The 56,003-nt window shown below is 68.5% G+C and carries 52 protein-coding genes and 1 tRNA gene (1 of these 53 running past the window's edge); 28 read left to right on the top strand and 25 right to left on the bottom strand.

The window, feature by feature from the left end:
- The 4 genes from polA to MKD50_RS04495 all read left to right on the top strand — a co-directional run.
- Positions 1-2,489 carry the 3' portion of a DNA polymerase I gene (gene polA, locus MKD50_RS04510; protein ID WP_252666518.1) on the top strand. 331 nt of this gene lie to the left of the window's left edge, so only the last 2,489 of its 2,820 coding nucleotides appear in the window; its start codon lies beyond the left edge, outside the window; the stop codon is at positions 2,487-2,489.
- 189 nt (positions 2,490-2,678) lie between these two features.
- Positions 2,679-4,004: an NAD(P)/FAD-dependent oxidoreductase gene (locus MKD50_RS04505; RefSeq protein ID WP_252666517.1), complete on the top strand. Its 1,326-nt coding sequence runs from the start codon at positions 2,679-2,681 to the stop codon at positions 4,002-4,004.
- 133 nt (positions 4,005-4,137) lie between these two features.
- Entirely contained in the window at positions 4,138-5,016 is an 879-nt protein-coding gene (locus MKD50_RS04500) for a dienelactone hydrolase family protein (protein WP_252666516.1), read from the top strand.
- A gap of 117 nt (positions 5,017-5,133) precedes the next feature.
- Entirely contained in the window at positions 5,134-6,024 is an 891-nt protein-coding gene (locus MKD50_RS04495; RefSeq protein WP_115704146.1) for a ZIP family metal transporter, read from the top strand.
- A 5-nt stretch (positions 6,025-6,029) separates the two neighbouring features.
- Here the strand turns inward: MKD50_RS04495 and MKD50_RS04490 are convergent, their stop codons facing one another.
- From MKD50_RS04490 to MKD50_RS04480, 3 genes are all read right to left on the bottom strand, one after another.
- Positions 6,030-6,896: a sulfurtransferase gene (locus MKD50_RS04490; RefSeq protein ID WP_252666515.1), complete on the bottom strand. Its 867-nt coding sequence runs from the start codon at positions 6,894-6,896 to the stop codon at positions 6,030-6,032.
- Between the two features lie 55 nt (positions 6,897-6,951).
- Entirely contained in the window at positions 6,952-7,875 is a 924-nt protein-coding gene (locus MKD50_RS04485; RefSeq protein ID WP_115704142.1) for a DMT family transporter, read from the bottom strand.
- A gap of 175 nt (positions 7,876-8,050) precedes the next feature.
- Positions 8,051-9,154, bottom strand: a complete 1,104-nt coding sequence (locus MKD50_RS04480) for an aromatic ring-hydroxylating oxygenase subunit alpha (RefSeq protein WP_252666514.1) — start codon at positions 9,152-9,154, stop codon at positions 8,051-8,053.
- A 375-nt stretch (positions 9,155-9,529) separates the two neighbouring features.
- On the opposite strand from MKD50_RS04480, the gene MKD50_RS04475 reads away from it, so the two are divergent.
- The 4 genes from MKD50_RS04475 to folE2 all read left to right on the top strand — a co-directional run bounded on the left by MKD50_RS04475 (position 9,530) and on the right by folE2 (position 13,672).
- Entirely contained in the window at positions 9,530-9,835 is a 306-nt protein-coding gene (locus tag MKD50_RS04475; RefSeq protein WP_115704138.1) for an exodeoxyribonuclease VII small subunit, read from the top strand.
- Complete coding sequence (locus MKD50_RS04470; protein ID WP_115704136.1) at positions 9,832-10,716, top strand: polyprenyl synthetase family protein; 885 nt, start codon at positions 9,832-9,834, stop codon at positions 10,714-10,716. The genes MKD50_RS04475 and MKD50_RS04470 overlap by 4 nt, the downstream gene beginning before the upstream one ends.
- 24 nt (positions 10,717-10,740) lie before the next feature.
- Positions 10,741-12,657: a 1-deoxy-D-xylulose-5-phosphate synthase gene (gene dxs / locus MKD50_RS04465; protein WP_115704134.1), complete on the top strand. Its 1,917-nt coding sequence runs from the start codon at positions 10,741-10,743 to the stop codon at positions 12,655-12,657.
- 211 nt (positions 12,658-12,868) lie between these two features.
- Positions 12,869-13,672, top strand: coding sequence for a GTP cyclohydrolase FolE2 (gene folE2 / locus MKD50_RS04460; RefSeq protein ID WP_115704132.1), 804 nt, complete (start codon positions 12,869-12,871; stop codon positions 13,670-13,672).
- A gap of 60 nt (positions 13,673-13,732) precedes the next feature.
- On the opposite strand, the gene tsaD is transcribed toward folE2, so the two are convergent.
- On the bottom strand, positions 13,733-14,767 hold the full coding sequence (gene tsaD / locus MKD50_RS04455) for a tRNA (adenosine(37)-N6)-threonylcarbamoyltransferase complex transferase subunit TsaD (protein WP_252666673.1): 1,035 nt from the start codon (positions 14,765-14,767) through the stop codon (positions 13,733-13,735).
- Positions 14,768-14,922: 155 nt separating this feature from the next.
- Here tsaD and MKD50_RS04450 point away from each other — a divergent pair, with 155 nt between their 5' ends.
- The 4 genes from MKD50_RS04450 (at position 14,923) to dnaG (ending at position 19,115) form a co-directional block, all read left to right on the top strand.
- Positions 14,923-16,182, top strand: coding sequence for a BaiN/RdsA family NAD(P)/FAD-dependent oxidoreductase (locus MKD50_RS04450; protein WP_252666513.1), 1,260 nt, complete (start codon positions 14,923-14,925; stop codon positions 16,180-16,182).
- A 133-nt stretch (positions 16,183-16,315) separates the two neighbouring features.
- Positions 16,316-16,528, top strand: a complete 213-nt coding sequence (gene rpsU / locus MKD50_RS04445; protein ID WP_012353470.1) for a 30S ribosomal protein S21 — start codon at positions 16,316-16,318, stop codon at positions 16,526-16,528.
- A gap of 125 nt (positions 16,529-16,653) precedes the next feature.
- A complete protein-coding gene (locus MKD50_RS04440; protein ID WP_252666512.1) occupies positions 16,654-17,103 on the top strand; it encodes a GatB/YqeY domain-containing protein in 450 nt (149 codons plus the stop codon).
- A 200-nt stretch (positions 17,104-17,303) separates the two neighbouring features.
- Positions 17,304-19,115 (top strand): DNA primase, encoded by a 1,812-nt coding sequence (gene dnaG, locus MKD50_RS04435; RefSeq protein ID WP_240072420.1) that lies wholly within the window; start codon positions 17,304-17,306, stop codon positions 19,113-19,115.
- A 106-nt stretch (positions 19,116-19,221) separates the two neighbouring features.
- Here the strand turns inward: dnaG and MKD50_RS04430 are convergent, their stop codons facing one another.
- Positions 19,222-19,629, bottom strand: a complete 408-nt coding sequence (locus MKD50_RS04430; protein WP_240072419.1) for a hypothetical protein — start codon at positions 19,627-19,629, stop codon at positions 19,222-19,224.
- On the opposite strand from MKD50_RS04430, the gene rpoD reads away from it, so the two are divergent.
- Positions 19,619-21,892, top strand: a complete 2,274-nt coding sequence (rpoD, locus tag MKD50_RS04425; RefSeq protein ID WP_240072418.1) for an RNA polymerase sigma factor RpoD — start codon at positions 19,619-19,621, stop codon at positions 21,890-21,892. The genes MKD50_RS04430 and rpoD overlap by 11 nt on opposite strands.
- A 10-nt stretch (positions 21,893-21,902) precedes the next feature.
- A tRNA-Ile gene (locus MKD50_RS04420) sits at positions 21,903-21,981 on the top strand.
- A 58-nt stretch (positions 21,982-22,039) separates the two neighbouring features.
- Here the strand turns inward: MKD50_RS04420 and MKD50_RS04415 are convergent.
- The 5 genes from MKD50_RS04415 to MKD50_RS04395 form a co-directional block, all read right to left on the bottom strand.
- Positions 22,040-22,579, bottom strand: a complete 540-nt coding sequence (locus MKD50_RS04415) for a glycoside hydrolase family 19 protein (RefSeq protein WP_252666511.1) — start codon at positions 22,577-22,579, stop codon at positions 22,040-22,042.
- Positions 22,580-22,627: 48 nt separating this feature from the next.
- Positions 22,628-23,458, bottom strand: coding sequence for a bestrophin-like domain (locus tag MKD50_RS04410; protein WP_252666510.1), 831 nt, complete (start codon positions 23,456-23,458; stop codon positions 22,628-22,630).
- 4 nt (positions 23,459-23,462) lie between these two features.
- On the bottom strand, positions 23,463-24,332 hold the full coding sequence (locus tag MKD50_RS04405; RefSeq protein ID WP_252666509.1) for a hypothetical protein: 870 nt from the start codon (positions 24,330-24,332) through the stop codon (positions 23,463-23,465).
- A 71-nt stretch (positions 24,333-24,403) separates the two neighbouring features.
- The gene (locus MKD50_RS04400) at positions 24,404-26,113 is read right to left on the bottom strand and encodes a S8 family serine peptidase (RefSeq protein WP_240072415.1); all 1,710 of its coding nucleotides are present in this window, start codon (positions 26,111-26,113) and stop codon (positions 24,404-24,406) included.
- A gap of 118 nt (positions 26,114-26,231) precedes the next feature.
- The gene (locus MKD50_RS04395) at positions 26,232-26,987 is read right to left on the bottom strand and encodes a hypothetical protein (RefSeq protein WP_115704116.1); all 756 of its coding nucleotides are present in this window, start codon (positions 26,985-26,987) and stop codon (positions 26,232-26,234) included.
- A 509-nt stretch (positions 26,988-27,496) separates the two neighbouring features.
- Here MKD50_RS04395 and MKD50_RS04390 point away from each other — a divergent pair.
- The 4 genes from MKD50_RS04390 (at position 27,497) to MKD50_RS04380 (ending at position 29,796) form a co-directional block, all read left to right on the top strand.
- Positions 27,497-27,772 carry a response regulator transcription factor gene (locus tag MKD50_RS04390; RefSeq protein ID WP_252666508.1) on the top strand — a complete coding sequence of 92 codons (276 nt, stop codon included), beginning with the start codon at positions 27,497-27,499 and terminating at the stop codon, positions 27,770-27,772.
- Positions 27,748-27,939, top strand: coding sequence for a response regulator transcription factor (locus tag MKD50_RS30720; RefSeq protein ID WP_115704686.1), 192 nt, complete (start codon positions 27,748-27,750; stop codon positions 27,937-27,939). The genes MKD50_RS04390 and MKD50_RS30720 overlap by 25 nt, the downstream gene beginning before the upstream one ends.
- A 158-nt stretch (positions 27,940-28,097) precedes the next feature.
- Positions 28,098-29,162, top strand: coding sequence for an extracellular catalytic domain type 2 short-chain-length polyhydroxyalkanoate depolymerase (locus MKD50_RS04385; RefSeq protein ID WP_252666507.1), 1,065 nt, complete (start codon positions 28,098-28,100; stop codon positions 29,160-29,162).
- A 55-nt stretch (positions 29,163-29,217) separates the two neighbouring features.
- Positions 29,218-29,796 (top strand): hypothetical protein, encoded by a 579-nt coding sequence (locus tag MKD50_RS04380; protein ID WP_115704110.1) that lies wholly within the window; start codon positions 29,218-29,220, stop codon positions 29,794-29,796.
- Between the two features lie 551 nt (positions 29,797-30,347).
- Here MKD50_RS04380 and MKD50_RS04375 read toward each other — a convergent pair.
- Complete coding sequence (locus tag MKD50_RS04375; protein WP_115704108.1) at positions 30,348-31,127, bottom strand: IclR family transcriptional regulator domain-containing protein; 780 nt, start codon at positions 31,125-31,127, stop codon at positions 30,348-30,350.
- 191 nt (positions 31,128-31,318) lie between these two features.
- Between MKD50_RS04375 and MKD50_RS04370 the strand changes: the two genes are divergently transcribed.
- Both MKD50_RS04370 and MKD50_RS04365 read left to right on the top strand, forming a co-directional pair.
- Complete coding sequence (locus MKD50_RS04370; protein WP_252666506.1) at positions 31,319-33,001, top strand: acyl CoA:acetate/3-ketoacid CoA transferase; 1,683 nt, start codon at positions 31,319-31,321, stop codon at positions 32,999-33,001.
- A 173-nt stretch (positions 33,002-33,174) separates the two neighbouring features.
- On the top strand, positions 33,175-34,173 hold the full coding sequence (locus MKD50_RS04365) for a Bug family tripartite tricarboxylate transporter substrate binding protein (RefSeq protein WP_115704104.1): 999 nt from the start codon (positions 33,175-33,177) through the stop codon (positions 34,171-34,173).
- 35 nt (positions 34,174-34,208) lie between these two features.
- On the opposite strand, the gene MKD50_RS04360 is transcribed toward MKD50_RS04365, so the two are convergent.
- Positions 34,209-34,364 (bottom strand): hypothetical protein, encoded by a 156-nt coding sequence (locus MKD50_RS04360; RefSeq protein ID WP_252666505.1) that lies wholly within the window; start codon positions 34,362-34,364, stop codon positions 34,209-34,211.
- A 324-nt stretch (positions 34,365-34,688) separates the two neighbouring features.
- Here MKD50_RS04360 and MKD50_RS04355 point away from each other — a divergent pair, with 324 nt between their 5' ends.
- Positions 34,689-36,191, top strand: coding sequence for a DEAD/DEAH box helicase (locus tag MKD50_RS04355; protein ID WP_115704103.1), 1,503 nt, complete (start codon positions 34,689-34,691; stop codon positions 36,189-36,191).
- 57 nt (positions 36,192-36,248) lie between these two features.
- On the opposite strand, the gene gluQRS is transcribed toward MKD50_RS04355, so the two are convergent.
- Positions 36,249-37,181 carry a tRNA glutamyl-Q(34) synthetase GluQRS gene (gene gluQRS, locus MKD50_RS04350; RefSeq protein ID WP_252666504.1) on the bottom strand — a complete coding sequence of 311 codons (933 nt, stop codon included), beginning with the start codon at positions 37,179-37,181 and terminating at the stop codon, positions 36,249-36,251.
- Positions 37,182-37,191: 10 nt separating this feature from the next.
- Positions 37,192-38,112, bottom strand: coding sequence for a LysR family transcriptional regulator (locus MKD50_RS04345; RefSeq protein WP_111521403.1), 921 nt, complete (start codon positions 38,110-38,112; stop codon positions 37,192-37,194).
- Positions 38,113-38,264: 152 nt separating this feature from the next.
- On the opposite strand from MKD50_RS04345, the gene MKD50_RS04340 reads away from it, so the two are divergent.
- Together MKD50_RS04340 and MKD50_RS04335 are read left to right on the top strand one after the other, a co-directional pair.
- Entirely contained in the window at positions 38,265-38,963 is a 699-nt protein-coding gene (locus MKD50_RS04340; RefSeq protein ID WP_115704099.1) for a pirin family protein, read from the top strand.
- A 190-nt stretch (positions 38,964-39,153) separates the two neighbouring features.
- The gene (locus tag MKD50_RS04335) at positions 39,154-40,158 is read left to right on the top strand and encodes a CobD/CbiB family protein (protein ID WP_240072407.1); all 1,005 of its coding nucleotides are present in this window, start codon (positions 39,154-39,156) and stop codon (positions 40,156-40,158) included.
- 55 nt (positions 40,159-40,213) lie between these two features.
- Here MKD50_RS04335 and MKD50_RS04330 read toward each other — a convergent pair whose 3' ends face one another.
- The 3 genes from MKD50_RS04330 to MKD50_RS04320 are packed head-to-tail and all read right to left on the bottom strand — an operon-like array spanning position 40,214 to position 42,767.
- Positions 40,214-40,519: a putative signal transducing protein gene (locus MKD50_RS04330; protein WP_062801252.1), complete on the bottom strand. Its 306-nt coding sequence runs from the start codon at positions 40,517-40,519 to the stop codon at positions 40,214-40,216.
- 32 nt (positions 40,520-40,551) lie between these two features.
- Positions 40,552-41,523, bottom strand: a complete 972-nt coding sequence (rsgA, locus tag MKD50_RS04325) for a ribosome small subunit-dependent GTPase A (protein WP_115704094.1) — start codon at positions 41,521-41,523, stop codon at positions 40,552-40,554.
- Positions 41,520-42,767, bottom strand: coding sequence for a M48 family metallopeptidase (locus tag MKD50_RS04320; RefSeq protein ID WP_115704092.1), 1,248 nt, complete (start codon positions 42,765-42,767; stop codon positions 41,520-41,522). Before MKD50_RS04320 ends, rsgA begins: the two co-directional genes overlap by 4 nt.
- Positions 42,768-42,987: 220 nt before the next feature.
- Between MKD50_RS04320 and orn the strand changes: the two genes are divergently transcribed.
- Entirely contained in the window at positions 42,988-43,623 is a 636-nt protein-coding gene (orn, locus tag MKD50_RS04315) for an oligoribonuclease (RefSeq protein WP_115704090.1), read from the top strand.
- 81 nt (positions 43,624-43,704) lie between these two features.
- A complete protein-coding gene (locus MKD50_RS04310) occupies positions 43,705-44,586 on the top strand; it encodes an AEC family transporter (RefSeq protein ID WP_252666672.1) in 882 nt (293 codons plus the stop codon).
- 46 nt (positions 44,587-44,632) lie between these two features.
- On the opposite strand, the gene mog is transcribed toward MKD50_RS04310, so the two are convergent.
- Positions 44,633-45,271 carry a molybdopterin adenylyltransferase gene (gene mog / locus MKD50_RS04305; protein WP_240072406.1) on the bottom strand — a complete coding sequence of 213 codons (639 nt, stop codon included), beginning with the start codon at positions 45,269-45,271 and terminating at the stop codon, positions 44,633-44,635.
- Positions 45,268-45,882 carry a ribosome biogenesis factor YjgA gene (gene yjgA / locus MKD50_RS04300; RefSeq protein WP_371925280.1) on the bottom strand — a complete coding sequence of 205 codons (615 nt, stop codon included), beginning with the start codon at positions 45,880-45,882 and terminating at the stop codon, positions 45,268-45,270. Before yjgA ends, mog begins: the two co-directional genes overlap by 4 nt.
- A gap of 58 nt (positions 45,883-45,940) precedes the next feature.
- Between yjgA and pmbA the strand changes: the two genes are divergently transcribed.
- Positions 45,941-47,308 (top strand): metalloprotease PmbA, encoded by a 1,368-nt coding sequence (gene pmbA / locus MKD50_RS04295; RefSeq protein ID WP_115704082.1) that lies wholly within the window; start codon positions 45,941-45,943, stop codon positions 47,306-47,308.
- A 49-nt stretch (positions 47,309-47,357) separates the two neighbouring features.
- On the opposite strand, the gene MKD50_RS04290 is transcribed toward pmbA, so the two are convergent.
- The 3 genes from MKD50_RS04290 to MKD50_RS04280 all read right to left on the bottom strand — a co-directional run bounded on the left by MKD50_RS04290 (position 47,358) and on the right by MKD50_RS04280 (position 49,498).
- Positions 47,358-47,858 carry a dihydrofolate reductase gene (locus MKD50_RS04290; RefSeq protein ID WP_115704080.1) on the bottom strand — a complete coding sequence of 167 codons (501 nt, stop codon included), beginning with the start codon at positions 47,856-47,858 and terminating at the stop codon, positions 47,358-47,360.
- Positions 47,855-48,649, bottom strand: coding sequence for a thymidylate synthase (locus tag MKD50_RS04285; RefSeq protein WP_115704078.1), 795 nt, complete (start codon positions 48,647-48,649; stop codon positions 47,855-47,857). Before MKD50_RS04285 ends, MKD50_RS04290 begins: the two co-directional genes overlap by 4 nt.
- Positions 48,650-48,790: 141 nt before the next feature.
- Complete coding sequence (locus MKD50_RS04280; RefSeq protein WP_115704076.1) at positions 48,791-49,498, bottom strand: TerC family protein; 708 nt, start codon at positions 49,496-49,498, stop codon at positions 48,791-48,793.
- Positions 49,499-50,087: 589 nt separating this feature from the next.
- Here MKD50_RS04280 and egtD point away from each other — a divergent pair.
- Together egtD and MKD50_RS04270 are read left to right on the top strand one after the other, a co-directional pair.
- On the top strand, positions 50,088-51,182 hold the full coding sequence (gene egtD / locus MKD50_RS04275; protein ID WP_115704074.1) for an L-histidine N(alpha)-methyltransferase: 1,095 nt from the start codon (positions 50,088-50,090) through the stop codon (positions 51,180-51,182).
- A 148-nt stretch (positions 51,183-51,330) separates the two neighbouring features.
- Positions 51,331-52,587, top strand: coding sequence for an SUMF1/EgtB/PvdO family nonheme iron enzyme (locus tag MKD50_RS04270; protein ID WP_252666503.1), 1,257 nt, complete (start codon positions 51,331-51,333; stop codon positions 52,585-52,587).
- An 83-nt stretch (positions 52,588-52,670) separates the two neighbouring features.
- On the opposite strand, the gene MKD50_RS04265 is transcribed toward MKD50_RS04270, so the two are convergent.
- The 3 genes from MKD50_RS04265 to MKD50_RS04255 all read right to left on the bottom strand — a co-directional run bounded on the left by MKD50_RS04265 (position 52,671) and on the right by MKD50_RS04255 (position 55,967).
- Entirely contained in the window at positions 52,671-54,542 is a 1,872-nt protein-coding gene (locus MKD50_RS04265; protein WP_115704071.1) for a DEAD/DEAH box helicase, read from the bottom strand.
- 808 nt (positions 54,543-55,350) lie between these two features.
- On the bottom strand, positions 55,351-55,593 hold the full coding sequence (locus tag MKD50_RS04260; protein ID WP_115704069.1) for a hypothetical protein: 243 nt from the start codon (positions 55,591-55,593) through the stop codon (positions 55,351-55,353).
- A gap of 101 nt (positions 55,594-55,694) precedes the next feature.
- Positions 55,695-55,967, bottom strand: coding sequence for a hypothetical protein (locus MKD50_RS04255; RefSeq protein ID WP_115661581.1), 273 nt, complete (start codon positions 55,965-55,967; stop codon positions 55,695-55,697).
- Positions 55,968-56,003: the final 36 nt, after the last annotated feature.

Raw genomic sequence — 56,003 nt, 5'->3', positions numbered from 1 at the left:
TCGAGGCCGACGACGTGATCGGCACATTGTCGCGCCAGGCCATGGAGCAGGGCGTGCGCACGGTGGTGTCCACCGGCGACAAGGACCTGGCGCAACTGGTCAACGAGCAGGTCACGCTGGTCAATACCATGAGCGGCGAGGTGCTCGATCCTCCCGGCGTGGTGGCCAAGTTCGGCGTGCCGCCGGAACGCATCATCGACTATCTGTCGCTGATTGGCGATGCGGTCGACAATGTGCCCGGCGTGCCCAAGGTCGGCCCCAAGACCGCGGTCAAATGGCTGGCCGAGCATGGCTCGCTCGACGGCGTGATCGCGGCCGCGCCCGGCATCAAGGGCGTGGTGGGCGAGAACCTGCGCAACACGCTGGAATGGCTGCCGATGGCGCGCCGGCTGGTGACGGTCAAGACCGACTGCGACCTGAGCAAGTCGGTCGCGGACTTCCACGCGCTGCGCGAGACCGGCGAGGACAAGGAACAGCTGGTGGCGTTCTTCCAGCGCTATGGCTTCAAGACCTGGCTGCGCGAAGCCACCGGTGAAAGCCTGCCCGACGCGCGCGCCCAGGCCCGTGCCCGTGCCGCGGCCAGCGCGCCCGCGCAGGGTGGCCTGTTCGATGCGCCCGCACCGTCGGCCGAGGCCGGCGCGGCGCCGGCCGAGGACGCGGCGCCCACCGAGATCCGCTACGAGACCGTCACCACCGGGGGCATGCTGGAAGACTGGCTGCGCCGAATCGAATCGGCGCCGCTGGTGGCGATCGATACCGAGACCACCTCGCTCGATCCGATGCAGGCGCAGCTGGTCGGCATCTCGCTGTCGGCGGCGCCGGGCGAGGCCTGCTATATCCCGGTGGCGCACCGCGGCCCTGACGTGGCCGGCCTGCCCGAGCACGGCCAGCTTGCACGCGAGTTCGTGCTGGAACGCATGTGTGCCTGGCTGGAAGACGCCAGCCGCCCCAAGCTCGGCCAGAACCTGAAGTACGACGTCCATGTGTTCGCCAACCACGGCATCAGGCTGCGCGGCATTGCACACGACACCATGCTGCAGAGCTACGTGCTGGCCTCGCACCGCAACCATGGCATGGACAGCCTGGCCGAGCGCCTGCTGAGCCTGAAGACCATCACCTATGAAGAGGTGTGCGGCAAGGGCGCGAGCCAGATCGGCTTCGACCAGATCGACCTGGCCCGCGCCACCGAGTACGCCGCCGAGGATGCCGACGTGACGCTGCGCCTGCATCGCCGGATGTTCCCGCAGGTCGAGGCCGCGGCCGGGCTGCGTCGGGTCTATGAAGAGATCGAGATGCCGGTCTCGGTGGTGCTGCAGAAGGTCGAGCGCAACGGCGTGCTGATCGACGCCGAACGCCTGGCCGCGCAGAGCGCCGAGCTGGGCCAGCGCATGCTGGCGCTGGAGCAGTCGGCCTACGAGGCCGCCGGGCAGCCGTTCAACCTGGGCTCGCCCAAGCAGATCGGCGAGATCCTGTTCAACCAGATGAAGCTGCCGGTGGTGAAGAAGACCGCCAGCGGCGCGCCGTCGACCGACGAAGAGGTGCTGCAGAAGCTGGCCGAGGACTACCCGCTGCCCAAGCTGCTGCTGGATTACCGCGGCCTGTCCAAGCTCAAGTCCACCTACACCGACAAGCTGCCGAAGATGGTCAACCCGCGGACCGGGCGCGTGCACACCAGCTACGGCCAGGCCACCGCGGTGACCGGGCGGCTGGCGTCGACCGAGCCCAACCTGCAGAACATCCCGGTGCGCACCGAGGAAGGCCGCCGCATCCGCGAGGCCTTTATCGCCGAGCCGGGCAGCGTGATCGTGTCGGCCGACTATTCGCAGATCGAGCTGCGCATCATGGCCCATATCTCGGGCGACGAGAACTTGCTGCGCGCCTTTGCCAACGGCGAAGACATCCACCGCGCCACCGCCGCCGAGATCTTCGGCGTCGAGCGCGACGCCGTCAGCAGCGAGCAGCGCCGCTACGCCAAGGTGATCAACTTCGGCCTGATCTACGGCATGAGCGCGTTCGGGCTGGCCAGCAACCTGGGCATCGAGCGCGAGGCCGCCAAGCACTACATCGACCGCTACTTCATGCGCTATCCGGGCGTGGCCCACTACATGGAAGAGACCCGCCAGACCGCGCGCGAGCAGGGCTATGTCGAGACCGTGTTCGGCCGGCGGCTGTGGCTGCCCGATATCAACGGCGGCAGCGGCCCGCGCCGCCAGGCCGCCGAGCGCGCCGCCATCAACGCGCCGATGCAGGGCACCGCGGCCGACCTGATCAAGCTGTCGATGATCGCGGTGCAGGACTGGCTGGAGCGCGACGGCCTGCAGACGCGCCAGATCATGCAGGTGCACGATGAACTGGTGCTGGAAGTGCCCGAGCACGAGCTGGAACCGGTCAAGGCGCGCCTGCCCGAACTGATGTGCACGGTGGCCGAGTTGCGCGTGCCGCTGGTGGCCGAAGTCGGCAGCGGCGCCAACTGGGAAGAAGCGCACTGAGGCTGCACCGGGCCCCCTGGCGAGCCGGCGACCCGGCCGGCTCGCTGCCCCTGCGTGGTGGTATCGAATGAAGCGACTGCTGAGTCAGCGTGCGGCGCTTGCCAGTCATGCTGCAATGCAGCAGACTGTGGCAAACGCCTCAGCAAGCGCCTCAGGCAAAGAATTTACAAAAACGCAGCAGGGTAGACCATGACAGAAACAAGGACGCACCGCATCGTCGTCGTCGGCGGCGGAGCAGGGGGGCTGGAACTGGTAACGAAGCTGGGCGACAAGCTCGGCCGCAAGGGCGCGGCGCAGGTGGTGCTGGTGGACCGCCTGCCCACCCATATCTGGAAACCGCTGCTGCACGAAGTCGCCGCCGGCAGCATGGATCCCAACACCCACCAGCTCGAATACGCGGCGCAGGCGCGCTGGCATCATTTCGAGTTCCAGCAGGGCGAGCTGACCGGCATCGACCGCAGCCGCAAGACCATCTCGGTGTCGGCCTGCGTCGACCAGGACGGCGCCGAGCTGCTGCCCGCGCGCGAACTGCCGTACGACACGCTGGTGCTGGCGATCGGCTGCGTCACGCATTTCTTCGGCGTGCCGGGCGCCGCCGAGCACGCCATTGCGCTGGATACCGTGGCCCAGGCCGAGCGCTTCCGCAAGCGGCTGATCGCCGCCTGCGTGCGCGCCCAGAACGGGCGCGGCCGCGTCGGCGAGGACGGCCGGCCGCGCGTTGACGTGGCCATCATCGGCGCCGGCGCCACCGGCGTCGAGCTGTCGGCGGAGCTGCGCAACACCGCGCACGTGCTCAGCGCCTATGGCCTGCACCGGCTCGATCCGCGCCGCGACGTGCGCATCCATGTGATCGAGGCCGGTCCGCGCATCCTGCCGGCGCTGTCCGAGCGGGTCTCGGCCGAGACCGCCAAGCTGCTCAGGAAGCTGGATGTCGACGTCTTCACCAGCGAGCGCGTGACCGAAGTCACGCCGCAGGCCGTACTGACCGCCAGCGGCAAGACCATCGACGCCGACCTGACGGTGTGGGCCGCCGGTATCACCGCGCCCGCGGTGCTGGCCAGCCTGGGCCTGCCGGTCAGCCGCCAGGGCCAGATCGTGGTCGGCCCGACGCTGCAGAGCGAGGGGGACCCGGACATCTTCGCCTTTGGCGATTGCGCCAGCTGCCCGTGGCCGGAGAAGCAGACCTCGGTGCCGCCGCGCGCGCAGGCCGCGCACCAGCAGGCCACCTTTCTCTACGAGGCGCTGTGCGCGCGGCTGGCGGGACGGCCGCTGCCGCAATTCGCTTTCAAGGACTTCGGCTCGCTGGTGTCGCTGGGACATTTCAGCGCGGTGGGCAGCCTGATGGGCGGGCTGATCGGCGGCTCGATGTTTATCGAAGGGCTGATGGCGCGCTTCATGTACACCTCGCTGTACCGGATGCACGTGATGGCGCTGCACGGCGCGGTCGGGATGGCGCTGGACACCGTCTCGCACTGGCTGCGCAGCAAGACCAGTCCGCGCGTCAAGCTGCACTGACGCATGGCCCCGGGCCCCCGCTTGCGGGTGGGGGCGCCGGCGGGCCTGCGCCGCCATGTTTTCTCCATGTCTGCTTAAAATCGCGTGCGGGCGCCGCGTGGCGGCCCAGCCACCAACGATCCTGGAGACAAGCATGCTCAAACCAGAAGTGGACAGCCTGGTCCCCGGCCAGATCTTCGACCGGCGCGGCTTCGTCAAGACCGCGCTCGGTTCCGCCTTTGCGGCCGCGGCCCTGCCGGTGATGGCCCAGCAGGCGATCAAGACCGATTTTGCCGGCCTGAACGCGGGCGAGGTCACGATTCCGTCGGGCGGCTTCAGCATGCCGGCCTACCGCGCCCAGCCGGAAGGCAAGAAAAACCTGCCGGTAGTGCTGGTGATCAGCGAGATCTTCGGCGTGCACGAGCATATCGCCGATGTATGCCGGCGCTTTGCCAAGCAGGGCTACCTGGCGATCGCGCCCGAGCTGTTCGCGCGCCAGGGTGATCCGCAGAGCTTCGGCACGATCCAGGAACTGCAGCGCGAGGTGATCGCCAAGGTGCCCGACGCGCAGGTGATGGGCGACCTCGATGCCGCCGTGGCCTGGGCCGGCGCCAACGGCGGCGATGTCTCGCGCCTGGCCATCACCGGCTTCTGCTGGGGCGGACGCATGACCTGGCTCTACGCCGCGCACAGCCAGCGCCTGAAGGCCGGCGTGGCCTGGTACGGCCAGCTGGCGCCCGAGCCGACGCCGATCAAGCCGAAGAATCCCATCGACCTGGTCGGCCAGCTCCATGCGCCGGTGCTCGGCCTGTACGGCGGCAAGGACACCGGCATCCCGCTGGAGCAGGTGGACCGGATGAAGGCCGCGCTGGCGACGTCGTCCGACCCGGAGGCCAAGCGCTCGCGCTTTATCGTCTATCCCGAGTCCGGCCACGCCTTCCACGCGGACTACCGGCCCAGCTACCGCGAGGCCGACGCCAGGGACGGCTGGCAGAAGTGCCTGGACTGGTTCCGGCAGTACGGCGTCGCCTGACCTGGCAAGCGGCCCCCGCCCGTGGGGCGGCCGACGGCAGGATTGCAAAGTCCCGGCGGATACGTACAATGCGGCCTTTGAGTTATTGCAACATTGTTGCGTTTGCCGCCCGGCGCGATGCGGGCGGAACGGCGGGGCCGCCCGGCACCGCCACCCCGGGAGCCCATCATCCATTCGACGCTTTTGTATATCCTGCTCGCCGCCACGATCTCTGGCGTGGGCAGCATCTTCGGGGCGGCGCTGCTGTCGCTGACGGTGGCGTCCCGCGTGGTCGAGCGCATGGTGAGCTTTTCGGTGGGCGTGCTGCTCGCCACCGCGCTGCTGCATTCGCTGCCCGAGGCGTTCGAGTCCGGCGCCGATCCGCGCGCGCTGTTCGGCACCTTGCTGGCCGGGCTGCTGGGTTTCTTCCTGCTGGAAAAGCTGTCGCTGCTGCGCCATTCGCACCATCACGAGGGCGACGGGCACCACCACCACCACGGCCATGACCGCGAGGAAGCGGGCCGCAGCGGCCTGACCATCCTGGTCGGCGACACCTTCCACAACTTCGCCGACGGCATCGTGATCGCGGCGGCGTTCCTGGCCGATCCGCATATCGGCGTGGTCACTGCGCTGGCGATCGCGGCGCACGAGATCCCGCAGGAGGTGGGCGACTTTATCGTGCTGCTCAACGCCGGCTTCTCCAAGGCGCGCGCCTTTGCGTTCAACCTGGTGTCAAGCCTGGCGGCGATTGCCGGCGGGGTGGTCGGGTACTTCCTGCTCGACCAGCTGAGCGGGTGGATCCCCTACGTGCTGGTGATCGCCGCCAGCAGCTTCATCTATATCGCCGTCAGCGACCTGATGCCGCAGATGCAGCGCAAGCCGCGCTGGCGCGAATCGGCGATCCAGGTGGTGCTGGTGGCGGCGGGGATCTCGGCCATCGTCTTCATCACCAACGGTGTGCACGAGCGGCACAGCCACGGCGCGCACGGCCATGACGGCCACGCCGCGCCCGTGGCCTCGTCACACTAGCCGGCTCAGGCCGCCCCGGTGGCCCCGGTGGCAACAGGGCGCGCCGGGTTGGCGCACCACTCGCTCCACGATCCCGGATACAGCGCCGCGCCGCCCAGGCCGGCGGCTTCCAGCGCCAGCAGGTTGTGGCAGGCCGTGACGCCGGAGCCGCACTGCATCACCGCCTGCGTGGCGGCGTGCGTGCCCAGCACCGCGCCGAATTCCGCGCGCAGGGTCTCGGCCGGCTTGAAGCGGCCTTCCGCGTCCAGGTTGTCCTTGAAGAATCGATTGACCGCGCCCGGGATATGGCCGCCGACCGGATCCAGGGTCTCGTTCTCGCCGCGGAAACGGTCGGGCGCGCGCGCATCGACCACCAGCAGCCGGCCCTGGCCGAGATTGTCGACCAGTACCTCCGCATCGACGGTCGGTACCAGCGACTTGCCGCGGCGGATCGTGCCCGGAACCTCGGGCTCTGCCGCGGCATCGTGCTCCAGCGGCAAGCCAGCCTTGACCCAGGCGTCCTTGCCGCCATCGAGCACGGCCACGGCATCGTGGCCGATCCAGCGCAGCAGCCACCACAGCCGCGCGGCGAACATGCCGCCCTGGGCGTCGTAGGCGACCACCGGGGTGTCGTCGTCAATGCCGAGTGCCTGCAGGCGCGCGACCAGGTCGTCGGCGTCCGGCAGCGGATGGCGGCCGTTGCGGCCGGTCTTGGGGCCGGACAGCTCGTTGTCGAGGTGCAGGTAGAAGGCGCCGGGCAGGTGGCCGGTGCGGTACGCCTCGCGGCCGGCGGCGGGGTCGGCCAGGTCGAAGCCGCAGTCGACGACGACGCAGCGGCCGGGGCCGGCCAGCAGAGACTGCAGTGCGGTGACGGAAATCAGCGGTTTCTGCATGGGAATCCTGTAGCGAGCGGAGAAATAAATCCTGGGCGGTCGGGCTTACCGAATGCTACACCTCGGGGTGCACTTCCGCCTCCGGCGACTTGACCGGCGTGGCGGGCGTGGGCTTGGCGTCGGTGCCCTGGCGCGCGCGCATCAGCGTGGTGGCGATGCCGCTGGCGATGATCAGCGCCATGCCCAGCCACGACAGCCAGTTCAGGCGGTCGGACCAGATCAGCATGCCCCACACGCTGGAGAAGACGATGCCGGCGTATTGCAGGTTGGCGGTCAGCAGGGTGTTGCCGCGCTTGTAGGCGCGCGTCATCGCGGTCTGGCCCAGCGTGGCCAGGATGCCGATCGCCAGCAGCAGGCCGGCGCCGTACCAGGTATGCGGGCTGGTGCCGCCCAGCAGCATCCACACCAGCCCGGCGATCATGCCGACCAGCGAGAAATAGAACACGATGCGGCCTTCGGGCTCGCCCAGCTGGCCGAGCTGGCGCACCTCGACATAGGCCAATGCGGTGAACATGCCGGAGATCAGGCCGACCAGGCCGCCGGTCAGCTGATCCTTGCCCACCGACGGCTGCAGCAGGCAGATCACTCCGGCAAACGACAGCAGGATGGCCAGCACCAGGCGGCGGTCGGCGTTGCCGCCGGTGCCGGCCAGCGCCGCGCTGGCGCCCAGGATCAGCGCGATCCACACCGGCGACATATAGTTCAGCGTCATCGCCGTGGCCAGCGGCAGCAGCGAGATCGAGGTGAACCACAACATCAGCGAGGTCACGCCGAACACACTGCGCTTGATGTGCGACAGCATGTACGGGGTGCGCACCGAGACCCCGCGCGAGGACAGCAGCACCCACATGATCACCACGCTGATCAGGCCGCGGTAGAACACGATCTCGCCGGTGGTGTACAGGTCGGACGCCAGCTTGACGCCAACCCCCATCAGCGAAAAAGCGAAGGCGGCGAACAGCATCCAGAGCGATTGCATGGCGAGGGCGCGGTGAAGCGGGCAGGAGCGAAGGAGAGAAGGCCGGCGCGCGAGCGGGGCTCTGCGGCCTCGCGCCGAGCGCGCCGGACAATGATTCTAGCAGCGCACATCGCCTGCCAAAGCAAAACGGACCGCCGTGGCGGTCCGTTGCAGCTTGCGTTGTGCGCTGATCGCACTAGCCCGCGTAGGCCATGGCGCGGCGGTACCACTCGTGGAAGTGCTGCATGCCGTCTTCCATCGGCGACTGGTACGGGCCGACCTCGCTGGTGCCGCGCTTGAGCAGCGCCAGCCGGCCGGCGTCCATGCGTTCGGCGATCTCGTCGTCCTCGATGCAGGTTTCCATGTAGGCGGCGCGCTCGGCCTCGACGAACTCGCGCTCGAACAGCGCGATTTCCTCGGGGTAGTAGAACTCCACCACATTGCGGGTCTTGCGCGGGCCGATCGGGTGCAGCGTCGAGATTACCAGCACGTTCGGGTACCACTCCACCATGATGTTGGGGTAGTAGGTCAGCCAGATCGCGCCGTGCTTGGGCAGCTCGCCGTTGTTGAAGCGCAGCACCGCGTCATGCCATTTCTGGTACGTCGGGCTGCCGGGGCGCTTCAGGCCCGCGTGCAGGCCGACGGTCTGCACGCTATGCCATTCGCCGAACTCCCATTTCAGGTCGTCGCACGAGACGAAGCTGCCCAGTCCCGGGTGGAACGGCACCACGTGGTAGTCCTCGAGGTAGACCTCGATGAAGGTCTTCCAGTTGTAGTCGCACTCGTGCACCTCGACGTGGTCGAGCATGTAGCCGTCGAAGTTAAGGTCCTGCGCCACGCCCAGCCGCGCCAGGTCGGCGCGTACGTCGCGCGGGCCCTCGAACAGCAGGCCGTTCCAGTTCTGCAGCGGCGAGCGCTTCAGGTGCAGGCAGGGCTGTTTGTCGAAATGCGGCGCGCCGAGCAGTTCGCCCTTCAGGTCGTAGGTCCAGCGGTGCAGGGGGCAGACGATGTTCTGCTTGTTGCCGCGGCCGTTGAGCATGATGGCCTGGCGGTGGCGGCAGACGTTGGACATCAGCTCGACGCCGGCGGCGTTGCGCACCAGCATGCGGCCTTCGTCCTCGGCCTTGAGCGTGTGATAGTCGCCGGTTTCCGGGACCATCAGTTCATGGCCGACGTAGCCCGGGCCATTCCTGAACAGCAGTTCGAGTTCTTGTTGATGCAGCGCTTCGTCGAAGTAGACGCCGACGGGCAGTTGCGAATCAGCCGGCGCCAGGTTGAGCGCGGTGCTGAGATTGGACATTATCCCCACTCCCAGATGAACAGGTGAAAGCAGTGAACAACCCAACCATCGAAAATGGAATCGATTTGGGAAAGACTGCCGCCCGGCGGGATGCGCGTGCAACCCCTGGCGGCGAGCGGGAGATTGTACCCGACCCAAAAAGTTAAGGGACTGATTTTTTTGCCTTTTTAGCGAAAAAGTCGACCCGGGTCGTCATCGGGGTGCCGTACCGGCCGCATTCGGAAAGACGACCCGAGCGCACAAGTCACTTCCGCATCCGAAGCACCCGACCGGGGCACGGTATCCCCCTGCAAGATGGGGGCATGGTCGCGCTTTGGCGTAAAATCCGGGCTTCCCCATCCGGGTTCCCCCGGGTTCCAGCTTCCAGGGCCTGATATGCCAAAAACCACGACCGCTCCGGTCCAGACCGACAACACCGCCGACGCCGCCTCGGCGCCGCCCGCCTCCTACGAGGCGGCGATGGCCGAACTGGAAACGCTGGTGGCCAGCATGGAAAGCGGCGAACTGCCGCTCGAGGCCTCGCTGGCGGCGTACCGCCGCGGCGCCGAGCTGGTGCGCTACTGCCAGCAGAAGCTGGAGCGGGTCGAGCAGCAGGTGCGGGTACTGGAGGGCGACGCGCTCAGGCCGCTGGCGGGCGAAGGCAACGGTGCCAATGGCGCACAGGAGACGGACGAGGCATGAGCGACTTCGCACAATGGATGCAGGCGCAGGGCGCGCGCACCGAGGCTGCCCTTGAGGCCGCGCTGCCCGACGCCGGCACGGTGCCGCATACGCTGCATGAAGCGATGCGCTATGCTGCGCTGGGTGGCGGCAAGCGCGTGCGTCCGCTGCTGGTCCATGCCGCCGGCGCAGTGAGCGGCGCGGCCCCGGCGGCCTGCGACGCGGCCGCCTGCGCGGTGGAGATGATCCACGCCTATTCGCTGGTCCACGACGACATGCCGTGCATGGACGACGACGACCTGCGCCGCGGCCGCCCCACTGTGCACAAGGCCTATGACGAGGCCACCGCGCTGCTGGTAGGCGATGCGCTGCAGACCCAGGCCTTCATCGTGCTGGCGGAAGCCGGGCCGATCGCGCCCGCGGTGCGGCTGCAGCTGGTGGCGGAGCTGGCGCGGGCGTCGGGCTCGGCCGGCATGGCCGGCGGCCAGGCGATCGACCTGCAGAACGTGGGCCGGGCCATGACGCGCGACGCGCTCGAAGCCATGCACCGCATGAAGACCGGCGCGCTGCTGCGCGCCAGCGTGCGCATGGGCGCGCTGTGTGGCGAGATCGATGCTCAGGGCCTGGCCGCGCTGGACCGCTACGCGGCGGCGGTGGGATTGGCGTTCCAGGTCGTAGACGATATTCTGGACGTCACCGCGGATACCGCGACGCTGGGCAAGACCGCCGGCAAGGACGCCGCCCACGACAAGCCCACCTACGTGTCGCTGCTGGGGCTGGACGCGGCCCGCGAACTGGCCGGGTCGCTGCGTGCCGAGGCCTACGAGGCGTTGGCCGGCTTCGGCGAGCGCGCCGCGCGCCTGCGCGACCTGGCGGACCTGATCGTGCTGCGCACGCATTAAACTAGAGCCGGCCGAACGGACATCATGACCTACGCACTCCTCAACAAGATTGACGCCCCCGCGGACCTGCGCAAGCTCGACCGGCGCGAGCTCCAGACCCTGGCCGACGAACTGCGCGCCTATGTGCTGGAGTCGGTCTCGCAGACCGGTGGCCACCTGTCGTCCAACCTGGGCACGGTCGAACTGACCATCGCGCTGCACTACGTCTTCAACACCCCCGATGACCGGCTGGTGTGGGACGTGGGCCACCAGAGCTATCCGCACAAGATCCTGACCGGGCGCCGCGAGCGCATGCGCACGCTGCGCCAGTGGGGTGGCATCTCGGGCTTCCCGCGCCGCAGCGAGAGCGAATACGACACCTTCGGCACCGCGCACTCGTCGACCTCGATCTCGGCCGCGCTGGGCATGGCGCTGGGCGCCCGCACGCTGGGCGAGAAGCGGGTCTCGGTGGCGGTGATCGGCGACGGCGCGATGACCGCCGGCATGGCCTTCGAGGCGCTGAACAACGCCGGCGTCTACAAGGACCTGCCGCTGGTGGTGGTGCTCAATGACAACGACATGTCGATCTCGCCGCCGGTGGGCGCCCTCAACCGCCACCTGGCGCGGCTGCTGAGCGGCCAGTTCTACGCCGCCACCAAGAAGGGCATCGAGAAGGTGCTGTCGGTGGCGCCGCCGGTGCTGGAGTTCGCCAAGCGTTTCGAGGAACATGCCAAGGGCATGATGGTGCCGGCCACGCTGTTCGAGGAATTCGGCTTCAACTACATCGGGCCGATCGACGGCCACGACCTGAATTCGCTGGTGCCGACGCTGCAGAACATCCGCGAGCGCGCGCTCGAAGGCGGCGGCCCGCAGTTTCTGCACGTGGTCACCAAGAAGGGCCAGGGCTACAAGCTGGCCGAGGCCGACCCCATCCTCTACCACGGCCCGGGCAAGTTCAATCCGGCCGAAGGCATTCGCCCGGCCGCCAAGCCCGCGCGCAAGACCTACACCCAGGTGTTCGGTGACTGGCTGTGCGATATGGCCGCGGCCGACAAGCGCCTGGTCGGCATCACCCCGGCAATGCGCGAGGGCTCCGGCATGGTCGAGTTCGAGCAGCGCTTCCCCGACCGCTACTACGACGTCGGCATCGCCGAGCAGCATGCGGTGACCTTCGCCGGCGGCCTGGCGTGCGAAGGGCTGAAGCCGGTGGTGGCGATCTACTCGACCTTCCTGCAGCGCGGCTACGACCAGCTGATCCACGACGTGGCGCTGCAGAACCTGCCGGTGGTGTTCGCGCTGGACCGCGCCGGCCTGGTCGGCGCCGACGGCGCGACTCACGCGGGCGCCTACGATATCGCCTACCTGCGCTGCATCCCCAACATGATGGTGATGACGCCGTCCGACGAGAGCGAGTGCCGCCAGCTGCTGACCACGGCGTTCCAGCAGGACTGCCCGAGCGCCGTGCGCTATCCGCGCGGCTCCGGCCCGGGCGCGGCGATCGCCGCCGACCTGGCCCCGGTGCCGGTGGGCAAGGGCGTGGTGCGCCGCGAGGGCGGCGCGCGCGCCGGGCATCGCGTCGGCATGCTGGCGTTCGGCTCGATGGTGCAGCCGGCGCTGGGCGCGGCGCAGGCGCTGGACGCCACCGTGGCCGACATGCGCTTCGTCAAGCCGCTCGACGTCGCGCTGGTCAAGCGCCTGGCCGCCGACCACGACTACCTGGTGACGGTGGAAGAGGGCAGCGTGATGGGCGGCGCCGGCAGCGCCGTGCTCGAGGCCCTGGCCGAGGCCGGCATCGACAAGCCGGTGCTGACGCTGGGCCTGCCCGACCGCTTCGTCGACCATGGCGATCCGGGCTACCTGCTGCAGCAATGCGGCCTTGACGCGGCCGGCATCGAGCGTTCGGTGCGCGAGCGTTTCGGGCTCGACCAGCCGCAGGTCACGGTCGCCTCGCGCGTGGCCTGATCACCTGCCATCCCCAAGGGGATTCGGGCCGCCGCGCCACGGGTGCGTCCGAATTCCCTTACACTCCGATTTTTGTGTTCGCAGCTGCGGGTCGGCACGCCAGTGCCGGGTCCCGTGGTTTCACACTCGTTGCGCGGCATGGAGGGACTGCGAAAATGCCGCGACCGTAAGGGCTTGCGCTTGCCTGGCGCGACCCTGGAGGAAACCGTAGATGAATGACATCAACCCCGCCTTCATCATGCCCGACGTCCAGTCGAGCCCCGACACCCGCCAGATCCCGATCCAGCGAGTCGGCGTGAAGGGCGTGCGCTATCCCGTGACCCTGAAGACCCCGAGCGGCATCGTGCCGACCGTCGGCACCTTCAACCTCGACGTGCACCTGCCCGCCGACCAGAAGGGCACGCATATGTCGCGCTTCGTGGCGCTGCTGGAAGAAGAGCGGGCGCCGCTGGAGCTGGCCAGCTTCCGGCTGATGCTGGACAAGATGCTGGAGAAGCTCGAAGCCGAGGCCGGCCGCATCGAGGTCACGTTCCCGTACTTCATCAGCAAGATCGCGCCGGTGTCGGGCGTGGAGTCGCTGCTGGACTACGAGGTCACGCTGACCGGTGAAGTGCGCAACGGCGCCACGCGGGTGTTCCTGAAGGCGCTGGTGCCGGTGACCAGCCTGTGCCCGTGCTCGAAGAAGATCTCGCAGTATGGCGCGCACAACCAGCGCTCGCATATCACCATGAACGTGGAGCTGGCCGGCGAGCTGCCGGTGGAGGCGCTGGTGCGCATGGCCGAGGAAGAGGCGTCGTGCGAGCTGTGGGGGCTGCTCAAGCGGCCCGACGAGAAGTTCGTCACCGAGCGTGCCTACGAGAATCCCAAGTTCGTCGAGGACCTGGTGCGCGACATCGCCATGCGGCTGAATGCGGACGACCGCATCGTGGCCTATGTGCTCGAGGCGGAGAACTTCGAGTCGATCCACAACCACAGCGCGTATGCGGTGATCGAGCGGGACAAGCGCGTCGACTGACCGCGTTGTCGCTGCAATGGAAATAGCCACCGCATGCGGTGGCTATTTTTTCGGTCCGGTTCAGGCCGCGGAAGGCAGGCGGATATCCGCCAGGTCCCAGCGCGGCGTCACGCCGTAACCATACTCGTGCCGCGCCAGTTCGGGCGCGGCCTGCAAGCGCATCGCGCCGGCAAACGCGATCATCGCGCCGTTGTCGGTGCAGAACGCCAGGTCAGGATAGTAGACCTCGAGCTTGCGCTGCCTGCCAAGCTGGTCCAGCCGTTCGCGCAGCTGCCGGTTGGCGCCGACGCCGCCGGCCACCACCAGCCGCTTGTGGCCGGTCTGCTTGAGCGCCGCCATCGACTTGGCCGCCAGCACGTCGACGATCGCCTCGACAAAGGCGCGCGCGAGGTTGGCGCGGTCCTGCTCGCAGGTATTGGCCAGCTTGCGGGTTTGCGTCAGCACCGCGGTCTTCAGGCCGGCGAAGGAGAAATCCAGGTTGCCCGAATGCAGCATCGGCCGCGGCAGCTCGAACGCGCCGGGCACGCCGAACTCGGCCAGGCGCGACACTTCCGGCCCGCCCGGATAGCCCAGGCCAAGCAGCTTGGCGGTCTTGTCGAACGCTTCGCCGGCGGCATCGTCCAGGGTTTCACCGAGTAGCGCATAGTCGCCGATGCCGCGCACTTCCATCAGCTGCGTATGCCCGCCCGATACCAGCAGCGCCACGAACGGGAATGGCGGCGGCTCGCGCGTCAGCAGCGGCGACAGCAGGTGGCCTTCCAGGTGGTGCACGCCCACCATCGGCACGTTCAGCGCGAAGCCCAGCGCATTGGCCACCGAGGCGCCGACCAGCAGCGCGCCGGCCAAACCGGGGCCCCGGGTGAAGGCAATGGCGTCGATGTCCTGGCGGGTGCGGCCGGCCTCGGCCAGCACCTGCTCCAGCAGCGGCAGCACGCGGCGGATATGGTCGCGCGAGGCCAGCTCGGGGACCACGCCGCCGTAGTCGCGGTGCATGGCGATCTGCGAGTGCAGCGCGTGCGCAAGCAGGCCGGCGCCGGTGTCATAGAGGGCGAGGCCGGTTTCGTCGCAGGAAGATTCGATGCCGAGGACAAGCATGTGAGGCATGAGGCCGTATCCGGTCAGGGAAACAGCCGTCGGAACAAGGGTTTGCGGGAAGCGCGCAGGGTAGCACAGCGGCGCGCGGCGCGCTTTTCGCTACAATCTGCCCTTTCTCAGGCGGTGGCAAGACACATGGATTCGCGAGGCGTGCAATGAGCGGGGCAGCCCAGGCCCGGACCGGCCGGTATGACGTGGCGGTACTGGGCGCCGGCGCCGCCGGCATGATGTGCGCCGCGGTGGCGGGGCAGAAGGGCGCGCGCGTGGTGCTGATCGACCATGCCACCCGGCTTGCCGAGAAGATCCGCATCTCGGGCGGCGGCCGCTGCAACTTCACCAACCTGCAGGCCGGGCCCGCCAATTACCTGTCGTCCAATCCGCACTTCTGCCGCTCGGCGCTGGCCCGCTACACGCCGCAGGATTTCCTGGCGCTGATGCGCCGCCATGGCATCGACTGGCACGAGAAGCACCGCGGCCAGCTGTTCTGCAACGACAGCGCCGAAGACGTGATCGCCATGCTGCGCGCCGAGTGCGACGCGGGGCAGGTGCGCTGGCAAGCCGGCTGCGCGGTGGCGGAAATCCGGCGCGAGGGCGATGACTTCCTGCTGCTCACCGCCGCGGGCACGGTGCGGGCCGGGGCGCTGGTGGTGGCCACCGGCGGCCTGTCGATCCCGAAGATCGGCGCTACGGACTTCGGCTACCGGATTGCGCGGCAGTTCGGACTTGGCATCGTCGAGACCCGCCCGGCGCTGGTGCCGCTGACCTTCGATGGCAAGGACTGGGCGCCGTTCGTGCCGCTGGCGGGGGTCTCGCTGGAAGTCGATATCGCCACCGGCAGCGGCAAGGCCGCCGGCGCGTTCCGCGAGGACCTGCTGTGGACCCACCGCGGCCTGTCGGGCCCGGCGGTGCTGCAGATCTCCAGCTACTGGCATCCCGGCACGCCGGTCGCCATCGATCTGTTCGATGGCGAGGACGCCGCCGAGTGGCTGCTGGAGCAGAAGGCCGGCAGCCGCAAGCACCTGGGCAACCTGCTGGCGCAGCGGCTGCCGTCGCGGCTGGCCGACGCATGGTGCGCGGCCGCGGGCGTCGCGGCGACGATGCCGCTGCATGACGTGACCGACAAGGCGCTGCGCAAGCTCGGCGCCGTGCTCAACGACTGGCGCATCGTGCCGTCCGGCACCGAGGGCTATCGCAAGGCCGAGGTTACGCTGGGCGGGGTCGACACCCGGGGGCTATCGTCGACCACCATGATGGCGCGCGACGTGCCGGGCCTGTATTTCATTGGCGAAGTGGTCGACGTGACCGGCTGGCTCGGTGGCTACAACTTCCAGTGGGCCTGGGCCTCCGCGGTTGCGGCGGGGCAGGCCGCGGCGGAGGCGGCACGGCAGGCCCGCGCCGGGCAATCGGCAGCTTGAGCCAAGCTGTATCGTGCAGCGTGAATCACACGCGGCACGCCAGTTGCACGCCACTTCCGCGCCGGATTGTTGGTGCTACAATCCAGAACTTCGTAACGCCGCCATCCCGAAAATACTTTCATTTTCCGGCCAAATGACTACGATCCGCCTCAAGGAAAACGAGCCTTTTGAAGTTGCCCTGCGCCGTTTCAAGCGCACCATCGAGAAGAACGGGCTGCTCCCGGAACTGCGGGCCCGCGAGTTTTACGAGAAACCAACCGCCGCGCGCAAGCGCAAGAAGGCTGCCGCAGAGAAGCGCCATTACAAGCGCATCCGCAGCCAGATGCTGCCGAAGAAGCTGTACTGACACCGGCTTCGCGCTTGCCCCTGACCCGCTGTGGCGTACGCTCGGCGGGTTTTTGCGTTATGGGCCTTGCAGGAGCGGCATCCGCCGCCATGTGTAAGTGCCTGCCCACTTTCTGGAAGATCACGATGTCCCTCAAAGCCCGTATCAGCGAAGACATGAAGACCGCCATGCGCGCCCGCGAGACCGAGCGCCTTGGCACCATCCGCTTGCTGCTGGCGGCGATCAAGCAGCGCGAAGTCGACGAGCGCGTGGAACTGGACGATACCGCCGTGCTGGCGGTAGTCGAAAAGCTGATCAAGCAGCGCAAGGACTCGATCGCGCAGTTCCAGCAGGCCGGCCGCAACGACCTCGCCGACAAGGAACTGGCCGAGGTCGACGTGCTGAAGGTCTACATGCCCGCCGCGCTGTCGGCCGAGGAAGTGGCCGCCGAGGTGCAGCAGGCCGTAGCCGCCACCGGCGCTGCCGGCCCGCAAGACATGGGCAAGGTCATGGGCGTGCTCAAGGGCAAGCTGGCCGGCCGTGCCGACATGACCGCCGTATCGGCCCTGGTCAAGGCCGCCCTTGCACCAAAGTAAGTACTGATTTAATCGATTGTAAGCGCGATGCGCGCAGGTTCCGTGTGAATCACTGGAGTTGCGCGCAGAAGTGAAGCAATCCGGGCAGCCGTTCCGCGCTGCACTACAATATTCCGATAGCAGCCGGGCGCCGCACCGGTCACGCATTCCAAAAAGGGCCGCCCGCCGTGGGACGGCCAAGCCTCAGGACGGTCAGTCGGGTGATTCCGCAATCCTTTATTCAGGACCTGCTCAACCGTGTCGACATTGTCGATGTGGTGGGCAAGTATGTGCAGCTGAAGAAAGGCGGCGCCAACTTCATGGGACTGTGCCCGTTCCATAACGAGAAATCCCCGTCGTTCACCGTGTCGCCGACCAAGCAGTTCTACCACTGCTTTGGCTGCGGCGCCCATGGCTCGGCCATCGGCTTCCTGATGGAGTTTTCCGGCCAATCCTATCCAGAGGCGGTGCGCGAGCTGGCCCAGTCGGTCGGCATGACCGTGCCCGAAGAGCGCGACCGCCTGCCCCCCGGCCAGCGCGCCGAGCAACAGGCGCGCTCGGTGGCGCTGTCGGACGCCATGACCCGCGCCACCGATTTCTACCGCCGCCAGCTGCGCAGCGCCCCCCAGGCGATCCAGTACCTGAAGGGGCGGGGGCTGACCGGCGAGATCGCCGGCCAGTTCGGCCTTGGCTATGCGCCCGATGACTGGCAGGGCCTGGAAGCGGTGTTCGGCAGCTATCGCGACGACAACGTGGCCGCGCCGCTGGTCGAGGCCGGGCTGCTGATCGAAAGCGACAAGCGCGACGGAGACGGCAAGCCGCGGCGCTACGACCGCTTCCGCGACCGCATCATGTTCCCGATCCGCAACACCAAGGGCGCGGTGATCGGCTTCGGCGGCCGGGTCATGGGGCAGGGCGAGCCCAAGTACCTGAACTCGCCGGAGACCCCGTTGTTCAGCAAGGGCACCGAACTGTATGGCTTGTTCGAGGCCCGCCATGCGATCCGGGAAACCGGCTATGTGCTGGTGGTCGAAGGCTATATGGACGTCGTGGCACTGGCCCAGCTCGGTTTTGCCAACGCCGTCGCCACCCTGGGCACGGCGTGCACGCCCGTGCACGTGCAGAAGCTGCTGCGCCAGACCGACGCGGTGGTGTTCTCGTTCGACGGCGATTCGGCAGGCCGGCGCGCCGCCAGGCGGGCGCTCGAAGCCTGCCTGCCGCACGTGGCCGACAACAAGACCATCCGCTTCCTGTTCTTGCCGGCCGAGCACGACCCCGACAGCTATGTGCGCGAAGAGGGCACCGAAGCCTTCGCCGCGCAGGTGCGCAATGCCATGCCGCTGTCGCGCTTCCTGCTGCAGTCGGTGACCGAGGAACTGGACCTGCGCCAGCCCGAGGGCCGTGCCCGCGCCCAGTACGAGGCCAAGCCGCTGCTGCAGGCGATGCCGGCGGGCGGGCTGCGGCTACAGATCGTGCGCGAACTTGCCGATGCCACCGGTACGACACCCGCCGAGATCGAGGCGATCTGCGGGCTGCGCAGCGATCCGGCCCGGGTCGGGCGCTTTGCCCAGCCGCGCCCGCGCGCGCGCCGCCAGGCCCCGACCGGGCTGGAGCAGCGGGTGATCCAGTTGCTGATGTGCTACCCGGCGCTGTCGGCACGGCTCGACGAGGATGCCCGGGCGTTGCTGCTGGAAGGCGAGGGCGGCGACAGCGAAGTGCTGGCGCACCTGGTCAGCGCGTGCGACGGCGTCCAGGGCGAAGTGAATTTCGCGGCCTTCAGCGAGCACCTGGCCCAGTCGCCGTATGCCGAGGTCTATGCCGCGGCGCGCACGGCGGTATTGCGCGAAGAGATTGAAGAGGCACCTGCAACACAGGAATTCGATGCGGCCATCACCAAGCTGCTGGCCGAGCCGCTGCGGCGCGAACTTGACAGCCTGCAGGCGGAGGTGGTCGCCGGCACGGCCGACGAGGCGGCCAAGCAGCGCATGCGCTGGCTGGTGGGTGAAATCCACCGGCGGCGCCAACTGGGCTGAGGCGCCGGCGGGCGCCCTGGCCTTCAACCGGGAGGCGGCAGCAAGCGTTGGACAAGCAGTGGATCAGGGACCGGGCCCGGCTGTGCCGAGCTTAAGCCTTGATTTTTCAGGTGAAAACCTCACCTGACAGGGAGCTGGCTAGGTGTGGCGTGCTACAATAGCCGGTTTGGATTGCGAAATCTTTCTCTCCAGTTCTGGTGAAAGTGAGCGTGCCAATGGCAAAGGCCAAAGCAACCGAAAGGGTTACCTCTAAAGCTCCCCAATCAGGGAGCGGCAAGGCGTCTGTGAAAACCACGGCGGCGAAGACATCGACCGCGACCGTCAAGACGCCAGCCCGGTCTGCGCCATCAAAGTCCGTGCGCCGCGCGCAAGCGCCCGCCGTGACGACTCCCACCAGAACCCGCACATCCGAAAAGACAAAGGCCTCGACTTCGGCACGCGAGAGCGGCAAGAGCGCCAGTACGAGCGGCAAGGTCGCCGCATCTGCAGCAGCATCTGCACCAGTGAAAGGCAAGAGTATCACCGTGGCGAAACAGCAGAATACCGAAGTCGAGAGCAAGCGAGCGGCAGCCGCCGGCGCCAAGAGCGGAGGCGCCAAGCAAGGCGCGGCCGCGACGGCCGCCAAGGCGCGTGCCGCGACACCTGCATCCGTTGCATCCGAGCGTCCCGCTGCGCCGGCAATCAAGCCGGAGCCGAAAAAGCGTGGCCGCAAGCCCAAGGCCGAGATGCAGCACGACGACAGCACAACAGACGACGTGACTGAAGAGTTTTACGAGAACGATACGCGCCCGGCGGCAACACCGGCGGCGCCGAAGACCGAAAAGCAGAAGGCCAAGGACCGCAAGGCCAAGGAAAAGGCCCTGCTCAAGGAGTTCGCCTCGACCCAGCAAGGCACCGAGGAAGAGCTCGAGCTGCGTCGCCAGAAGCTCAAGGCGCTGATCAAGCTGGGCAAGTCGCGCGGCTACCTGACCTACGCGGAAATCAACGATCACCTGCCGGACGACATGGTCGATTCGGAAACGATCGACACGCTGGTCGCCACGCTGAACGACATCGGCATCGCGGTCTATGAACAGGCGCCGGATGCCGAGACGTTGCTGCTCAACGACAACGCCCCGTCCGCCACCAGCGAGGAAGAAGCCGAGGAAGAGGCCGAGGCGGCCCTGTCCACGGTGGACTCCGAGTTCGGCCGCACCACCGACCCGGTGCGCATGTACATGCGCGAGATGGGCACGGTCGAGCTGCTGACGCGCGAAGGCGAAATCGAGATCGCCAAGCGCATCGAAGCCGGCCTGAAGGACATGGTGATGGCGATCTCGGCGTGCCCGGTCACCATCTCCGAGATTCTGGCCCACGCCGAGCGCGTCGCCAACGACGAGATCAAGATCGACGAGTTCGTCGACGGCCTGATCGACCCGAACGCCGACGAAACCCCGGAAGCCCCGTCGGCCCCGGCCGCGGCGGCCGACGACGAGGACCTCGAGTCCGACGAAGACGAGGAAGGCGACGAGGACGATGACGACGAAGGCGGCGCCGGCGCCGGCGCGTCCGCGCGCCAGCTGGAAGAACTGAAGCAGAACGCGCTGGAGAAATTCCGCGTGATCGCCGAGCAGTTCGACAAGATGCGTCGTGCGTTCGAGAAGGAAGGCTACAAGTCCAAGCCCTACGTCAAGGCGCAGGAAGCGATCCAGGCCGAGCTGATGGGCATCCGCTTCACCGCGCGCAATGTCGAGCGCCTGTGCGACACGCTGCGCGGCCAGGTCGACGAAGTGCGCAAGCTCGAGCGGGCCATCCTGAATATCGTGGTCGACAAGTGCGGCATGCCGCGCTCGGACTTCGTCGCCCGCTTCCCGGGCAACGAGACCAACCTCGAGTGGATCCACACCGTGGTGGCCGACGGCAAGGGCTACAGCATCATCGTCGAGCGCAACGTGCCGGCCGTGCATGAGCTGCAGCAGAAGCTGATCGACCTGCAGGCGCGCGTGGTGCTGCCGCTGAAGGAACTGAAGGACGTCAACCGCAAGATGTCGGAAGGCGAGCGCCGCGCGCGCGAAGCCAAGCGCGAGATGACCGAGGCCAACCTGCGCCTGGTGATCTCGATCGCCAAGAAGTACACCAACCGCGGCCTGCAGTTCCTCGACCTGATCCAGGAAGGCAACATCGGCCTGATGAAGGCGGTGGACAAGTTCGAATACCGTCGCGGCTACAAGTTCTCGACCTACGCCACGTGGTGGATCCGCCAGGCCATCACGCGCTCGATCGCCGACCAGGCGCGCACCATCCGTATTCCGGTGCACATGATCGAGACCATCAACAAGATGAACCGCATCTCGCGCCAGATCCTGCAGGAAACCGGCAACGAGCCGGATCCGGCAACGCTGGCCGAGAAGATGGAGATGCCGGAGGACAAGATCCGCAAGATCATGAAGATCGCCAAGGAACCGATCTCCATGGAAACGCCGATCGGTGACGACGACGACTCCCATCTGGGCGACTTCATCGAGGACACCAACACGCTGGCCCCGGCCGAAGCGGCGCTGCACGGCTCCATGCGCGACGTCGTCAAGGATGTGCTGGACTCGCTGACGCCGCGCGAAGCCAAGGTGCTGCGCATGCGCTTCGGCATCGAAATGAGCACCGACCACACGCTGGAAGAGGTCGGCAAGCAGTTCGACGTCACGCGTGAACGGATCCGCCAGATTGAGGCCAAGGCCCTGCGCAAGCTGCGCCACCCGAGCCGCTCGGACAAGCTGAAGAGTTTCCTGGAAGGCAACTAAACGCTTCCAAGGGCCTCTAGCTCATGCCTGGTTAGAGCAGCGGACTCATAATCCGTTGGTGCCGTGTTCGACTCACGGGAGGCCCACCAATGCAGTGAAAAAAGGGGTTACGGTATCGCCGTAACCCCTTTTTTCATGGTGCCGCCCTCAGGCCAGCGCCGCGGTGGCGACCTTCCAGCGGCGCATGCGGTCTTCGAGCCCGTTGGTGCCACCATTGATGCGCCGCGTCAGCGCGATGAAGTCGCCGCTGTCGGCCAGCGCATTGCAGCCGTGCGTGCGCCACCACCATGCCGCCGAGCGCGCGGCCCAGGCGTCCTGCTCGAGCAGTTCGGGGGTGCCGGTCAGGTCGGCGCCGAGCGCGGCCCCGCACGCTGCGTAGTTGGCGCGGCCGGTAATCTGGATCAGGCCCCGGCCGCGGAAGCGCTTGCCGTCGCCGGCCCGCACGTTGCCGAGCGCCATGGCCTTGCGCGACGGCGGCTCGTACAGCGCCTGCGCCGGCGTTGGCCCCCACAGCTCATGGGTGAACTGGTAGCCCAGTGACTCGTGCCCGGTCTGCGCCAGGAACGCGGCCATGCGGGCCGCGCCGGTGATGTCGTACGCCTGCATGGCTTCGTACAGGCGCGGGAACCAGCGCGCGCATTGCGGCTCGCTCAGTCCGGTGGCGGCGTGGAATTGTTCCGGGGTCATCTGCATCTTCTGTCTCCTTGTTGTGATGGCGGCCGTTGCGGCGCGCCGTTATGGCGCTGGACCTGGCATCGGCTGTGACGCCGGTTGCGACTCCGGCCACGTGCCGTTGGCCACCAGGGTGTCGATGGTGTGCTGCAGCGGGTCGGCGCTGACGCTGAATTCGCCGGCGAAGGGCCGGTCGACCGCGAGCAGGAAGAAGAACGCCAGGCCGATGGTGATGGCCCAAGCGGTGATCAGCGCCAGGTTGAAGGGCGTTGCCGGCAGCACGTACAGCAGCGCGAACGACAGGGCGCTGACAATCAGGATCACGCCCCACAAGGTGTTCGGCATCGCCGCATGCAGCGTCAGGATCCGTTGCTGGCGGTACTTGACCATCTCGTTGACGCGCATCAGCACTTCGCCCAGCAGCACCGTCTGGCGGCTGTCGAGCGGACGGATCCGGTTGGCCAGATCGAACATCGCGTCGAAGCGCTGTTCGGTGTGCGCATCGGGCCTGCCCAGGCGCTGCATGCGCGGCCATTCCTCATGCACCACCATCACCAGGTAGGTGCGCAATGCCGCCGCGGCGGCATCGGCGGCGCTGCTGTCGAATGCGGCCAGGTCGCGCGCGAGTTCGCCCGCCGCGGTGGCCTCCGCGGCGACGGTGCGGTCGGCGGCGTTGTAGGTGTCCCAGACGTTGATCGCGGCAAAGGCGACCAGCAGCGAGTTGATGGTGGTGATGATCGAGACCATCGACACCGCCATCGCGCGCTGCTCGGCATCGAGCTCGATCAGCGCGAAGCGGCGCGCGACCGCATAGCCGGCCAGCACCACCGCGACGATGGCCGTGACCACGATGGCGGCCATGCCGGTGCTGGGCAGGCTGTAGAGGAACAGCATGGCGCTACTCCTTGCGCGGCTCGCGCGGCGTGCTGCCGCGCACCGCGGTCTCGACGATCTCGACGATGCGCTGCAGCAGGCGATGCACCGCGGTCGCGGAGAAGCCGCCCAGCATCGACAAGGCCGGCTTGCCGAAGCTGCGCATGCCGGCCGAGTCGAACAGTTGCGGCGGCAGCATCTCGACCAGGATCAGTCCGGACATCACGCCGAGGATCAGTTGCGCGGCGTAGGCGGCGTCGTACTTGGGGTCATAGGTGCCCCTGGCGATGTAGCCGTGCACCTGGAACAGCGAGGCAAACGAGGCCCCCAGCCCGGCGCAGAACAGCAGGAACAGCATGTTGAACAGCAGCGTGCGGCCCGACGAGGCCAGGATGCCGGCGCGCATGTTCTCCATCGACACCTCTGCCGGCAAGCCGGTCAGCACCACGGCCAGCAGGCAGCCCACCGCGGTCCCGGTCAATGCGCGTACCAGCGGCACGGGTCCGAGGCAAGCCAGCGGATGCGCGCGGCGGCGCTCATCGTCAAGCAGCGTGATGCATTGCGGCGTGGCGGGCGCAATGGCGCGGGCCAGGTCCTGGTGGAGTTGTGCGAGCTGCTGCGCGGCAAGGCCGGTCCCGGCTTGCTGCTGCGACGAAGCCGACGGTGCCGCGAGCGCTTCGTGATCGCTGCCGAGCAGCATGGTCCAGCCGGCCGGCATGGCGATGCCGAGCCGCAGCGCATGGCTGGCCATGGCCTCGCATTCGCGCCGCAGCTGGCCAGCGAGCGGCAACGGGGCAGCCATCGCCGTGGCAAGCCGGGGCGGAGCCGCGACGGGTTCGGCGGCCGCGGCAGCGGCGCGCCGCAACGGCGCGGCGGTGAAGTCGAGCGTGCGCATGATGTGTGGAAGAAGGAGGGCGGCCCGGTGGCCCGGGCCGCGTTGTTTCCCGCGCGGGCGGGAGGCGCGTCCTATTGCGGCCGGCCCAGCAGGCGCTGCAGGTTCTGCAACTGCGGCAGTCCGCTGCCGAAGCGGTTCTCGGGATCTTGCGCAACGACCGGCGAACTGATGGCGCGGATCAGCTGGAACAGCGCCGCCACGCGGCGCGGTCCGCGCGGACCCATCCACGCCGCCAGCTGCGGATCGGACAGCAGCAGCGCGGCCAGCCCGGCGATATGCGGCGCGGCCATCGAGGTGCCGGAGTCCGGCATGAACGCAGCGCCCGGCACCGTCGAGATGATGCCCACACCGGGGCCGCACACCGCGATCTGCGGGCCGAAGCACGAGAACGTCGGCGCGAACAGCCCGGCGCGCGTGGCCGCGTGCTGCACTACCTGGGTTCGTTCCCACACGTCGTGCGGCAGTTCGCTCTGCAGGCCCAGCGCCGAGACTGCCAGCACCGAGGCGGAGGCCGCCGGGTACTGCACCGGTCCGCCCGAGTTGCCGGCAGCGACAATGCAGGCCACGCCGCTGTGCACGGCTTCGATCAGCTTCTGCTCGACCGCCTGCGACGGCTGGGGTGCGCCCAGGCTCAGGTTGACCACGTCGACGTCGTGGTCGATGCAGTAGTCCAGCGCGCGCAGCAGCGTGCTGAACTGCCCGCCCGGAAAGATCTTGAGCGCATGCATTTCCGCCTCTGGTGCGAAGCCGAGCATGGTGGCCTGGGCCTCTGTGCTGGCAGAGGCCGGCGCGCCCGGCTGCGGCCGCGCGCCGATCACGCCGGCGCAGTGCGAGCCGTGGCCGATGGTATCGAGGCGCCAGGTATCGTTGGCGTTGGTGCCGGCGTCGACGCCGGTGCCGGTCAAGTCCATGCCATGACGGATATGCGCCAGCAGCGGGTGCGCGGCATCGGCGCCCGAGTCGACCACCGCGACGCGCACGCCGCGGCCGCCGAAGCTGCGCGTGAGCCGGTCCAGCCCCATCATCCGCTGGCCCCAGCCAAAGCGCCCGTGCGGCGGCACGTCCGGATTCGGCTGCGACAGCGGCGTCACGCGTATCACATTGGCCTGGCCGGAAACGACATTGGGCGACAGCAGGTACTTGTTCCAGTAGCCGCTGAGCGGCCGCACGAACAGCGAGCGCGCCGGCCCGGGCTGCTGCTGCACCAGCGTCAGCTGTGCTTCGCCGCTGGCATCGGTGGTCGCCGTCGCGGGGAAGCCATCGCCCGCCAGCGTGATAGCCACGCCTGGCAGCGGCGTGTCGCCGGTGCCCAGCACCCGCACCAGCACCTCGCGCGATACCGGTCCGTCGAACGCCGACTGCGGATGCAGCCGGTCGGAGGTTTCAAGTTCGGCCTTGCGGCCATAGCCGAGCGGATGGTCCTCCTCGACGATCATGTGCGGCGGCGCCGTGGCCTGCAGCATCTGCGCGTGCGCGGCGTCGAGCTTGACCACATAGGTGTGCGCGGCCTCGTCGGGCCGTACCGAATGCAGGTGCGTGTTCTTGTGGCCTTCGACCACATGCACCACTTCAACGCCGGGCAGCTGCGTCACCGTGCTATGCAGTTCGCTGGCCGACATCGGTGCCACGCCCGCCTGCCGGGCCAGTACGTGGCGCCGCGGCGCGATCAGGTATTGCTTGCGGCCGGCGTCCAGCGCCACGGCCTCGCGGCTGGTCGCGCCGGGCGTGGCGGCGCGGTCTGCGCCGGCGCGCGTGGCCTCGCTTTTCTTGTCTCGTTCCATTTGCTATCTCCACCGCGGCGCCAGGGGGCGCGCGCATCGATTCGGGCGGGCCGGCGCGTACGCCGGCCCGCGGCGGCGCCGTCGAGCGCCACGGTCATGCCCAGGACGTCATGCGCCTTCAGGCATAGACCACTTGCGGCTGCGCCGAGAACGGCAGCAGGCCGCCGAGATGGCCGGCCACGGTGCCGATCTGCTGGCCCACGCTGGCATTGCCCAGCAGGCCGCCGACGGCATGGCCCAGGGTCGGCGCCACCGCGCCGATCAGCGAGCCAAACACGCCCTGCGGGGCCAGCGCAGCCTGCGGCTGCGCGGAGAACGGCAGCAGGCCGCCGAGGTGGCCGGCCACGGTGCCGATCTGCTGGCCCACATTGGCATTGCCCAGCAGGCCGCCGACGGCATGGCCCAGGGTCGGGGCCACCGCGCCGATCAGCGAACCGAACACGCCCTGGGGTGCCAGCGTGACCGCGGGCATGGCCGAGAACGGCAGGTAGCGCGCGCCTTCGCGAACGATGTTGGCGCCATGGATGGCGATGGTCGGATAGCCCGCGGCGGTGCCGGCCGCCTGGATGAATCCCGGTGCGTGCGCCGAGATCGCGTTGCCGATCGGGCCGGTATGCCCGGGCTCGGGGAACGGAAGATGCTGCGCCAGCGCGCCGGCGGCGGCGCCGGCCGCATGGCCGATCACCGGGTTCACGTAGTGCGTGACCACGGCCTGCACGCCGTCCCGCACCGCCGGAGCGACCGCGTCGGTCATCGCGCTTTGGGGCACCAGCATCGGCTGCGCGGCAAACGGCAACAGGCTGCCGATACCGCTGACGAGATTGCCGAGCACACCTTGCGGCGCCAGGACGGCGGCGTGGATGGGGTAGGTCATGACGACTCCTTTAAATGACTGCGTGGATTGAAGAAGCTAGGGCGGCGGGCCGCGCAGGGCTGGCTCCAGATGCCGCGCCTGCCGCGTTGCTGCGCCATGGCGCGGCACCGGACAGGTGGAATCATTCTTGGTTTTTCCTGCGCGCCGTCGCCATTGGGCAAATGCGGTATTGGCAGTGGATAATGCCGGACAACAATCAGAGTTAAATATCGCGCAGCATGAATGGGCTTTTAAATATAAAAACCAGCACCTAGAATTCGCCTCTGCTGCCGGCATCCGGAAATTCCGGAACGCACCGTCGGGTAGTGCGCAATCCCATGCCGGCGCAACACCGCAAGAGTTCGAAAACAAAAGCAGTGATCTGGAGCCCGGCCGGGCTGTCCCCGGTTCCGCTCGTAGGTCCGCACTAGCCTTGCACGAAGGGTCCTGTGATGCACTGATGCACAGATAGACGCGCGGCTGCCGCTCCTGCGACGGAACCACTCGTTCCATCGCATGGAGTCCTCCGCATGAACCTCACCACTCGGGAAGAGACGGTGCTCGCCTTTATTGCGCGCGGCATGAGCGATCGCGAGATCGCCGCACGTCTCGCATTTTCCGTATCCACGGCGCGCAAGCACCGTGAGCATTTGCTCGCGAAAATGCAATTGCGAAAATCCTCGCAATTGACCCTGTACTATCTCGCACGCCAGCATGAGATGTTTAAAAAAGCGGGCCGGCAGCCGCGGATAATCCATTCTCGCAACGCGAGCGCGAATATCTGGAATGGCTCGGACGCGGCCTGAGCGACAAGGAAATCGCGCGCGCGCTCGGCATCAGCGACCAGACCGCGCGCACGCATCGGGCCCGGCTGCTGCAGAAGGCGGGCGCCAGCAATGTGTGCGCCCTGCTGTTCCTGAGCGTGCAGCAGGGATGGCTGGAGTTGCCGCAGCAGCAGGCCTTCGATGCATAGCGCGTGCGTGGCAGTGTGGCGCGCTACCGCATTTGCCCAATGGCCCGGCGTGGCGGTGGCTCCCGACAATGGTCCACGCAGCCGCCGCATGGCGACCAGCGTGCTGCCTGCCGCGCTCCGCGCGGCGCTCCGATTCCCGTCGCCGAGCTGGAGCCATCATGATTCGATGCAAGCCAACCGCCCGCTACCGGGCACTTGCCGCAGCGTGCGCGCTCGGCGTCAGCGGGGGCGTCGCCGCGCAGGCGCTGCCCGCGCTGGGCGCGGACCTGGCGCAGACCTCGGTGTCGGGGCTGTCGTCCGGTGCGTTCATGGCCACGCAGTTCCACGTGGCGTATTCCGGCACCATGGTCGGCGCCGGCGTGGTCGCGGGCGGACCGTTCTACTGCGCCGGCCTGTTCGCGCCCACGCCGCCCGCCACCGCCGCAGCGACCCAGTGCATGCAGCCGGTCGGCGATACCGGCCCCGACGCGCAGGCGGCGCTGGACGCGGCGCGCACCTTTGCCCGCGATGGCCGCATCGACCCGGTGCAGAACCTCGCGCGGCAGCGCGTCTACGTGTTTTCCGGCACGCGCGACCAGACCGTGCTGCCACGCGTCGCCGCGCAGGTGGGGCGGTTCTATACCCTGGCCGGTGTGCCGGCGTCGCAGCTGCAGTATGTGGCCGATGTCGCGGCCGGCCATGCCTTCATCACCAGCCAGGCGGGCGACGCCGCCTGCGCGGTCAGTGCGTCGCCCTACATCAACAACTGCGGGCTCGAGCAGGCGCGGCAGATCCTGCAGTGGATCTATGGTGCGCTGAAGCCGGCGACGCGGCCGGCTGGCGAGTTGCTGCGCTTTGACCAGCGCGCGTTCGATCCCGGCGGCAAGGCATTGCTGGCCGACAGCGGTTATGCCTACGTGCCGCGCGAGTGCGGCGCGGGCGGCACCGACGGCGGTGCTGCGGCTTGCCGCGTGCACGTGGCCTTCCATGGCTGCCTGCAGGGCGAGGGCACCATCGGCGAACGCTTCGTCCGTGGCGCCGGCTACCTGGAGAGTGCCGAGGCCAACCGCATCGTGGTGTTGTTTCCGCAGGTCGTGGCGTCGCGGCATAACCCGCTCGGGTGCTGGGATTTCTGGGGCTATACCAGCGACGACCCGGCCCAGCCGGACTTTTTCTCGCGCGAGGCGCCGCAGATGGCCGCGGTCATGCGCATGGTCCGCCGACTCGGCGCGGCACCCCAATGAGCGCCGCCAGGTGCTTTTGTCCGATGCACTGCCTAATTCCGCAAGGAGATCCGCCATGCTTTCGATCCTGCAAGCCCAATGGGCAAGCGCCAGCCGTACCGCGCTGGACCTGACCCTGTGCCAGCTGCAAGCCGCCACCGTGCTCGCGCAGTCACCATTCAGCGCCGCCGATCCGGCCGCGGCCCGGGCGCCGGCGCGCCAGGCGCTGGCCGTGCTGAACCGATATGCCGAAGAACGCGCCGCACAGCAAGCGCAATGGTGGCGCGCGCAGCGCGACCGCCTCGACCTGGCCGGCGTCGCGCATGCGTGGCGCGGTCTCGATGCCATCGAGGCTGACCTGGCCGCGCGCGCGTCGCAGGCCAGGGCCGGCTACAACGATGCCGTGCGCGAAGCCCTGGCGCGTTGCCTCGAAGACGTGGGCGAGGCGCGCGACGGCAACGACCTCGGCCTGGCGCTGCTGCGCGCGCTGACCGACTGGCAAGAGGCTGGCAAGACCTGTGCAGGGCAGGTCGCGGCAATGAGTGCGGCAATGATGCCGGCTTGGACGCAGTGGCTGCAGTCGGCGCTGGCCGAACCCGGCGCGTCGCGCGCCGTTGCGGAAGCGGCGGGACTGCGCGCGGCGCAGGACGGTTGAACCCCGCGCCGAGGGCCTCGGGCAAGACGACCGCCGGCGTGGCAGCGCCGGCGGCCCGGGTGGGCGTATCAGATCAGGTGGAAGACCATGCTCAGGGCAATCGCGCCGCCCACGGTTTCCACCGCGGCAAGGGCGAGAAGGTTCTTCAGTACGAAAGCCTCTTCTTTCTTCGTCACCATGGTCTGTCTCCCGGTCATTGGACTAGTTTTACAGCACCATCGGCGGTGGCAATCCGGCGTGGGCGGTGCCAGGGGCGTCGATGTGAGACCAGTAGACCGCATCTGGCCGCCGGCCGGAAGCTGGCGAAAACCCGCTCGGCGAAAACCCGGATTCCTACAAGCGTGTGACAGGGCCATGATTGACTGGCTTTGCAGGGCGCGGCTGCAGCCTGCCAGCCACGGCGCATGCATTGGCCCACATTTGGGGGATGCCCGAGTCGGCGCGATGCGCCAAGATCGACGGCGTGGGTGGTCGAACCGATTGCCCCGCTACCGCTTGAGCCCCGCTGCCTCCCCGGCATGCGGGGCTTTTCTACGTGGGCCGGGCGCGGCTCAGCGCGCCTGCAGGATGGCCTCGATGCGGGCCGCGGCCTCGCGCAGGGGCGCCAGGAAGCGTGCTTCCAGGTGGGCCCGGTCGCGGCTGCCCAGCACCATGCTGAAGCCCAGTCCGGCCACTACCTTGCCGGCCTGGTCGCGCAGCGGCACCGAGATTCCGGCATAGCCGTCGACCAGTTCGCTGACCAGCACGCAGTAGCCGTCGGCGCGCACCTGGCGCAGCGTGCGCGCCAGCGTGGTGCGCGAGCTGACCGTGAACGGCGTCAGCTTGCGCAGCGTCGCGCCCGCCAGGTAGGCCTGCAGCGCGGTGTCGTCGAGGCCGGCCAGCAGCACCCGGCCCAGCGAATGCGCGTACGCCGGCATGCGCCGCCCCAGCGCCATATCCACGCGCAGCAGCTGGCGCGGCTCCTCGCGCGCCACCAGCACCACCGATTCGGCATCGAGCACGCCCAGCGAGCAGCTTTCGCCCAGGGACTCGCACAGCTGCTGCAGGTAGGGCCGCGCCATCTGCGGCAGGCTCATCGAGGCAAAGTAGGCGTAGCCCAGCTCCATTACCCGCGGCGTCAGCGCAAAGTGGCGGCCGTCCTGCGCCACGTAGCCGTTGTGCTCCAGCGTCAGCAGCAGCCGGCGCGCGGCGGCGCGGGTCACGTCGAGCTGGTCGGCGACCTCCTGCATGGTCAGCCGCTCCGCGTCCGCGCCCAGCAGGCGCAGCAGCGCCAGGCCCTTGCTCAGCGATTCCAGCAGTTCTTCCTTCTTGGCGGTTTCGGCTTGCGGCATAAGGCGTCTGGCAGAGAGCAGTGGTGAAATGAACGATCAGGCACGTGCCGGTCGATGCCTTTGCGGAGGGCTTGCGCCGACCGGCAGCATCTTCGTATGATAGCGTTTTCCGAACAAATGTTCGCAAAACGAATTCACGGAAAGCGTGCCGCCAGCGATGCGGGACGGCACGACCAGAACCGGAGACAGCGATGAAGGTAATCACCGCGCGTGAAGCGGCGGCGCTCGTGCAGGATGGCTGGACCGTGGCCAGTGCGGGCTTTGTCGGCGCCGGCCACGCCGAGGCCGTGACCGAGGCGCTGGAGCAGCGTTTCCTGCAGCGCGGCCTGCCGCGCGACCTGACGCTGGTGTACTCGGCCGGGCAGGGCGACCGCGGCGCGCGCGGCGTGAATCATTTCGGCAATGCCGGCATGACTGCCACCGTGGTTGGCGGCCACTGGCGCTCGGCCACGCGGCTGGCCACGCTGGCCATGGCCGAGCAGTGTGAGGGCTACAACCTACCGCAGGGCGTGCTGACCCATCTGTACCGGGCCATCGCCGGCGGCAAGCCCGGCGTGATGACGAAAATCGGCCTGCACACCTTTGTCGACCCGCGCACCGCGCAGGACGCGCGCTACCACGGCGGCGCCGTCAACCAGCGCGCGCGCCGCGCCATCGCCGAGGGCAAGGCGTGCTGGGTCGATGCGGTCGAGTTCCGCGGCGACGAATACCTGTTCTATCCCAGCTTCCCGATCGACTGCGCGCTGATCCGCTGCACCGCGGCCGATGCGCGCGGCAATCTCAGCACACATCGCGAAGCCTTCCACCATGAACTGCTGGCACTGGCGCAGGCCGTGCACAACTCGGGCGGCATCGTGATCGCGCAGGTCGAAAGCCTAGTCGATCACCACGAGATCCTGCAGGCCATCCATGTGCCCGGCATCCTGGTCGACTACGTGGTGGTCTGCGACAACCCCGCCAACCACCAGATGACGTTCGCGGAATCCTTCAACCCGGCCTACGTCACGCCGTGGCAGGGCGAGGGCGCTGCCGATGACGCCGATGATGCCGCCGCTCCGTCGCCCGAGGCGGGGCCGCTCGACGCGCGCACCATCGTGCAGCGCCGCGCGGTGATGGAACTGGCGCGGCGCGCGCCGCGCGTGGTCAACCTGGGGGTCGGCATGCCGGCCGCGGTGGGCATGCTCGCGCACCAGGCCGGCCTGGGCGGCTTCACGCTGACCGTCGAAGCCGGTCCCATCGGCGGCACCCCCGCGGATGGCCTCAGCTTCGGTGCCTCGGCCTACCCCGAGGCGGTGGTGGACCAGCCCGCGCAGTTCGATTTCTACGAAGGCGGCGGCATCGACCTGGCGATCCTCGGCCTGGCCGAACTGGATGGCCAGGGCAACGTCAACGTCAGCAAGTTCGGCGAAGGCGAGGGCGCGCTGATCGCCGGCGTCGGCGGTTTCATCAACATTACCCAGAGCGCGCGCGCGGTGGTGTTCATGGGCACGCTGACGGCGGGCGGGCTGGAAGTGCGCGCAGGCGACGGCCGCCTGGAGATCGTGCGCGAAGGCCGCGTGAAGAAAATCGTGCCGGAGGTGTCGCACCTGAGCTTCAACGGCCCCTACGTGGCATCGCTGGGCATCCCGGTGGTGTACATCACCGAACGCGCGGTGTTCGAGATGCGCCCCAGCGAGGGCAGCGAGGGCAGCGAGGGCGGCGAGGGCGGCGAGGGCGGCGAGGGCGGCGAGGCCCGCCTCACGCTGGTCGAGATCGCTCCCGGCGTCGACCTGCAGCGCGATGTGCTCGACCAGTGCGCCACGCCGGTGGCGGTGGCGCCCGACCTGCGCCAGATGGATGCACGGCTGTTCCAGGCCGGCACCATGCGGCTGTAACGGGCGCCGCGCCACAAAACCATTCCATCGGACGGGCCGGCCATGACCGGTTCGCAAGGAGGCACGCCAGATCTGTCATGACGTTACGCAACCGCAGTCGCTTCATCCCGGCGCGGCCTGGGCCGCGCATCGATTCTGATTCACCGCGATTCACCGCAGGACACAGTCACACCATGCAGAACACCAGCCGCCGTACCTTCCAGCGCCGCCTCGGCGCCGTGCTCCTGAGCGCCACGCTGCCGCTCGCCGCCGCACCGGCTTTCGCCGAGACCTACCCCAGCAAGCCGATCCGGCTGGTGGTGCCGTTCCCGCCGGGCGGCCCGACCGACACCGCCGCGCGCATCATCGGCCAGAAGATGAGCGAAACGCTGAAGCAGCCGGTGGTGGTGGACAACCGCCCCGGCGCCTCCGGCACCATCGGCGCCGAGAACGTCGCCAAGAGCCCCGCCGACGGCTACACGCTGCTGGTGCTGGCCACGCCCACGCTGCTGGCGCCGCACCTGATCAACCGCAAGGGCTACGACATCTTCAAGGATTTCGCGCCGATCGGCGCCGCCTATGACCTGCCGATCGTGATGGTGGTCAATCCCCAGGCGATGCCGGACGTGACCAGCCTGCAGCAGTACATCGCCAAGGCCAAGGCCAAGCCGGGCGCGCTCAACTACACCAGCGCCGGCAACGGCAGCTTCGGCCACCTGTCGACCGAGCTGCTGAAGAACCTGGGTCACTTCGACGTGCAGCACGTGCCCTACAAGGGCAGCGCGCCGGCCATCTCCGACCTGCTGGCCGGCCAGGTGCCGATGATGTTCTCGGACATGATCGCGGCGCTGCCGCATATCAAGGCCGGCAAGCTGCGCCCGATCGCGGTCGGCTCGAACAAGCGCGTCAGCTTTACGCCGGAGGTCAAGACGGTCGCCGAACAGGGCTTCCCGGGCTTCGATGCCACCGCATGGGGCGGCCTGCTGGCGCCGGCCGGCACGCCCAAAGAGGTGGTGGCGACCTTGTCGGCCGAGCTGAAGAAGGCGCTGGCCGATCCGACCGTGCAGCAGAAGATGCTGGGCGCCGGCACCGTGGCCGCCTATATGCCGCCGGAGCAGCTGGCCGCGCGCATGAAGGCCGACTACAGCAAGTGGGGCAAGGTGATCCAGGACAACGGCATCCGCGGCGACTAAGCTTGCGGATGACGAAGCGGCGGCCCGGCTGCGGTTCAGGCGGGCTGCCGGCCCGGAGGCTGACTGGCCGGCAGGTCCGGCAGTGTCGGCATTGGCAGCGCGGCCTGCCGGCCGGCCGCCGCCAGTCCAAGGAACTGGCTGGAGGTGCGCAGGAATTGCTGGCAGGTCTGGCGAAACAGCTCGAAGTCCATGTCGGTCTCGATGTGAAGAAGGCGCGCGGTCCGGCATGGCCGCGGCGCCGCCGGCATCTTGCTTGGCCGATATGACAATGTCTTGACAATGTGCGCGTGCGCCCTCCGCTCGCGCCGGCTTGTCGCGCCCGGCGCAAGGCGGTGCCGGAGCGCCCACTGCACGGGCAGAGATGCTAAAATCTAAGTCTTTGATTCTCTTGGCCAAATGCTTTAGCCAGCAGGGCCGCGCCGGAAACTTGCCGGCGCCGTGCGAGATCAGGGCGAGATGAGTTCCAGACGCGTATCCGTTTGTGCCGGGTTCGCCTCCCGCCAATACCGATACCCATGACCACTACGAACGCACCAGAACCTACCACCGCGGTTCCGACCGCCGTGCAGACCTTCGACAGCTTCGGCCTGGACGCGCGCATCCTGCGTGCCTTGTCCGAGCAGGGCTATAGCTCTCCCACGCCGATCCAGGCGCAGGCCATTCCGGTCGTGCTGCTGGGCAAGGACGTGATGGGCGCCGCGCAGACCGGCACCGGCAAGACCGCCGGCTTCGCGCTGCCGATCATCCAGCGCCTGCTGCCGCTGGCCAATGCCAGCGCTTCGCCGGCGCGCCACCCGGTGCGCGCGCTGATGCTGACCCCCACGCGCGAGCTGGCCGACCAGGTCTACGACAACGTCGCCCGCTACGCCAAGCACACCGACCTGCGCAGCACAGTGGTGTTCGGCGGCGTCGACATGAACCCGCAGACCGACGCGCTGCGCCGCGGCGTCGAGATCCTGGTGGCCACGCCCGGCCGCCTGCTCGACCACGTGCAGCAGAAGTCGGTGAACCTGTCGCAGGTGCAGATGCTGGTGCTGGACGAAGCCGACCGCATGCTCGACATGGGCTTCCTGCCGGACCTGCAGCGCATCATCAACTTGCTGCCGGCGCAGCGCCAGACGCTGCTGTTCTCGGCCACGTTCTCGCCGGAAATCAAGCGGCTGGCCTCCAGCTACCTGAAGCAGCCGGTCACCATCGAAGTGGCACGCAGCAACTCGACCAACGAGAACGTGCGCCAGGCGGTGTACCAGGTCGAGGACGGCCACAAGCAGGCCGCGGTGGTGCACCTGCTCAAGCAGCGCGCGGCGCAGGGCATGTCGCGCCAGTGCATCGTCTTCGTCAACAGCAAGATCGGCTGCTCGCGGCTGGCGCGCCACCTGGAGCGCGAGGGCATCAACGCCGCCGCGATCCATGGCGACAAGACCCAGACCGAGCGCATGCAAACGCTCGACGGCTTCAAGAGCGGCACCATCGATGCGCTGGTCGCCACCGATGTGGCGGCGCGCGGGCTCGACATCCCGGACATGCCGTGCGTGATCAACTTCGACGTGCCGTACAGCGCCGAGGATTACGTGCATCGCATCGGCCGGACCGGCCGCGCCGGCGCCAGCGGCGATGCGCTGTCGATCTACGTGCCGGGCAATGACGAGCGCCTGCTGTCCGATATCGAAAAGCTGATCAAGCGCAGCATCCCGCGCGGCAAGCTGGAGGGCTTCGATCCCACCGGCGAGCGTGCCCGCCAGGCCGACGGCGAGCGCCGCCGCGAGCGCAGCGACGTGCGCCGCGCGCGCGGCAGCGCCGACAGCGAAGACCGTCCGCGCCGCCACGACCACGGCGCCAGCCGCCAGGCCTTCCGCGCTTCGGACGACCCATTCTTCTCGCGCCCGTATGAGCCCAGCCCCGCCAGCGCGGCGCAGGCCAAGGCCGCCGATGAAGTCGCCGCCGCGCTTACGCGTGGCCGTCAGGCGCCCAAGCGGCCGGTGGCGGCCTTGCTCGGCGGTGTGCCGCGCAAGTCCTGAACGGATTGTCGTTACGATGAATGGCCCGCCTGCGCGGGCCATTTGTTTTTGCGGTGGCTAGACCGATGCCGGCAGCGGCAGCGTGGCCAGCCGCTCGCGCCAGCCGTCGGTGGCCCGCGCCAGCCAGTCCCGGACCGTGCCGGCGGAAGGCGACAGTCCCAGGTGCGCGCCGGCCTCGCGCAGCGCGTCCAGCGGAGCGCTGGTGTCGATCGCCTGCGCGCCGCTCTGCTTGCTGAGCTTCTCGCCGGCCTGGTTCACCACCACCGGCACGTGCAGGTAGGCCGGCGTCGGCAACCCCAGCAGGTGCTGCAGGTGGATCTGTCGCGGCGTGGAGTCGAGCAGGTCGGCGCCGCGCACGATATGCGTGATGCCCTGCAGGGCGTCGTCGACCACCACCGCCAGCTGGTAGGCCCACAGCCCGTCGGCGCGGCGCAGCACGAAGTCGCCCAGCTCGGTTTCCAGGTTCTGGCACTGGCGCCCCTGCCAGCGGTCGTCGAAGCACACGACGGCGGCAGGGCCGTCCGGCACGCGCACGCGCCATGCGCGCGGCAGCTTGCCGTTCAGGCCGTGGCGGCAGGTGCCGGGATAGCCCAGGGTCTGGTGGCGCTCGCGCACGTGCACCAGCGAATCGGCGATCTCCTTGCGCGAGCAGCCGCACGGGTAGAGCTGCCCGGCGGCATCGAGCCGGCGCAGCGCTTCGGCATAGTGCGGTTCGCGCCGGCTCTGCCACACCGGTGGCTCGTCGGGCGTCATGCCGACCTGCGCCAGCGTGCGCAGGATGTCGTGGTCCGCGTCGCGCACGCAGCGCGGCGTGTCGATGTCCTCGATGCGCACCAGCCATTGCCCGCCATGCGCGCGCGCATCCAGCCAGCTGGCCAGCGCGGTCACCAGCGAGCCCATGTGCAGCGGGCCGGTGGGCGAGGGCGCGAAGCGGCCGCGATAGCCGCCCGCGGCGCTCTTCTGCACTGCGCTTGCAGCCCGCTCTGCCATCAGCCCGTCCTCAGCCGGCGAAGTCGGGTTGCTGCAGCAGCGCCTGCGCCAGGCGCGGGTCTTCCAGCTTGCCGGCCCACCACTGCAGCGCCTTGCCGCGGTTGCTGGTGCGCCATGCCACCTTGAAGTTGCCCGGCGCGCGCACCTCGACGGTTTCGCGCGCCTGCAGCACGCCGCTTTCGATATGCGGCTGCGCCATCGGCGCCGGCAGCCAGCCGCAGCCGAGGCCGCGGATCTGCGCTTCGAGCTTGTCGCGCATGGTAGGCACCACCAGCACGTCCTGGCCGGCCAGCACGCCATGGGTGCGGGCCGGCAGGTTGCGCGAGGTATCGCCCACCGCGACGATGCGGTGTTTGGCAATCTGGATGGTGGTGAGCGGGCCTTCCTCGGTGGCGAGCGGGTGATGCGCGGCCACGGCGAAGACAAAGGGCACCGACCCCAGCGGCCGGATCTGAAAGCCTTGCGTGCTGGGCGCGTCGTAGGCGCCGCCGATCACCAGGTCGGCGCGGTTGCTGACCAGCGCGTCCCACGCGCCGCCCAGCACTTCCTTGGAAAAGCGCAGCCGGGTGGCGGTGTTCTCGGCATAGAAATCGTGGATCACCGGCAGCAGCGCGCGGAAGTTGATCAGGTCGTCGACCACGATGGTGAGGGTGGCCTCCCAGCCGGTGGCCAGGCGCTTGACTCGCCGCGCCAGGTCGTCGGCGGCGTGCAGCAGGTGGCGGCCCTCGTCGAGCAGGGCGCGGCCCGCGGGCGTCAGTTCGGCGCGATGGCGGCGCCGGTCGAACAGCAGCACGTCGAGGTCTTCTTCCAGCTTGCGCACCACGTAGGTCAGCGCGGAGGGGACCTTGCCCATTTCGTGCGCGGCGGCGGCAAAGCTGCCCTTGCGTTCGATGGCGTCCAGGACTTCGAGGGATTCTAGCGAGAGGGCCATGTTCAGAAATTCTGAATGACTGCTTCTAAGGCGATCCCCGTAAATATACGCCTGAAGGCCTAAACTGCCTAGCATCCAAAGCGAAAACGTATGCCGCAACACGGTTATCCAGACGGTGCTGTCGGCGAAAAGGCTCAAGGAGGGCCATCAAAATGATTGAAATCAGAAAGTCCGCAGAGCGTGGGTACGCCGATCACGGCTGGCTGAAGTCCTATCATTCGTTCTCATTCGCCGACTACTACGACCCGCAGCATGTGCAGTTCGGGCCGCTGCGCGTGATCAATGAAGACCGCGTCGCGCCGGGCATGGGCTTTGGCACCCATGGCCACCGCGACATGGAAATCATCAGCTACGTGCTCGAAGGCGAGCTGGCGCACAAGGACAGCATGGGCAACGGCAGCGTGATCCGCCCGGGCGACGTGCAGCGCATGAGCGCCGGCACTGGCGTGCGTCATTCGGAGTACAACCACGCCGCGCACGACACCACCCACTTCCTGCAGATCTGGATCGTGCCGGCCGAGAACGGCATCGACCCCGGCTACGAGGAAAAGCACTTCGACGCGGCCGACAAGCGCGGCAAGCTGCGCCTCGTGGCCAGCGCCGACGGCGCCGACGGCTCGGTGCTGGTACACCAGGACATCCGGCTCTACGCCGGCCTGTTCGACGGCGACGAAGCCGCCACGCTGGCGCTGGCGCCGGGCCGCCGCGCCTACGTGCACGTGGCGCGCGGCCGGGTCACGGTCAACGGCAAGGCGCTCGAGGCCGGCGACGCGGCCAGGCTGGAAGACGTGGCCGAGGTCGCGCTGTCCGGCGGCGATGGCGCCGAGGTGCTGGTGTTCGACCTGCCCTGACACCGTTCGCGGCCCCATGCGAGAGCCCGCCCCATGGCGGGCTTTTGCTTTTGCGCGGCGCACCGGGGTGCCCGCGCGTAGCGCTGTGCTATCTTCTCGCTATGCATTGCGCCTGCGCCGGCACATCGCTGGCCAGTCGCGCCGGCCGGCCCCAACGGGCCGGCGTGCCCTTGGAGCACCCCGTACCAAGATGACCTTTGTTTCCATTCTCCTGGCGCTGATTGCCGAGCAGTTCCGCGCCCTGGGCCGCAACAACCCGATCTACGAGATCGTGCGCGCGCTCGGCGACCGCGCCGAGCACGCCTTCGACACCGGCCGCCCGCGCGACGCCGCGCTGGCCTGGCTGACCGTGGTGCTGCCGCTGACTCTGGCGGTTATCGTGGTGCACTATCTGCTGGCGTCGATCAGCGTGGCGCTGACGCTAGCGTGGAATGTGCTGGTGCTGTACATGACGCTGGGCTTCCGCCAGTTCAGCCATTACTTCACCGATATCCACGAGGCGCTCAACCGCGACGACCTCCATACCGCCCGCACGCTGCTGCACGAGTGGACCGGGCTCGACACCATCGAGATGCCGGTGTCCGAAATCGTGCGCCATACGCTGGAAGCGGCGATCATCGCCGTGCACCGGCATGTGTTCGGCGTGTTCTTCTGGTTTCTGGTGCCGGTCGGCCCCGGCGGGGTGGTGCTGTACCGCACCGCCGAATACCTGGGCCGCCACTGGAACCTGCCGTCGACCGAGCGCAGCCCGGCGCTGGGCCGCTTTGCCGCGCGCGCCTTCTACCTGCTGGACTGGATTCCGTCGCGGCTGACCGCGATCGGCTTTGCCATCGTCGGCAACTTCGAGGACGCGGTCTACGCCTGGCGCAACCATGCGCGCAAGTGGAACGATGCCATCAACGGCATCCTGCTGGCGAGCGGCGGCGGCGCGCTGGGCGTGCGGCTGGGCACGCCGCTGGCCGAGGACGATTCCACGGTGGTGCTGCGCGCCAGCGTGGCCGGCCCGGCGGTGGACTACGCGCCCGGCATGGAAGACACCGACGGCGCCCACGGCGGCCCGGAGCCGGCGCCGCCCGAGTTCGGCACCGAGCCGGGCGTGCGCACGCTGCAGTCGGCGGTGGGGCTGGTGTGGCGCGCGGTGGTGTTGTGGATGCTGCTGCTGGCGATGCTGTCGCTGGCGCTGTGGGTGGGGTGAGCAGCGCCTGGCCGGCAAGCGCGGCCGGCTAGTGTGGCCAGTCGAGCAAGGCAGGTTAGCCGCGCGCCGCGCCGCAGCGCCAGCATGCGCCGAACTGCGCCTCGTGCCATTCGCCGCAACGGTCGCATTGCCAGCTGGGCCCCGGCACCGGGTTGGCCGCGGCATTGAGCACCGCCCACGCCTGCGCCTCCATCTCGTCGTCCACCAGCCACACCTGCGGCGCGCTTTCGCGGAACGGGATCTCGCCGGTCGCGCCGGCCAGCCAGGTATTGCGCAGTTCCGCCCGGATGCCGGCCGCGCGCAGGACGTTCTGGCAATGGGCCGCGTGGACGAGGGACGTGGCGGACAACAGCAGTTTCATGGCAGCGCACCGGGAACCCAGGTGCGCTTACCTTACCACGGCTTCTGCTGGCTGGATTCGTGCAGCAACTGCGTGTAGAGCTGGTGCCGGCGTTCCGAGATGTCGCCGGATGCCACCGCGGCCAGCACGCCGCAGCCGGGCTCGTTGACGTGATGGCAGTTGTAGAAGCGGCACGCGGTCAGCAGCGGGCGGAACTCGGGAAAGGCGCGTTCCAGCATGCCTTCGCTGAGGTGATAGAGCCCGAATTCCTGGAAGCCCGGCGAGTCGATCAGCGCCCCCAGGCGGCCATCGACGGTACCCCAGTCCTGCGGCAGATGGTAGAGCCGGGTGAAGGTGGTGGTGTGCTTGCCCGAATCGAGCTTGGCCGAGATTTCGCGCGTCTGCGCGTCGACGCCCGGGATCAGCAGGTTCAGCAGCGACGACTTGCCCATGCCCGATTGCCCGATCAGGATGCTGGCCAGCCCCGCCACGCGCGGCCGCAGCGCGGCCAGCGCCTGCGCCGGATCGGCGCGCACCGACAGCTCCAGCGTCTCGTACCCGAGCTCGCGGTACAGCGCCAGGCGGCCGCGCGCCTCTTCCAGGCGTTCGGGCAGGTCGGTCTTGTTGAGCACCACCAGCGGCCGGATCCCGAGCGCCTCGGCCGAGACCAGCGCGCGCCCGAGCAAGTCTTCGGAGAAGCCCGGCTCGGTCGCCAGCACGATGATGACCTGGTCGATATTGGCCGCCAGCAGCTTGGACTTGAACTGGTCCGAGCGGTGCAGCAGGTTCTTGCGCGGCGAAACCCCGGTGATCACGCACTGGTCGGCGGCGGCGCGTTCGACGCTGACGTGGTCGCCCACCGCGCAGTCGCTCTTCTTGCCGCGCGGGAAGGCGTGCATGCGCGCGCCGTCCACCAGCTCGACCACGTAGTGGCGGCCGTGGGCGGCGATGATCAGCGCGGATTCGTTCGTCGTGCCGGCATGGGTGCCGCCGCCGGCGTTGCGGTGACGCGTGGCGCGGCTCATGCGTGCGCCAGCAGGCGGTCGATCCGCTGTGCCGCCGGCGGATGCGAGTAGTAAAAGGCGCTGTAGAGCGGGTCCGGCGTCAGCGTCGAGGCATTGTCCTTGTACAGCTTCACCAGTGCCGATACCAGGTGGCTGGCGTTGGTCTGGTCGGCGGCAAAGGCATCGGCCTCGAATTCATGGCGGCGCGACGACTGGCTCGACAGCGGCCCCAGCAGGAAGGTGAAGACCGGCAGCGTCAGGAAGAACAGCACCAGCGCCAGCGCGCTGTTGGACACGCCCAGGTTGGGCGCCACTCCCAGCCCGGTGTAGAACCAGCTGCGCGTCGCCAGCCAGCCCAGCAGCGCCAGGAACACCAGGCTCAGCGCGAAGGTGACGGCGATGCGCTTGGCGACGTGGCGGCGCTTGAAGTGGCCCAGTTCGTGCGCCAGCACCGCCTCGATCTCGTCGCCCGACAGGCGCGACAGCAGCGTGTCGAAGAAGACGATGCGCTTGGCGGCGCCGAAGCCGGTGAAGTACGCATTGCCGTGCGCGCTGCGCTTGCTGCCGTCCATCACGAACAGCCCCTTGCTGGCAAAGCCGCAGCGCTGCATCAGGCTCTCGATGCGCTGGCGCAGCGACGCGTCGTCGAGCGGCTCGAACTTGTTGAACAGCGGCGCGATAAAGGTCGGGAACACCACCAGCAGGAACAGGTTGAACGCCATCCACACCAGCCAGGTCCACACCCACCACAGCGAACCGGCGCGATCCATCAGCCACAGCACCGCCAGCAGCAGCGGCAGGCCCAGCGCGCTGGCCACCAGCAGCATCTTGACCAGGTCGGCCAGCCACAGGCCGAAGGTCATCTTGTTGAAGCCGAAGCGCTGCTCGATGCCAAACTGGCCATACAGCGAGAACGGCAGGTCGACCAGCCCGCCGATCAGCGCCACGCTTGCGACCAGCGCCACGCCGTAGGCGTAGCCCGGACCGAAGGCCTCCACCCAGAACTGGTTGAGCCACTGTAGCCCGCCCAGCATGGTGAAGGCGATCAGCACCGCGGCGCCGGCCAGCACCTCCAGCATCGACAGCCGCGTACGGGCGATGGTGTAGTCGGCGGCCTTCTGGTGCGAGGCCAGGCTGATGGTGTCGGCAAAGCGCGCCGGCACGGCATGGCGGTGCTGCGCGACATGGCGTACCTGGCGCGCGGCCAGCCACAGCTTGGTCAGCACCATCAGCACCAGGGCGGCGAGAAAGACAATCGTGAACATCGGCAAGCGCCTTGTGGGTGCGGGCGTCCGTCGTTGCAGGTGACGGATGCCCGTGGGGACCGCGCCGCGGGGTGGGGCAGGCGGCGGTCCGGGAATTCCGAAAACGGCGCCGCGCTGGTGCGCAGGCAGCCGTCCCGGACGGATATGCGAGAATTATAAATTGTTCGCGCCCGGCCCCGCCGCGGCCGCTCCCCTCCAATCCCTATCTCCCGCAGTCCCGATGACAAGCCAAGCCGCCGCCAAATCCGTCAAAAGCGAAAACAACCTGATCTGGCTGGACATGGAAATGACCGGCCTGCAGCCGGATACCGACCGCATCATCGAAGTGGCGGTGGTGATTACCGACTCCGAGCTCAATATCCTGGCCGAAGGCCCGGTGCTGGTGATCCACCAGAGCGATGCCGTGCTCGACGGCATGGACAACTGGAACAAGGGCACCCACGGCCGCTCGGGCCTGATCGACAAGGTCAAGGCCTCGACCCTGACCGAAGAGCAGGCCGAGGCCGAGCTGCTGGCCTTCCTCAAGCGCTGGGTGCCGGCAGGCAAGTCGCCGATGTGCGGCAATTCGATCTGCCAGGACCGCCGTTTCATGGCGCGCTACATGCCCAAGCTGGAAGCGTTCTTCCACTACCGCAACCTCGACGTGTCCACCCTCAAGGAACTGTGCAAGCGCTGGGAGCCGGCCGTCCACAAGGGCTTCGTCAAGCGCCAGCTGCACACGGCGCTGGCCGACATCCTGGAGTCGGTGGAAGAGCTGCGCTACTACCGCACCCACTTTATCCGCCATGCCGCGCCCGGCGCGGCAACGTCCGGCGCGTCCGGCGAGGCACCGGCCGCCGGCGCGCCGGCGCAGTAAGCGGAGCGCGGCTCGCCGCAAGCACCCATCATTCCCGGCGCGCCGTCCCTCGCAGGCGGCGCGTTGCCCGTCCGCCTGCCCATGTTCGAGCGCATCGTCTCCATCATCACGCCGGTCATCCTGATCATCCTGGTCGGGTGGCTGTACGGGCGCAAGGCCCATCCGGACATGGCCGGCATCAACCGCGCCACGCTGGACGTGATCGCGCCGCTGCTGGTGGTGTCGGCCTTCGTCAGCAAGGATTTCGTGCTGGCCGACCAGCTCGTGCTGCTGGCTTGCGCGGTGGCGGTGGTGGTGGGCTCGGGCTTGCTGGCGTGGGGGCTGGCGCGCTGGATGAAGGCCGATCCGCGCACCTTCGTGCCGCCGATGATGTTCAACAACTGCGGCAACATGGGTTTGCCGCTGTCCGTGTTCGCCTTCGGCCCGGCCGGGCTGGCGCCCGCGGTGGCGCTGTTCGCGGCATCGAACCTGATGCACTTCACCATCGGCATGAAGATCGTCAACCGGCATGCATCGCTGGCGCAGATCGCGCGCAACCCGATGGTGCTGGCGACCGTGGCGGGCGTGGCGCTGGCGCTGGCGCGGCCGTGGTTCACGCTGCCGGATCCGGTCTACCAGTCGGTCAGGCTGTTGGGCGATGCCACCGTGCCGCTGATGCTGTTTGCGCTCGGGGTGCGCATGAAGGATGTGAGCCTGCGCAACTGGGGCGTGGGCCTGGTCGGCGCGGCGGTGTGTCCGCTAACCGGCATCGCGGTCGCGCTGGCGCTGGCGCAGTGGGTGCCGCTGTCCGAACTGCAGCGCGGCCTGCTGTTCGTGTTTGCGGCGTTGCCGCCGGCGGTGCTGAATTTCCTGGTGGCGGATCACTTCCGGCAGGAGCCGGACCAGGTGGCGTCGATCGTGCTGCTCGGCAATATCGCCGCGGTGGTGTTCGTGCCGGTCGGGCTGTACCTGGGCCTGCGCTGAGGCGGCATGCCCGCGCGGCGCGTGCCGGCGCGCGGGGCCGTCCGAATCAGGCCGCGGGCCTGGCGCGCACGGCGTTCTTGGGACGCCAGGCTTTGACGATGGCCTCGTCGGTTTCCATGTAGGGGCCGCCGATCAGGTCGATGCAATACGGCACCGCGGCAAAGATGCCTTGCACCACCGGCTTGCCGTCGGCATCGCGCAGGCCTTCCAGGGTTTCGCGGATCGCGCGCGGCTGGCCGGGCAGGTTGATGATCAGCGCGGCGCGGCTGGCGGTCTCGCGGATCACCGCCACCTGGCGCGACAGGATCGCGGTCGGCACGAAATGCAGGCTGACCTGGCGCATCTGCTCGCCAAAGCCCGGCATTTCCTTGGTACCCACCGCCAGCGTGGCCTCGGGCGTCACGTCGCGGCGCGCCGGGCCGGTGCCGCCGGTGGTCAGCACCAGGTCGCAGCCGGCCACGTCGACCAGCTCGATCAGCGTGCGCGAGATCTGCGCCTGCTCGTCCGGAATCAAACGCTCCACCGCCTGCCAGGGCGAGGTCAGCGTGCGCCCGAACCACTCGCGCAGCGCCGGGATGCCCTCGTCCTGGTAGGTGCCGGCCGAGGCGCGGTCCGAGATCGATACGAAGCCGACCACGAGTTCGTCGGGGTGGTGGCGGACAACCGGCTGGGTGGTCTGGGTCATGCCTCGGGCTCCGGATGGTCGGGGGTAGGTTCCTCGGCGGCGCGGCCCTTGCCGTCCTTCAGGTCCAGCGCCGTCTTGATTGCCTGGAACAGCTCGCGGAAATAGCGCGGCGGCTTGCCCAGCTCTTTTTCCTTGCGTGCGTTGCGGATGGTGTTGCGCAGCGCCTGCACGTCGATGCCGGGATGCTCGCCGAGGAAACGCGTCAGCGCAGCGTCGTCGGCCAGCAGCAGCTCGCGCCAGCGCTCGATCAGATGCATGCGGGCGGTTTCGGCCTTGCTGGTGCCCTTGAAGCCTTCCAGCGCTTGCCGGATCACCTCGACCTCGTCGTCCTCGAGGCCGCGCATGATCTTGCCGACGTACTGCATCTGGCGGCGCTTGCCTTCGTGGCTGTTGATGCGGCGCGCCTCATGGATGGCATCGGCGAGCGCCTCGGGCATCGGCACGCGCGCCAGGCGGTCCTTGGGCAGTGCTTCAAGCTCGGCGCCGAGGTCCTGCAGGGCGGTCATGTCGCGCTTGCGCTGCGACTTGCTTTTCGGTTCGTCGTCTTCCGGTTCGGGGGCAAAGCCTCCGGGAAAGCGCGCGCCTTGGGAGTTACGGGAATTTCGCGTCATGCCCGGCATTTTATCTTGCTATGATTGCCGCTTGGACTTTTGATGACACCCGCCCAGCATGGACCAGATCGCCGAACAGACCGCGCATTTCACCTACACCCAGGCCCAGCTCAGCGAGATGGCCGCCGATGTGCTGCGGGTGGCACGCGAACTGGGGGCGACCGACGCCGCCACCGAGATTTCCGAAGGCAGCGGCCTGTCGGTGTCGGTGCGCAAGGGGCAGGTGGAAACCATCGAGCAGAACCGTGACAAGGTGGTCGGAGTCACGGTGATGATCGGCAAGCGCCGCGGCAACGCCAGCACCTCGGACTTCTCGCCGGCCGCGCTGCGCGCCACCGCCGAGGCGGCCTACAACATCGCCCGCTTCACCGCCGAGGACGACTGCGCCGGCCTCGCCGAAGAAGAGTTGCTCGAGCGCGCGCCGCAGGACCTGGACCTGTTCCACCCGTGGGCACTCGACGCCGAAGCCGCGATCGACATCGCCACCCGCGCCGAAGCCGCGGCCTTTGCGGTATCGCCGCGCATCCGCAACAGCGACGGCGCCAGCGTCTCGGCCCAGCATTCGCAGTTCGTGCTGGCGACCACGCGCGGCTTTACCGGCGGCTATCCGTATTCGCGCCATTTCATCTCGTGCGCGCCGATCGCCGGCAGCGGCAGCGGCATGCAGCGCGACGACTGGTATTCGTCCAAGCGCTCGCCGCTGGCGCTGGCCGCGCCCGAGGACATCGGCCGCTACGCCGCCGAGCGCGCGCTGGCGCGGCTGCAGGCGCGCAAGCTGTCCACGCGGCGCTGCGCGGTGCTGTTCGAGGCGCCGCTGGCGGCTGGGTTGCTGGGCGCCTTCGTGCAGGCGGTGTCGGGCGGCGCGCTGTACCGCAAGTCCACCTTCCTGTGCGATTCGCTGGGCCAGGCCGTGTTCGCCCCGCATATCCAGATCCATGAACAGCCGCATACCCCCGGCGCCATGGGCAGCGCTCCGTTCGACGAGGAAGGCGTGCGCACCCGCGAGCGCGACGTGGTCAAGGACGGCGTGGTGCAGGGCTATTTCCTGTCGACCTATTCGGCGCGCAAGCTTGGCATGCAGACCACCGGCAATGCCGGCGGCTCGCACAACCTGAAGCTGTCGAGCAGCCTGACCCAGCCCGGCGACGATTTCCCCGCCATGCTGCGCAAGCTTGGCACCGGCCTGCTGGTGACCGAGCTGATGGGGCAGGGCGTCAACTACGTCACCGGCGATTATTCGCGCGGCGCGTCGGGCTACTGGGTCGAGAATGGCGTGATTCAGTATCCGGTCGAGGAAATCACCATCGCCGGCAACATGGCCGAGATGTTCCGGCAGATCGTCGCGATCGGCGCGGATGCGCTGGTGCGCGGCACCAAGGAAACCGGCTCGATCCTGCTCGAGCAGATGACGATCGCGGGCAACTGAGGGTTTTCTCCCCTCTCCTCGCGCGCGGGAGAGGGAGCAAACAATCGGCTTACGACTCGTCTGATACCGGCCGCTCGTACGTGACGAAAGCGTAGTCGAAGCCGTTCGCCGCCGAATGATGGGTCTCGCGCGCGGTTTCGATCCATTGGCTGCGGTCGATCTCGGGGAAGAACGCGTCGCCCTCCACATCCGCATCGATCTCGGTCACCACCAGCCGGTCCGCGCTCGGCATGGCCTCGGCATACAGCTGCGCGCCGCCAATCAAAAAGATCTGCTCGGCGCCCACGCACAGGCGCTGGGCTTCTTCCAGCGAGGGCGCCACCTCGGCCCCGTCGAGGCGCAGGTCCGGATTGCGGCTGACCACGATATTGCGGCGCCCGGGCAGCGGCCGGCCGATCGAATCCCAGGTCTTGCGCCCCATGATCACGGGCGCGCCCATGGTGGTGCGCTTGAAATGCGCCAGGTCTTCCGGCAGGCGCCACGGCAGCGTGTTGTCGCGGCCGATGGTGCCGTTGCGGGCGCGCGCTACAACCAGTGTCAGCAGCGTCATACGGCCACCGGTGCCTTGATCGCGGCGTGCGACTGGTAGCCGGCCAGTTCGAAGTCTTCGTAGCGGTAGTCGAAGATGCTGTCGGGCCGGCGCAGGATCTTGAGTTGCGGCAGCGCCAGCGGCGCGCGCGCCAGTTGCGTCTGCACCTGTTCGAAATGGTTGTTGTACAGGTGGCAGTCGCCGCCGGTCCAGATGAAGTCGCCGACTTCCAGCCCGGTTTGCTGCGCCATCATGTGGGTCAGCAGCGCATAGCTGGCGATATTGAACGGCACGCCCAGGAAGATATCGGCGCTGCGCTGGTACAGCTGGCACGAGAGCCGGCCGTCGGCCACGTAGAACTGGAAGAACGCGTGGCAGGGCGGCAGCTTCATGCGCGGGATGTCGGCCACGTTCCAGGCCGACACGATCAGCCGGCGCGAATCCGGGTTGGCGCGGATCTGCGCCACCAGCTCGGAGATCTGGTCGATATGGCGGCCGTCCGGGGTCGGCCACGAACGCCATTGCGAGCCGTAGACCGGGCCCAGTTCGCCGTGCTCGTCGGCCCACTCGTCCCAGATGGTGACGCCGTGCTCCTGCAGCCAGCGCACGTTGGTCGAGCCCTGCAGGAACCACAGCAGTTCATAGATGATCGACTTCAGGTGGAGCTTCTTGGTGGTGACCACCGGGAAGCCTTCACGCAGGTCGAAGCGCATCTGATAGCCGAACACCGAGCGCGTGCCGGTGCCGGTGCGGTCGGCCTTGTCGGTACCATGCTCGTAAACATGGCGCATGAAGTCGAGGTACTGTTTCATCGGCGCGGGGCGGGATGGAAGAGGTGGCGCGGGCACCTGGGCCCGCGAAGCTGGCATTTTAAAGCAAGACGGGCCGCCCCTCCGGGCGGCCCGTCTTTTGCGGCAGGGCCAGGGCACACGGCCCTGGCGCCGGAGGCAGGCTTAGTGGCTGCCGGCCGGCTCCTGCTGCTGCTCGCGGCGCTTCTGCACCAGGTAGCCGGCGCCCAGCACGCCGCCGACGATCAGCACGTACAGGCCCCAGTTGACCACCGGGTTGGCTTCGAAGAACGCCTTGATCATCGGCTCGTGCACGATCATCTTGACCGCGGTGAAGGCGAGCACGCCGGCGCCCACGTAGATGATGACCGGGAAGCGGGCCATCAGCTTGAGCACCAGGCTCGAGCCCCAGACCACGATGGGGATGCTGATCAGCAGGCCCAGCACCACCAGCAGGAAGCTGCCGTGCGCGGCGCCGGCCACGGCCAGCACGTTGTCGACGCCCATCACCGCGTCGGCGATGATGATGGTCTTCATCGCGCCCCACAGGGTCGCGGCGCCCGCGCCGTGCCCTTCTTCGCCGCTGTCGTCGGACAGCAGCTTGTAGGCAATCCACACCAGCGCCAGGCCGCCCACCAGCATCAGCCCCGGGATCTTCAGCAGCCAGACCACGCCGATCGTCATGGCCGAGCGGACCACCACGGCACCCACGGTACCCCAGATAATGGCCTTCTTCTGCAGGTGGGCCGGCAGGTTGCGTGCCGCCAGCGCGATCACGATGGCATTGTCGCCGGCCAGCACCAGGTCAATGACGACGATGGACAGCAAGGCCGTCAGGAACTGCATCGTGAACAGATCGGTAAACCACTCCATGAACTCTCCTCAGGTACGAATCAGCGCAAGCGCGCGCATTGGGTTCGCCTGGATTCACGTGCACGGGAGCGTGGGGGGCGCCTTTGCAAACCATGAAGTCCAGGTTGCAAAGGTCTTGCTCGACCACGGGCGCGGTATGCGCGCCGGTTGTCAGCACAACCGGGGACTGCGGTCCCGGAATGACGATTGTGCTAAGGGCAAAGCCCCGGAGCTACTCCCCTTTGAGGGACACGACCCGTTCAGGGGTCGCGCTGGGCGGGATTATAAACGAACTGCAACCGACATGCCGAATTAGGAAAGATACTGACTCAAGTTCGCCAGGGTGCCGTAATCGTCTCGCCCCGGCGCGCCATGCGATCGCTCCGGTGCGACGGCGCGTGGACGGCGTGTCGGCGGTGATTTTGTATCGGTTCCGCCGTGAGGCTGCGCGATCCGCCGGATCGGCCTATCCTTGAGGTTCGGCTCCGACCGATGCGCCCCGGACAGCACAGGCGCGCATTGCGGAGACCGGCGCGCACGACATGCACAGCGCGGCCTTGGGGAATACGCAGTGAAGCAGTGCCCATTTGCGACCACACAAGGAAACGACATGCCGGTTGTCCCGAACCCGCCCAACCCGCCTTCACACCACAAAGCCCCGCAGACACCCCTCCCGCCCCTGAGCCACCATAACGGCCATGCCGTGGCGCCGCCCGCGCTGGTGGCGCTGGCCAACGGCCACGCGCAGCGCCCGCCGCAGCCGGAGTTGGTGCAGCAGTACCGCGAAGACAGCGGCGCGCTGCGCGAGCAGGTGCTGTCGGGCCTGCGCGCCGCGCAGGCGGCCATCAGTCCCAAGTTCTTCTACGACGTGCTGGGATCGCGCCTGTTCGAAGCCATCACCGACCTGCCCGAGTACTACCCGACCCGCACCGAGGCTGCGATCTTTGCCAGCGCGGCGCCCGCCATCGCCGCGCGCGCGGGCAGTGGCTGCGTGCTGGTGGACCTGGGCGCGGGCAATTGCGAGAAGGCGGCGCGGCTGTTCGGCAGCCTGCGCCCGGCGCAATACGTGGCGGTGGATATCTCGGTCGAGTTCCTGCGCGCGACGCTGTCGTCGCTACAGCAGCAGCATCCCGAGATCCCGATGCTCGGGCTGGGCGCCGACCTGTGCGCGCCGTTCGACCTGCCGGCCCGGGTCAGGCGCGGCAGGCGCCTGTTCTTTTATCCGGGCTCGAGCATCGGCAATTTCGCTCCCGTCGAAGCCCTGGCCTTGTTGCAGCGCCTGCGTGGCGCGGCCGGGCGTGGCGACGGCGTGCTGATCGGCGTGGACCTGCACAAGGACGAAGCCACGCTGGTATCGGCCTATGACGATGCGCTGGGCGTCACCGCGGCCTTCAACCGCAACGTGCTGCGCAACGTGAACCGCATCGTCGGCACCGATTTCGCGCTGGACGACTGGCGCCACCAGGCCAGCTTCGACCGCGCGGCCTCGCGCATCCAGATGCACCTGCAGGCATGCCGCGACGTGCGCGTGCAATGGGATGGCGGCGCGCGCGAATTTGCCGCCGGCGAGCGCATCCATACCGAGGATTCGTACAAGTACCGCCCGGAGGACTTCGCGCTGCTGCTCGAAGCCGCCGGTTTTGACGACCCGGTGTACTGGTCCGATCCGCGCGGCTGGTTCGCGGTGTTCCACGCGCGCGGCTGACCGGCGCGCCGGTCGGGTAGTGTCATAATGGCCGCAGTCCGGGGCGGCATGCCAACGGCGCGCCACGTCCGGGCCGCGGCGGCCGCGGTTGCCCGCGGCTGTCCAGATCGCTGCCTGTCCACCCTCCATTCCCTGCGCGGACTTCCCGATGAGCGGCTTTCCCATGCTTCCCGATCTCTACTTCACCGGCGGCAAGGCGACGTGGTCGGACCCGCGCCGGCTGCCGCGCGAAGGGCTGGCGCAGGCACTGGTCGACACGCGCAGCCGCACGCTGGCGTGGCTGGCGCCATTCGGGCAGACCCGCCGCGCCTGGGACGTGCCGCGCCAGTACGATGCCGACCCTCCGCTGTGGACGCTCGGCCACGTTGCCTGGCATGCGGAGTGGTGGTGCCTGCGCGGCGTGCGCCAGGTCGATCGCGGCGGCGTGCCGGTGCCGGTGGCGTCGGAGCCGTCGCTGCTGGACGGCGCCGATGAATGGTTCGATCCCGACCGCATCGGGCCCGACGAGCGCTGGGAGATCGCGCTGCCCGACGTCGCGGTGGTCAAGCGCTATGCCGCCGAGGTGCTCGACGGCGTGCTGCGCCGTATTGCGCTGCTGCCCGACGACACCGACCTGACCCTGTACCCGTACCGTCGCGCGCTGCTGCACGAAGACGCGCAGGGCGAGGGCGTGGCCGCGCTGCTGCAGGCGCTTGGCATGGCCCCCGCTGAGGCCGCCGGCGCGGCGCCGGCGCCGCCCGCCGGACATGGCGGCACGCTGCATTTCCCGGGCGGGCGCTTCACGCTCGGCTGGAGCGATGCCGACGGCTTTGCCTGGCCCGACGAGTTGCCGCCCCAGCCGACCTACGTGCCCGCGTTCGAAATCGACATGGCACTGGTCAGCAACGCGCAATTCCTCGAATTCGTCGAGGACGGCGGCTACGAGCACCCGGCCTGGTGGTCGTCGGCGGGACGGCAATGGCTGATGACGCAGGAACGCTCCGCGCCGCGCTACTGGTCGCGCCACCAGCAATCGCGCGCGTGGATGCTGGAACGCTTCGGCACGCTGCGCACGCTCAATCCCGACGAGGCGGTGCGCCACGTTACGCTCTACGAGGCGCAGGCGTGGTGCGTCTGGGCCGGGCGGCGCCTGCCGGCGGAATCGGAATGGGAACTCGCCGCGACCCAGAACCGCGGCCTGCAGTGGGGCGCGCTGCGCGAGTGGACCGCCACGCCGTACGAGCCGTATGCAGGCTTCGTCGCCGCACCGTCCGACGGCGATATGGTGGGGCGCTTCGGCACGCACCAGGCGGTGCGCGCGGTGTCGTTCGCCAGTCCGGCGCGGCTGCGCCATGTGCGCGCGCGCTGGGCGCGGCTGCCCGAGGACGACCTGTCCTTCATCGGTTTTCGTACCTGCGCGCTGTAGCACCAGCGCCAGCAACAAAAAAACAGGGCACCCGAGGGTGCCCTGTTTGGTCATGCGGCAGGTGCGCTCAGCGCACCGCGCGCTCAACGCTCGTAGCGCGAGCGGCTGTTGCGGTTGCCGCCGTTGTTGCCGCTGCCGCCGAAGCCCCCGCCAAAGCCGCGGTTGCCGTCGCGGTTGCCGAAGCTGCGGCCTTCGCCGTTGCCACGGTAGCCGCCGCCGTTGCCACGGCTGTCGCCAAAGCCGCGGTTGCCGTCACGGTTGCCGAAGCCGCGGCTATCGTCGCCGAACGTGCGGCCGCCTTCACGGTTGCCGAAGCCGCGCGCGCCGTCGCTGGCGCCGCGGTAGCCGGTACCCTGGCCGCCCTGGCCACGGTAGCCGCCTTCACGGTTGCCAAAGCCGCCACGGTTGTCGTCGCCGAACGGGCGCGCGCCCTCCGCGCGGTTGCCGAAGCCACGGCTTTCACCGCCGAACTTGCGCTCGCCGAAGCCGGTGCGGTTGTCGCCGCCGAACTTGCGGTCGCCGAAGCTGCGCTCGCCGCCACGGTAGCCGCCGCCGTTGCCACGGAAGTCACCGCGGCCGCCACCCGGCTTGCCGCCGAAGTTCGAGCGCGGCTTGGGCGCGCGGCGCGGCTCCAGGCCCTCGATCACCGACGCGTCGACGCGCTGGTTGGTAAAGCGCTCGATCCGGCGCCACTGGAACATGTCGTTGTGGTTGACCAGGTTGATCGCGATGCCCGAGCGGCCCGCGCGGCCGGTACGGCCGATGCGGTGCACGTAGTCCTCGGCCTGCTTGGGCAGGTCGAAGTTGACCACGTGGGTGATGTCGGGCACGTCGATGCCGCGCGCGGCCACGTCGGTGGCCACCAGCACGCGCAGGTTGCCGCGGCGCAGCGCGGTCAGGGTGCGGTTGCGCGCGCCCTGGGTCATGTCGCCGTGCAGCGCGCCGGCGGAGAAGCCGGTGTCGGACAGGCGCTCGGCCAGCGAATCGGCATCGCGCTTGGTCGCGGTGAAGACGATCGCCTGCTTGAGCGACGCGTCGCGCAGCAGGTGGTCCAGCAGGCGCTCCTTGTGCGACATGTCGTCGGTGAAGTGCAGGCGCTGCTCGATATGGCTCTGGTCGGCGCGGGCCGCGGCGATCTCGATGCGCTGCGGATCCTTCAGCTGGCGCGACGCCAGCTGGGCGATGCGCGCATCCAGCGTGGCCGAGAACATCAGCGTCTGGCGCGAAGCAGGGGTGGCGTTGACGATGGCGTCGATGTCGTCGGCAAAGCCCATGTCGAGCATGCGGTCGGCTTCGTCGAACACCAGCATCTGCAGCGCCGACAGGTCGATGCGGCCGGCGTCGATATGGTCGAGCAGGCGGCCCGGCGTCGCCACCAGGATGTCAGGCATCTTGGCCAGCATGGCCAGTTGCTTGGGGTAGGGCATGCCGCCCAGGATGCTGGCGCAGACGATGCGGCGCAGGTTGCGGCCGTACTTGGCGGCGGCTTCGGTCACCTGCAGCGCCAGCTCGCGCGTCGGCGTCAGCACCAGCAGCGCCGGCTGGGCCGGGGCCGGACGGGGGCGCTTGCCCTTCATGCGCTTGGCGGGCTCGGTGGCGCGCTGCGGCGCGGGCATTTCGCTGATGCGCTGGATCGCGGGCAGCATGAACGCCGCGGTCTTGCCCGAACCGGTCTGGCTCGAGACCAGCAGGTCGCGGCCGGCCAGGAAGGCCGGAATGGCCTGGGCCTGCACCGGGGTGGGCGTGTTGTAGTTAAGCTCGGAGAGCGCGCGCAGGATGGCCGCGTCGAGGCCAAGCGCGGCGAAACCGCTTTCCACGGCCGGGGCTGCCACTGCCGGGCTGGGGTTGAGCAGGGCGTCGAGCTTGTCGAGCGGGCTCTGGGCAGCGTCGGAAGTGATCGAAGCGTCGGTCGCGGAGGCAATAGCTTGCTCCGCACGAATGTCGTGCTGGGTCATGTCGGAATGGTCAAATAAATGCATGGCACCCCGAAACGCAGAATGGGGTGGGCGCAGTGCAAAGTCTTAAAAAGGCTTCGGCGCCAATCGGTGAGGCCGTTACGACAGACACAGCTGGCAGTACGGCGGCAGGCAGGGTGGTGGCTGGTTACCGCGGGGCGGCCCGGCCATGTCCCTGGCAGGCAAACAGCTCAGTTCAGGCTGTTCAACAGGATCGGAGACGAGGCGACGTCAGGTGAGCGGTGCGTTCTGCTGGGCGGCTGGGGCCATATGTGATGACGAGGCGACCGGCAGCGAGGAAACAGAGCTTGGGAGGGCAGCGGATTCGCCGCGGCAGCAAGCCGGGCGCTTGGCGGATCTCACAGTTGCGAAACTCACGGCGCGGATTATAGCAGAGTGCCAGAATTTTGTTGCACTGCGAAAACGTAACCGGATATGTCAGCGCTGCGTCACCTGCGCCGCCGCCGCCGGCGCTCTGGTTGAAAGCCGAAATGCCCCGCCTATACTTGAGGCGCGAGCACACAGGATGCCCGCACGGGGCGGACGAAAAACGCTCCCGCTTGACCTCCTCCAGCGGCATGGCGCCGCTGTTCGCGGCAAGCACTGCGGTCATTGACTCCAGGCGCCAGTCTTCCTGCGACTCTCCGGGTGGTCCGGATGGGCGTCCGCGTCATGGGCGGAATCATGGGAAGCCTGCATGGATACAGAATGACCGAACTGCTGACTGCGTGACCCAGGCGGTCCGGGCCCGTCCGCATCCAAAGCCCGCCAGAGATGGCGGGCTTTTCATTTGGGCCGGCGGGTCGCTTCAGTCCTCGGCATCCTTGCCTGCGGACTTGCGCGGGAGGCGGCCGAGCGGTGCCTCGCGCGGCATCACCAGGCGCTTGCCGGGCAAACCACCGGGGTAGTCGACGATGCGCACGGCGCCCTGGCGCCGCAAGCCATGCCATGCCTGGCCGCCGGCGGTGCGCCCGCCACCGAGGATGGTGGTCATGGCCTGCCGGTCGAGATCCATGCTGTCGGGCAAATCCTTGATGACGATCACTGCCATGGCTGTCTCCGGTCAAGCGGAACCACGGCCTTGCGGCCGCGGGACCGCTTCAGTATAGGCGAGGCGTCCCGCGCTCCTGCCTGCGGGCCGCCGCGCTGCGCTCACACGGCGGCAAAGTTGCCGGCCCATTGCGACGGGTTGACGTTGACGCGCACCGGACCGACGCCGGGGCCGACGAAGCTGTTGTTGAGCGTGTTGACGTTGATGCTCTGCAGCTGCGCGATGTTCTGGTTGACGTTGACGGTGACATTGGCGAGCGGGCCGACATCGCCGACACCGCGGCTGAGCCACGAGCTGCCGCCGCGTACGGCGCACAGCGAGGCACGGTCGAGTTCCTTGCTCAGGGCAAGGTCGCGGACGAGGATGGTTGACATGATGGGGCTCCTTGGAATCGGTGTGGGGGCGGCAGG

This window comes from Cupriavidus mimosae (assembly GCF_023952485.1).
Taxonomy (GTDB): domain Bacteria; phylum Pseudomonadota; class Gammaproteobacteria; order Burkholderiales; family Burkholderiaceae; genus Cupriavidus; species Cupriavidus taiwanensis_C.
This window is presented reverse-complemented; position numbering and strand designations above follow the sequence as displayed.

Coding starts and splice junctions, on each gene's coding strand:
- MKD50_RS04505 (WP_252666517.1), top strand. CDS start 2,679: ATGACAGAAACAAGGACGCACCGCATCGTCGTCGTCGGCGGCGGAGCA.
- MKD50_RS04500 (WP_252666516.1), top strand. CDS start 4,138: ATGCTCAAACCAGAAGTGGACAGCCTGGTCCCCGGCCAGATCTTCGAC.
- MKD50_RS04495 (WP_115704146.1), top strand. CDS start 5,134: ATGCGGGCGGAACGGCGGGGCCGCCCGGCACCGCCACCCCGGGAGCCC.
- MKD50_RS04490 (WP_252666515.1), bottom strand. CDS start 6,896: ATGCAGAAACCGCTGATTTCCGTCACCGCACTGCAGTCTCTGCTGGCC.
- MKD50_RS04485 (WP_115704142.1), bottom strand. CDS start 7,875: ATGCAATCGCTCTGGATGCTGTTCGCCGCCTTCGCTTTTTCGCTGATG.
- MKD50_RS04480 (WP_252666514.1), bottom strand. CDS start 9,154: ATGTCCAATCTCAGCACCGCGCTCAACCTGGCGCCGGCTGATTCGCAA.
- MKD50_RS04475 (WP_115704138.1), top strand. CDS start 9,530: ATGCCAAAAACCACGACCGCTCCGGTCCAGACCGACAACACCGCCGAC.
- MKD50_RS04470 (WP_115704136.1), top strand. CDS start 9,832: ATGAGCGACTTCGCACAATGGATGCAGGCGCAGGGCGCGCGCACCGAG.
- dxs (WP_115704134.1), top strand. CDS start 10,741: ATGACCTACGCACTCCTCAACAAGATTGACGCCCCCGCGGACCTGCGC.
- folE2 (WP_115704132.1), top strand. CDS start 12,869: ATGAATGACATCAACCCCGCCTTCATCATGCCCGACGTCCAGTCGAGC.
- tsaD (WP_252666673.1), bottom strand. CDS start 14,767: ATGCTTGTCCTCGGCATCGAATCTTCCTGCGACGAAACCGGCCTCGCC.
- MKD50_RS04450 (WP_252666513.1), top strand. CDS start 14,923: ATGAGCGGGGCAGCCCAGGCCCGGACCGGCCGGTATGACGTGGCGGTA.
- rpsU (WP_012353470.1), top strand. CDS start 16,316: ATGACTACGATCCGCCTCAAGGAAAACGAGCCTTTTGAAGTTGCCCTG.
- MKD50_RS04440 (WP_252666512.1), top strand. CDS start 16,654: ATGTCCCTCAAAGCCCGTATCAGCGAAGACATGAAGACCGCCATGCGC.
- MKD50_RS04415 (WP_252666511.1), bottom strand. CDS start 22,579: ATGACCCCGGAACAATTCCACGCCGCCACCGGACTGAGCGAGCCGCAA.
- MKD50_RS04410 (WP_252666510.1), bottom strand. CDS start 23,458: ATGCTGTTCCTCTACAGCCTGCCCAGCACCGGCATGGCCGCCATCGTG.
- MKD50_RS04405 (WP_252666509.1), bottom strand. CDS start 24,332: ATGCGCACGCTCGACTTCACCGCCGCGCCGTTGCGGCGCGCCGCTGCC.
- MKD50_RS04400 (WP_240072415.1), bottom strand. CDS start 26,113: ATGGAACGAGACAAGAAAAGCGAGGCCACGCGCGCCGGCGCAGACCGC.
- MKD50_RS04395 (WP_115704116.1), bottom strand. CDS start 26,987: ATGACCTACCCCATCCACGCCGCCGTCCTGGCGCCGCAAGGTGTGCTC.
- MKD50_RS04390 (WP_252666508.1), top strand. CDS start 27,497: ATGAACCTCACCACTCGGGAAGAGACGGTGCTCGCCTTTATTGCGCGC.
- MKD50_RS04385 (WP_252666507.1), top strand. CDS start 28,098: ATGATTCGATGCAAGCCAACCGCCCGCTACCGGGCACTTGCCGCAGCG.
- MKD50_RS04380 (WP_115704110.1), top strand. CDS start 29,218: ATGCTTTCGATCCTGCAAGCCCAATGGGCAAGCGCCAGCCGTACCGCG.
- MKD50_RS04375 (WP_115704108.1), bottom strand. CDS start 31,127: ATGCCGCAAGCCGAAACCGCCAAGAAGGAAGAACTGCTGGAATCGCTG.
- MKD50_RS04370 (WP_252666506.1), top strand. CDS start 31,319: ATGAAGGTAATCACCGCGCGTGAAGCGGCGGCGCTCGTGCAGGATGGC.
- MKD50_RS04365 (WP_115704104.1), top strand. CDS start 33,175: ATGCAGAACACCAGCCGCCGTACCTTCCAGCGCCGCCTCGGCGCCGTG.
- MKD50_RS04360 (WP_252666505.1), bottom strand. CDS start 34,364: ATGGACTTCGAGCTGTTTCGCCAGACCTGCCAGCAATTCCTGCGCACC.
- MKD50_RS04355 (WP_115704103.1), top strand. CDS start 34,689: ATGACCACTACGAACGCACCAGAACCTACCACCGCGGTTCCGACCGCC.
- gluQRS (WP_252666504.1), bottom strand. CDS start 37,181: ATGGCAGAGCGGGCTGCAAGCGCAGTGCAGAAGAGCGCCGCGGGCGGC.
- MKD50_RS04345 (WP_111521403.1), bottom strand. CDS start 38,112: ATGGCCCTCTCGCTAGAATCCCTCGAAGTCCTGGACGCCATCGAACGC.
- MKD50_RS04340 (WP_115704099.1), top strand. CDS start 38,265: ATGATTGAAATCAGAAAGTCCGCAGAGCGTGGGTACGCCGATCACGGC.
- MKD50_RS04335 (WP_240072407.1), top strand. CDS start 39,154: ATGACCTTTGTTTCCATTCTCCTGGCGCTGATTGCCGAGCAGTTCCGC.
- MKD50_RS04330 (WP_062801252.1), bottom strand. CDS start 40,519: ATGAAACTGCTGTTGTCCGCCACGTCCCTCGTCCACGCGGCCCATTGC.
- rsgA (WP_115704094.1), bottom strand. CDS start 41,523: ATGAGCCGCGCCACGCGTCACCGCAACGCCGGCGGCGGCACCCATGCC.
- MKD50_RS04320 (WP_115704092.1), bottom strand. CDS start 42,767: ATGTTCACGATTGTCTTTCTCGCCGCCCTGGTGCTGATGGTGCTGACC.
- orn (WP_115704090.1), top strand. CDS start 42,988: ATGACAAGCCAAGCCGCCGCCAAATCCGTCAAAAGCGAAAACAACCTG.
- MKD50_RS04310 (WP_252666672.1), top strand. CDS start 43,705: ATGTTCGAGCGCATCGTCTCCATCATCACGCCGGTCATCCTGATCATC.
- mog (WP_240072406.1), bottom strand. CDS start 45,271: ATGACCCAGACCACCCAGCCGGTTGTCCGCCACCACCCCGACGAACTC.
- yjgA (WP_371925280.1), bottom strand. CDS start 45,882: ATGACGCGAAATTCCCGTAACTCCCAAGGCGCGCGCTTTCCCGGAGGC.
- pmbA (WP_115704082.1), top strand. CDS start 45,941: ATGGACCAGATCGCCGAACAGACCGCGCATTTCACCTACACCCAGGCC.
- MKD50_RS04290 (WP_115704080.1), bottom strand. CDS start 47,858: ATGACGCTGCTGACACTGGTTGTAGCGCGCGCCCGCAACGGCACCATC.
- MKD50_RS04285 (WP_115704078.1), bottom strand. CDS start 48,649: ATGAAACAGTACCTCGACTTCATGCGCCATGTTTACGAGCATGGTACC.
- MKD50_RS04280 (WP_115704076.1), bottom strand. CDS start 49,498: ATGGAGTGGTTTACCGATCTGTTCACGATGCAGTTCCTGACGGCCTTG.
- egtD (WP_115704074.1), top strand. CDS start 50,088: ATGCCGGTTGTCCCGAACCCGCCCAACCCGCCTTCACACCACAAAGCC.
- MKD50_RS04270 (WP_252666503.1), top strand. CDS start 51,331: ATGAGCGGCTTTCCCATGCTTCCCGATCTCTACTTCACCGGCGGCAAG.
- MKD50_RS04265 (WP_115704071.1), bottom strand. CDS start 54,542: ATGACCCAGCACGACATTCGTGCGGAGCAAGCTATTGCCTCCGCGACC.
- MKD50_RS04260 (WP_115704069.1), bottom strand. CDS start 55,593: ATGGCAGTGATCGTCATCAAGGATTTGCCCGACAGCATGGATCTCGAC.
- MKD50_RS04255 (WP_115661581.1), bottom strand. CDS start 55,967: ATGTCAACCATCCTCGTCCGCGACCTTGCCCTGAGCAAGGAACTCGAC.